This window comes from Paenibacillus sp. FSL L8-0708, assembly GCF_038009325.1.
Taxonomy (GTDB): domain Bacteria; phylum Bacillota; class Bacilli; order Paenibacillales; family Paenibacillaceae; genus Paenibacillus_AQ; species Paenibacillus_AQ odorifer.
The window spans coordinates 5,931,401-5,989,071 of record NZ_JBBPBC010000001.1; the positions used below are offsets into that span (position 1 = coordinate 5,931,401).

At 46.7% G+C, this 57,671-nt stretch carries 48 protein-coding genes and 1 other RNA gene (2 of these 49 running past the window's edge); 5 read left to right on the forward strand and 44 right to left on the reverse strand.

From position 1 onward, the window contains the following. A protein-coding gene (locus NYE58_RS28055) for a PhoH family protein (RefSeq protein WP_036683710.1) crosses the window boundary here: on the reverse strand, positions 1-719 show its 5' portion. It extends 613 nt beyond the left edge of the window; the window shows 719 of its 1,332 coding nt (coding positions 1-719); its start codon is at positions 717-719; its stop codon lies beyond the left edge, outside the window. 107 nt (positions 720-826) lie between these two features. On the opposite strand from NYE58_RS28055, the gene NYE58_RS28060 reads away from it, so the two are divergent. Further along, positions 827-1,402: a YhcN/YlaJ family sporulation lipoprotein gene (locus tag NYE58_RS28060; RefSeq protein WP_076129034.1), complete on the forward strand. Its 576-nt coding sequence runs from the start codon at positions 827-829 to the stop codon at positions 1,400-1,402. Between the two features lie 55 nt (positions 1,403-1,457). Here the strand turns inward: NYE58_RS28060 and NYE58_RS28065 are convergent, their stop codons facing one another. From NYE58_RS28065 to NYE58_RS28090, 6 genes are all read right to left on the reverse strand, one after another. Continuing rightward, positions 1,458-1,910 (reverse strand): pyridoxamine 5'-phosphate oxidase family protein, encoded by a 453-nt coding sequence (locus NYE58_RS28065; protein ID WP_076129033.1) that lies wholly within the window; start codon positions 1,908-1,910, stop codon positions 1,458-1,460. 101 nt (positions 1,911-2,011) lie between these two features. Then, positions 2,012-3,112, reverse strand: a complete 1,101-nt coding sequence (locus NYE58_RS28070; RefSeq protein WP_076129031.1) for an LCP family protein — start codon at positions 3,110-3,112, stop codon at positions 2,012-2,014. Between the two features lie 82 nt (positions 3,113-3,194). Further along, a complete protein-coding gene (locus NYE58_RS28075) occupies positions 3,195-3,491 on the reverse strand; it encodes a YlaH-like family protein (RefSeq protein ID WP_076179286.1) in 297 nt (98 codons plus the stop codon). A gap of 129 nt (positions 3,492-3,620) precedes the next feature. Beyond that, on the reverse strand, positions 3,621-5,462 hold the full coding sequence (gene typA / locus NYE58_RS28080; RefSeq protein ID WP_076129029.1) for a translational GTPase TypA: 1,842 nt from the start codon (positions 5,460-5,462) through the stop codon (positions 3,621-3,623). A 205-nt stretch (positions 5,463-5,667) separates the two neighbouring features. After that, positions 5,668-6,177, reverse strand: coding sequence for a hypothetical protein (locus tag NYE58_RS28085; protein ID WP_076129027.1), 510 nt, complete (start codon positions 6,175-6,177; stop codon positions 5,668-5,670). A 220-nt stretch (positions 6,178-6,397) separates the two neighbouring features. After that, entirely contained in the window at positions 6,398-7,057 is a 660-nt protein-coding gene (locus tag NYE58_RS28090; protein ID WP_076136549.1) for a TerC family protein, read from the reverse strand. 171 nt (positions 7,058-7,228) lie between these two features. On the opposite strand from NYE58_RS28090, the gene NYE58_RS28095 reads away from it, so the two are divergent. Continuing rightward, positions 7,229-7,921 (forward strand): TerC family protein, encoded by a 693-nt coding sequence (locus NYE58_RS28095; protein ID WP_076276751.1) that lies wholly within the window; start codon positions 7,229-7,231, stop codon positions 7,919-7,921. Positions 7,922-7,988: 67 nt separating this feature from the next. On the opposite strand, the gene thiI is transcribed toward NYE58_RS28095, so the two are convergent. The 6 genes from thiI to NYE58_RS28125 all read right to left on the reverse strand — a co-directional run bounded on the left by thiI (position 7,989) and on the right by NYE58_RS28125 (position 12,712). After that, on the reverse strand, positions 7,989-9,275 hold the full coding sequence (gene thiI / locus NYE58_RS28100; RefSeq protein WP_081387486.1) for a tRNA uracil 4-sulfurtransferase ThiI: 1,287 nt from the start codon (positions 9,273-9,275) through the stop codon (positions 7,989-7,991). 3 nt (positions 9,276-9,278) lie between these two features. Continuing rightward, complete coding sequence (locus tag NYE58_RS28105; protein ID WP_076217853.1) at positions 9,279-10,430, reverse strand: cysteine desulfurase family protein; 1,152 nt, start codon at positions 10,428-10,430, stop codon at positions 9,279-9,281. 82 nt (positions 10,431-10,512) lie between these two features. Next, positions 10,513-11,217: a lytic transglycosylase domain-containing protein gene (locus tag NYE58_RS28110; RefSeq protein ID WP_076217852.1), complete on the reverse strand. Its 705-nt coding sequence runs from the start codon at positions 11,215-11,217 to the stop codon at positions 10,513-10,515. 186 nt (positions 11,218-11,403) lie between these two features. After that, complete coding sequence (locus NYE58_RS28115) at positions 11,404-11,814, reverse strand: hypothetical protein (protein WP_076217851.1); 411 nt, start codon at positions 11,812-11,814, stop codon at positions 11,404-11,406. 12 nt (positions 11,815-11,826) lie between these two features. Then, the gene (locus tag NYE58_RS28120) at positions 11,827-12,015 is read right to left on the reverse strand and encodes a DUF1540 domain-containing protein (protein ID WP_370511262.1); all 189 of its coding nucleotides are present in this window, start codon (positions 12,013-12,015) and stop codon (positions 11,827-11,829) included. A gap of 199 nt (positions 12,016-12,214) precedes the next feature. Beyond that, on the reverse strand, positions 12,215-12,712 hold the full coding sequence (locus NYE58_RS28125) for a YpuI family protein (RefSeq protein WP_036683764.1): 498 nt from the start codon (positions 12,710-12,712) through the stop codon (positions 12,215-12,217). Between the two features lie 316 nt (positions 12,713-13,028). Here NYE58_RS28125 and NYE58_RS28130 point away from each other — a divergent pair, with 316 nt between their 5' ends. Continuing rightward, entirely contained in the window at positions 13,029-14,963 is a 1,935-nt protein-coding gene (locus NYE58_RS28130) for a S8 family peptidase (protein WP_341003591.1), read from the forward strand. Positions 14,964-14,968: 5 nt separating this feature from the next. On the opposite strand, the gene pdxR is transcribed toward NYE58_RS28130, so the two are convergent. Then, positions 14,969-16,399 carry a MocR-like pyridoxine biosynthesis transcription factor PdxR gene (gene pdxR / locus NYE58_RS28135; protein WP_341003592.1) on the reverse strand — a complete coding sequence of 477 codons (1,431 nt, stop codon included), beginning with the start codon at positions 16,397-16,399 and terminating at the stop codon, positions 14,969-14,971. 93 nt (positions 16,400-16,492) lie between these two features. On the opposite strand from pdxR, the gene NYE58_RS28140 reads away from it, so the two are divergent. After that, on the forward strand, positions 16,493-17,713 hold the full coding sequence (locus NYE58_RS28140; protein WP_076185258.1) for an aminotransferase-like domain-containing protein: 1,221 nt from the start codon (positions 16,493-16,495) through the stop codon (positions 17,711-17,713). Positions 17,714-18,909: 1,196 nt separating this feature from the next. On the opposite strand, the gene rnpB is transcribed toward NYE58_RS28140, so the two are convergent. The 30 genes from rnpB to NYE58_RS28290 form a co-directional block, all read right to left on the reverse strand. Beyond that, positions 18,910-19,312, reverse strand: an RNA gene (gene rnpB / locus NYE58_RS28145) — RNase P RNA component class A. A gap of 64 nt (positions 19,313-19,376) precedes the next feature. Further along, positions 19,377-20,492 (reverse strand): Nif3-like dinuclear metal center hexameric protein, encoded by a 1,116-nt coding sequence (locus NYE58_RS28150; protein ID WP_076098536.1) that lies wholly within the window; start codon positions 20,490-20,492, stop codon positions 19,377-19,379. Then, positions 20,468-21,238 (reverse strand): tRNA (adenine(22)-N(1))-methyltransferase, encoded by a 771-nt coding sequence (locus NYE58_RS28155; RefSeq protein ID WP_076192145.1) that lies wholly within the window; start codon positions 21,236-21,238, stop codon positions 20,468-20,470. The genes NYE58_RS28150 and NYE58_RS28155 overlap by 25 nt, the downstream gene beginning before the upstream one ends. Positions 21,239-21,243: 5 nt before the next feature. Then, positions 21,244-22,068: a hypothetical protein gene (locus NYE58_RS28160; protein WP_036683797.1), complete on the reverse strand. Its 825-nt coding sequence runs from the start codon at positions 22,066-22,068 to the stop codon at positions 21,244-21,246. Between the two features lie 110 nt (positions 22,069-22,178). Beyond that, positions 22,179-23,312, reverse strand: a complete 1,134-nt coding sequence (gene rpoD / locus NYE58_RS28165) for an RNA polymerase sigma factor RpoD (protein WP_036683799.1) — start codon at positions 23,310-23,312, stop codon at positions 22,179-22,181. 40 nt (positions 23,313-23,352) lie between these two features. After that, on the reverse strand, positions 23,353-25,188 hold the full coding sequence (gene dnaG, locus NYE58_RS28170) for a DNA primase (protein ID WP_232061436.1): 1,836 nt from the start codon (positions 25,186-25,188) through the stop codon (positions 23,353-23,355). 24 nt (positions 25,189-25,212) lie between these two features. After that, positions 25,213-25,692, reverse strand: a complete 480-nt coding sequence (locus NYE58_RS28175; protein ID WP_076103766.1) for a YaiI/YqxD family protein — start codon at positions 25,690-25,692, stop codon at positions 25,213-25,215. A 162-nt stretch (positions 25,693-25,854) separates the two neighbouring features. Then, positions 25,855-27,930 (reverse strand): glycine--tRNA ligase subunit beta, encoded by a 2,076-nt coding sequence (gene glyS, locus NYE58_RS28180; RefSeq protein ID WP_341003593.1) that lies wholly within the window; start codon positions 27,928-27,930, stop codon positions 25,855-25,857. Beyond that, positions 27,923-28,810 carry a glycine--tRNA ligase subunit alpha gene (gene glyQ, locus NYE58_RS28185; protein WP_036683820.1) on the reverse strand — a complete coding sequence of 296 codons (888 nt, stop codon included), beginning with the start codon at positions 28,808-28,810 and terminating at the stop codon, positions 27,923-27,925. Before glyQ ends, glyS begins: the two co-directional genes overlap by 8 nt. Before the next feature lie 419 nt (positions 28,811-29,229). Beyond that, positions 29,230-29,985, reverse strand: coding sequence for a DNA repair protein RecO (gene recO, locus NYE58_RS28190; RefSeq protein WP_341003594.1), 756 nt, complete (start codon positions 29,983-29,985; stop codon positions 29,230-29,232). A 36-nt stretch (positions 29,986-30,021) separates the two neighbouring features. Next, positions 30,022-30,165 carry a YqzL family protein gene (locus NYE58_RS28195; protein ID WP_076098533.1) on the reverse strand — a complete coding sequence of 48 codons (144 nt, stop codon included), beginning with the start codon at positions 30,163-30,165 and terminating at the stop codon, positions 30,022-30,024. Between the two features lie 113 nt (positions 30,166-30,278). Continuing rightward, the gene (gene era / locus NYE58_RS28200; RefSeq protein ID WP_036683823.1) at positions 30,279-31,172 is read right to left on the reverse strand and encodes a GTPase Era; all 894 of its coding nucleotides are present in this window, start codon (positions 31,170-31,172) and stop codon (positions 30,279-30,281) included. 672 nt (positions 31,173-31,844) lie between these two features. Then, complete coding sequence (locus NYE58_RS28205; protein ID WP_076221046.1) at positions 31,845-32,264, reverse strand: cytidine deaminase; 420 nt, start codon at positions 32,262-32,264, stop codon at positions 31,845-31,847. A 241-nt stretch (positions 32,265-32,505) separates the two neighbouring features. Next, positions 32,506-32,901 (reverse strand): diacylglycerol kinase family protein, encoded by a 396-nt coding sequence (locus NYE58_RS28210; RefSeq protein ID WP_076129003.1) that lies wholly within the window; start codon positions 32,899-32,901, stop codon positions 32,506-32,508. Then, on the reverse strand, positions 32,901-33,398 hold the full coding sequence (gene ybeY / locus NYE58_RS28215) for an rRNA maturation RNase YbeY (RefSeq protein ID WP_341003595.1): 498 nt from the start codon (positions 33,396-33,398) through the stop codon (positions 32,901-32,903). The genes NYE58_RS28210 and ybeY overlap by 1 nt, the downstream gene beginning before the upstream one ends. Further along, positions 33,395-35,650: an HD family phosphohydrolase gene (locus tag NYE58_RS28220; RefSeq protein WP_076128999.1), complete on the reverse strand. Its 2,256-nt coding sequence runs from the start codon at positions 35,648-35,650 to the stop codon at positions 33,395-33,397. The genes ybeY and NYE58_RS28220 overlap by 4 nt, the downstream gene beginning before the upstream one ends. 14 nt (positions 35,651-35,664) lie before the next feature. Then, a complete protein-coding gene (locus NYE58_RS28225; protein WP_036683834.1) occupies positions 35,665-36,636 on the reverse strand; it encodes a PhoH family protein in 972 nt (323 codons plus the stop codon). A gap of 15 nt (positions 36,637-36,651) precedes the next feature. Further along, positions 36,652-37,833, reverse strand: a complete 1,182-nt coding sequence (gene yqfD / locus NYE58_RS28230) for a sporulation protein YqfD (protein WP_076128997.1) — start codon at positions 37,831-37,833, stop codon at positions 36,652-36,654. Beyond that, a complete protein-coding gene (gene yqfC / locus NYE58_RS28235) occupies positions 37,830-38,123 on the reverse strand; it encodes a sporulation protein YqfC (protein ID WP_036683844.1) in 294 nt (97 codons plus the stop codon). Before yqfC ends, yqfD begins: the two co-directional genes overlap by 4 nt. Positions 38,124-38,296: 173 nt before the next feature. Then, positions 38,297-38,875: a hypothetical protein gene (locus NYE58_RS28240; RefSeq protein WP_076128994.1), complete on the reverse strand. Its 579-nt coding sequence runs from the start codon at positions 38,873-38,875 to the stop codon at positions 38,297-38,299. 18 nt (positions 38,876-38,893) lie between these two features. Beyond that, entirely contained in the window at positions 38,894-39,898 is a 1,005-nt protein-coding gene (gene floA / locus NYE58_RS28245; protein WP_036683849.1) for a flotillin-like protein FloA, read from the reverse strand. 55 nt (positions 39,899-39,953) lie between these two features. Next, complete coding sequence (locus tag NYE58_RS28250) at positions 39,954-41,339, reverse strand: NfeD family protein (protein WP_076218333.1); 1,386 nt, start codon at positions 41,337-41,339, stop codon at positions 39,954-39,956. 118 nt (positions 41,340-41,457) lie between these two features. Next, entirely contained in the window at positions 41,458-41,901 is a 444-nt protein-coding gene (locus NYE58_RS28255) for a GatB/YqeY domain-containing protein (protein ID WP_036683862.1), read from the reverse strand. A gap of 15 nt (positions 41,902-41,916) precedes the next feature. Continuing rightward, positions 41,917-42,090 (reverse strand): 30S ribosomal protein S21, encoded by a 174-nt coding sequence (gene rpsU / locus NYE58_RS28260; protein WP_036657994.1) that lies wholly within the window; start codon positions 42,088-42,090, stop codon positions 41,917-41,919. A gap of 139 nt (positions 42,091-42,229) precedes the next feature. Then, positions 42,230-42,589, reverse strand: coding sequence for a histidine triad nucleotide-binding protein (locus NYE58_RS28265; protein ID WP_076218332.1), 360 nt, complete (start codon positions 42,587-42,589; stop codon positions 42,230-42,232). Between the two features lie 354 nt (positions 42,590-42,943). Continuing rightward, entirely contained in the window at positions 42,944-46,360 is a 3,417-nt protein-coding gene (locus tag NYE58_RS28270) for an AAA family ATPase (RefSeq protein WP_341003596.1), read from the reverse strand. 1 nt (position 46,361) lies between these two features. Continuing rightward, a complete protein-coding gene (locus NYE58_RS28275) occupies positions 46,362-47,543 on the reverse strand; it encodes an exonuclease SbcCD subunit D (protein WP_076218330.1) in 1,182 nt (393 codons plus the stop codon). 40 nt (positions 47,544-47,583) lie between these two features. Next, the gene (gene addA / locus NYE58_RS28280; RefSeq protein WP_341004307.1) at positions 47,584-51,627 is read right to left on the reverse strand and encodes a helicase-exonuclease AddAB subunit AddA; all 4,044 of its coding nucleotides are present in this window, start codon (positions 51,625-51,627) and stop codon (positions 47,584-47,586) included. Positions 51,628-51,629: 2 nt separating this feature from the next. After that, complete coding sequence (gene addB, locus NYE58_RS28285; RefSeq protein WP_341003597.1) at positions 51,630-55,142, reverse strand: helicase-exonuclease AddAB subunit AddB; 3,513 nt, start codon at positions 55,140-55,142, stop codon at positions 51,630-51,632. A 786-nt stretch (positions 55,143-55,928) separates the two neighbouring features. After that, positions 55,929-57,353 (reverse strand): class I SAM-dependent rRNA methyltransferase, encoded by a 1,425-nt coding sequence (locus NYE58_RS28290; protein WP_076276742.1) that lies wholly within the window; start codon positions 57,351-57,353, stop codon positions 55,929-55,931. A gap of 99 nt (positions 57,354-57,452) precedes the next feature. Between NYE58_RS28290 and NYE58_RS28295 the strand changes: the two genes are divergently transcribed. Continuing rightward, positions 57,453-57,671, forward strand: the beginning of a protein-coding gene (locus tag NYE58_RS28295) for a Na/Pi cotransporter family protein (protein WP_076218327.1). It continues 768 nt past the right edge of the window; only the first 219 of its 987 coding nucleotides appear in the window; the start codon lies at positions 57,453-57,455; the stop codon falls past the right edge of the window.

The window sequence follows — 57,671 nt, forward strand, 5'->3', positions numbered from 1 at the left end:
TGAGCATTACGGGCGCTAATCCCCCAAACCGAATCATTGCCCAGATAGAGTGGCTCCAGACGTGTGGCATCACTATTCACTTTGAGAAGAGCTGATTTGCCAGTGCCAATCTCATCCTTGAGAATCACAAATTCATGAGGGTACAACGGATACGACAACGCAAGCTGTTTTACCGTCAGAGAGCGGTGACTGTAATATTCATCAATCAATGCGGGATGAACCTGCAGAGATTGGTAACCAGTGTATAGTTCATTTAAGTCTCCAGTACGATCTGACAAATAATCCTCTGGCGTAATTCCAAGTACATCCGCTTTAATACGAACCAGTACATCCTTGCTCACAAGCACAACGGGACGCGGATCGGGCTTCTCATTCTCTTCATTCAAATAATTGAGAGCAACAGCCAAAATCCGATTGTCGTTAGACACCTCACCAAACATTTCCTGTACCTTCACAAAACTGCGATGGTTAAGTTCTACCTTCAGCTTGCCTCCATGCTCCAGTTCCACACCACTATGCAAATGACCTAGTTCCCGGAGTCCATCAAGCAATCGGGATACCGTACGGGCATTCCGACCGATTTCGTCAGCATTGCGCTTCTTGGAGTCGATTTCTTCCAGCACAACAGCCGGAATAACCACCTCATGCTCCTTGAAAGAGAAAATTGAATTGGGGTCGTGCAAAAGCACGTTGGTATCTAGCACAAATATCTTGTTCATATTATCCCCTCCACAGCGCCTGGTTTGATTGATCATACATAACTCTTTCCGCCAAGGGAAAAGATATGGTACAGAAACGATTCTTTGGCTGAAAGGAGTAATCACATATGAGAAAATCAATATGTCTGTTGCTGGTACTGCTGCTACTGACAAGCTGCGGTATCGCTAATAAAAAGACATCACCCTCTCCTCAGAATAAACAATCTGCGAATGCTGTAAAGGGTACGGGGAACCATGAGGTTCGGCAATTGTCCAATGATGGTGCGACTAATCCTAAAGCCACCTCAAAAGCTGGTCAAGCCGTCAATGTTAATGGAGAAAGTGAAATTGCACTTAAGGATCATTTTGAACAGTTGGCCAAAAGAGTTCCCGGTGTAAATGGCGCACACTGTGTAGTCATGAACAAAGTTGCCATTGTTGGTCTTGATGTAGAAGGTTCTCTGGGCCGTTCACGTGTAGGAAGCATCAAATATTCTGTAGCGGAAGCCATCCGCAAAGACCCAAGAAGTGTACGGGCGCTTGTCACTGCGGATATGGATCTCTCCAGCAGATTAGCGGAAATGAGCCGCCATATCTCCAAGGGACATCCGATATCCGGATTCTCATCCGAGCTGGCCGATATTATCGGACGAATCATGCCACAGCTGCCAGAGGATACCAAGCCGCAAAAAAATGCACAGTAGAGGTTAAGAACAAAAGATGTTCTTTGAGTTCAAAAAAAGCCCAGTGATATTTTCACTAGGCTTTTTTCATGGCAGCAAATACTTGTCCGTCCAACTTCTCAGCGGCACGTCCATCATAAACTTTCGCATATCTTGGGGCGGAGTCCAGCTGCGCGCCGTAAAAAAGCGCGTTGCGGACCGCTTGAATTTCAACATCAAAACAGCACATCTTAAAAGGAACATCTTCTAGCGGGTCCTGCCTTACAGCAGCACTACCGTTAATGGCATAGACAGTTCCTTCACCAAACACAGTTATAGTTATTAATGGATTAACCTTCATATTATTCACAAGTCTTGAACGATGATCAATAGCCAAACGCACAGTACTAGGACTAACAGCATAAAGCCACGAAATAGCTGTGGATGTAGGACCGCCTGTCTCCGCATCAACTGTGTTTAGAAGAACAAAGGTTTCCGATTGCAGCATCGATAGCAAAGTTTCATTCAGCTGAGCAACGGCTTCGGACATAAGTACTGGCCCCCTATGCGACGTTAATTCATTCGATTTATTATATTATAGCACAGGCTGAAACTTGCATTCAATTTTAGCTATGGAAGATATTAAGGTCCTCAAGGCGTCTCAGCAGCTGTCGAATCAGCTCCCGTGGAAATTCCTGCAATTCGATCCTGCAAGCTTTTCTTAGCGGCCTCAAACTCCTCATCATTAATATATACATATGGACTTCGCCATGTTCCAGTAACCGGCTTGAATTCGATATTCTCTTTGGAAATCTTCCAATACGTCGCAATCATATCTTTGATTTGCGAATTTTCGATATCTGTCTTCATGTTACTGTCCACTGCATCAAGCACCTTGCCGATTTTTAATACGCCACCAAGCGATTGCATCTGATCCACCAGACTGTTCAGAACTTCGTTCTGGCGTTTGTTGCGATCAAAATCATCTGATGCGTTGGTCTTAGGCTTGCAATTGGATTTACGATACCGCACATAGTCCAGTGCATTTTTTCCATCCAGCTCTGCCGGACCCTTTTTCAGATTGATATTCGTGCCATCCACAGTGTCTGTATAACACATATTTTCACTAATATTTACTTCGACTCCCCCAAGCTCGTCCACTACATCACGGAAGCCCTGAAAATCAAGAATCGTTGTATAATCTACATCAATATCCAGATACTTACCCATCATCGTCTTCATCTCATCTTCAGCCAGTAGACCAGAGGATTTCTCCTTACCCTTGAAGCGAGCATAAAATTCATTAATTTTCGTCTTCTTATAGCCGCTTAGCTCCACATAGGTATCACGAGGAAGCGAAACAATAGTCGCTGATTTAGTCTTAGGATTAAGTGCTGCAACCATGATCACGTCAGTCAAATAAGACTCGTGTTTAGGTCTGTTATCCGTTCCCAGTATAAGCATTGTCAGTGGTTTTTCTGAAGCGGAATGCCCTGGAGCAACCGTACCCTCAACCCCTGCATTAAATACGCCATGCTCAAGCTTCCAATACAGATAACCGCCATAACCCAACACGCCGAGGATCGCAATAATTAGCAAAGTTAACAATACTCTAACTAATCTGCCAAAAAAACCTCTCTTTTTCACTTTCTTTTTCGTTTTTTTCTTAGAAGCACCCTTCACAGGCTGTTTTCTATTAGTAGGTTGTTGCCCGTTTGCTCTTGGAGGTAAACCGCTGTTTCTTGTACTCATAATAGAATAAAGTCCTTTTCATTTCATTTAGAATTAGAATTGCTACATTAATTAGACGATCCTTAAGGTACAAAAGTTGCGATTACGATCTCTTCGCTGCTGCCGCAGCCTTTCTCTTCTGTCGAGCTTCTACTATATAACGTATCCGTACCATCAGCATTAATCCGACAGCAACCAACAGACACTGGATAATCGGAAGCTTATCATGTTGGAAAATGAGGAGCATGCCAGAGCCAACCGCCATCATTATGTAGAGCATGATTTCCTTGCCAATCGATAACTTTTGATTCACACGAAAGACTTGATTATAAACAAAAGTAAGCAATATAAAGATAACAATATAAGCGACGATTGGATGCTCAGCGAACCACACCTGCATAGATAACCGCACTCCTCCCAAATTTAAGATACGTTTACATTATATCATCAGTAGGGGAATTTTTTGTTTCTTATATTAAAAAAAGCCGCCGGATGCAATAATCCGGCGGTCTTATTCATAAGCATGTGTTTACGCGTTGGCTTGTGCTGTTTTACGTTGTTTCTCTACACGTTCGCGTTCGCCTTTGTTCAGAATCTTTTTACGCAAACGAATGGATTTAGGTGTAATTTCACAATATTCATCATCGTTCAAATATTCAAGTGCGCCTTCCAAAGAGAAGGTGCGTGGTGTCTTCATTTTTACAGTATCATCTTTGCCTGAGGTACGCATGTTGGTAAGTGCTTTTTCCTTACAGATGTTAACGATAATATCGTTATCACGGGTATGCTCGCCTACGATCATACCTTCATAAATTTCTGTACCTGCATCCAAGAAGAGAATACCACGATCCTCAACACCCACGATTCCGTATTGAGTTGTTGATCCAGTCTCACTTGCTACAAGCACACCTTGATGACGTCCGCCAACTTGACCAGCAACCAGTGGAGCGTAGCTGTCAAAAGCATGGTTCATAACGCCGTAACCACGTGTCAAAGTCAAGAAGTAAGTGTTGTAACCAATCAATCCACGTGCAGGAATCAGGAACTCCAGACGTACTTGACCCGTACCGTTGTTAATCATATTGACCATTTCGGCTTTACGAGTACCCAGACTCTCCATAACAGAGCCCATGCTCTCTTCTGGAATATCAATCATTAGACGCTCAAGCGGCTCCATTTTGACACCGTCGATTTCTTTAATGATTACTTGTGGTTTAGAAACTTGCATTTCATAACCTTCACGACGCATATTCTCGATCAGAATACCAAGGTGAAGCTCACCGCGTCCAGAAACGATAAATGCATCAGGACTATCAGTTTCTTCCACACGCAAACTCACGTCTGTTTCAAGTTCTTTAAATAGACGCTCACGTAGTTTACGGGAAGTTACCCATTTACCTTCTTTACCAGCAAAAGGACTGTTATTCACTAGGAATGTCATTTGCATGGTTGGCTCGTCAATCTTCAGAACCGGAAGTGCTTCAGGGTTTGCAGGATCAGCAATGGTCTCACCAATGTTGATGTCCTTGATTCCTGCAATAGCAACGATATCCCCTGCGCCCGCTTGCTCTGTTTCAATACGTTTCAAACCTTGGAAGCCGAACAATTTCTCGATACGTGCAGTTTTGCTCTTACCATCACGCATAATAACTGTTACAGATTGACCTTGTTTGATCACACCGCGGTTAACACGTCCAATCGCAATACGACCCAAGTATTCGTTATAATCCATCAACGTTACGAGGAATTGAAGCGGTTCTTCAACACTTTCGGTTGGAGCTGGAATATGTTCAACAATGGTTTCGTAGAGCGAAAGCATCGTTTCATCTTGTTTCTCAGGAACCATGCTTGATGTACCATTAAGAGCAGATGCATAAACAACAGGGAATTCCAATTGTTCGTCATTTGCTTCAAGTTCGATGAACAAATCGAGCACTTCATCAATAACTTCCTTAGGACGAGCAGCTGGACGGTCAATCTTGTTCACGACAACGATCGGTGTAAGTTTTTGTTCCAATGCTTTACGCAGGACGAATTTCGTTTGCGGCATGCAGCCTTCATAAGCATCAACAACCAGCAATACACCGTCAACCATTTTCATGATCCGTTCTACTTCGCCACCAAAGTCAGCATGTCCAGGTGTATCCACAATGTTGATCAAAAACTCTTTATAAGTAATTGCTGTATTTTTAGCTAGGATTGTAATTCCACGTTCCCGTTCGATATCATTAGAGTCCATAGCACGTTCTTGCAAGTGCTCATGGGCGCTGAAGATCCCCGATTGTTGAAGGAGCTGATCGACGAGTGTTGTTTTGCCATGGTCAACGTGGGCAATGATCGCAATGTTGCGAATATCTTTTCTTGAATGCATGATTTGTATCCAAATCCTCTCATTTATCAAATTAAAACTGTTAAAATTCATAGCATGTCACGGCAGTCTCACAAAAGAAGCGCCAGGCAGAAAGCCGACGCTTCAACATAACATTAATATTATAGTGAAAGTACCATGAAAAGCAAGTCTTTTTATGAAAAAACAGTTACCAATTTCCGTTTTTTTTCACAAGATCCTACAGCAATTAGCTTCGATACCATCTATTCCGGCCACGTGCTCTGCCTCGACCGGTAATCAGCCAAATTCCTACAGCTATTAATACAATCCCGATCAGGTAGATCGCGCCGGTGCCCATAAGGCTGAAAATACAAAGTGCAAGGCTTAGTAAGCCTAATGTTACAGCAATTGCTGACAGGCCACCCGTCCGTCTAGGTTCATAGATGGAGTATTCATACAAGCCCACGGCAAGACCAAGCAACAGCACAGGCCATAAGTTTCTCATAAGCCCCCATCCCCAAATATTGCAGAGGCCAAACAACAAACCATACACCGTTAATATCCCGGCAGGAACCAATACCGAGGCCGAAGCACGACGGCTGAAAAATAACATGTGTAGTACTATTCCTGGAATTAAAATCACTAGAGGCCAAAGCGCGCGCCCCAAAAATCCGAAGACGCCCAGCTTACCTAATAAAATCACGATGCCAGCAGCAACAATAAAAATTCCTAGCTGTATATCTTTCTTTGAAGACATCCTTCACCCATCCCTTCAATTTCACGTCTACCTCATTTCCTCGTCACCTTATAGCCTGAAAGCGACAGGATTCTTACTCATATATTATCCGAAACATACGCAAAATGCCATCACTCCCTGTGATTAATCAGTGTCGATAAGCGCTTCTGATCACGCAAAAAAAACGGACAATTCCAATTTATGGAGATGTCCGTTTAGTATTGCCTTTTATTGCAATTTATTAACCTGCAGATGTTTTTCTGCGTTTTATTGCTCCCGTAACGACAACTAATATTCCTAAGGCAATGGGCAAATAGGAATGTGAGGAAGGGAACAAAAAGGAGAGCATCGTCCCTAATTTTGCATCCTGAAGCAACATATCCCCTGCTGTAAACGCCAATATATAAGCACCGATAAATACGAGCACTGGAAACCGGTGCAGCCAGCCTACAATAATGCCGCTTCCCCACACTACTATCGGAATGCTAAGGGCAATCCCGATGACAATTAAAGCCAAATCTCCTTTAGCTACTCCTGCAATGGCTAGTACATTATCCAGGCTCATAATGAAGTCTGCTACAAGAATCGTCCGGATTGCTTTCCAGACTGAGGATGATTCCCTTACTCTGAGATCCTCCTCTTCCTCCAAAAGCAGCTTGAACGCTATCCATAGCAGCAGCATTCCCCCTCCAGCCTGAATATAAGGGATTTTTAATAGCAATACCGCAACAAAAGTAAGCAAACACCGCAGAACAACTGCGCCTGCTGAGCCCCACCATACTGCAGTCTTTCGGTGCTTCGCCGAAAGATCCTTGCTGGCCATTGCGATAACCATTGCATTATCTCCGCTCAGCACCAGATTAATCATCAATATTTCACCAAGGAGCAATAATGAATCCATTCGCACTTACCTCCCCGAGTCACATGTAACTACTTGTATGTTCGGAAATGACAAGCTATGCTTCCTGTCCAACTTTTTTTGAGCGTGAACGCATGTTGGCTCCTTTTTTTGCGTATACAAAACTAAGCATATTTTGAAGCTCAATCTAACAAACTTGGGAGTGACTTCGCTTTGAATACATCCATTTGGGAGTTTATATTATCGCTGCTCAACATTATTTTTCTAGATCTTATTTTGGCGGGAGATAATGCCATTGTGATCGGTCTTGCGGCGCGTAATTTACCGTCAGACACGCAAAAGAAGGCTATCGTATTTGGAACAGCAGGTGCTGTAGTGTTGCGGATCTTCGCAACGATTCTGGTCGTATGGCTCTTGAAAATCCCCTGGTTACTGCTTGCCGGAGGGATTTTACTCATTCTGATTGCCTATAAGCTGTTAACCAGTGAGAACACATCAACAGATATCAAGGCAGGTCAAAGCTTGTGGTCCGCTGTAGGGACAATCATTTTAGCTGATGCTGCCATGGGCCTTGATAATGTGATCGCCATTGCCGGAGCTGCCAAGCATAATATCTCACTGGTTATCATAGGACTGCTGATCAGTGTTCCCATCGTTGTGTGGGGAAGTACCCTTTTTATTAAATTAATCAACAAATATCCATGGATCATTTATATTGGTTCTGCTGTCTTAGGTTTTACTGCTTCAAGTATGATTACGGATGAACATCAGCTTGTGCCATTTTTTGATCATCATCCGCTGCTCAAATATCTGTTTATAATCGTGATCATTATAGGTATCTTGGCAGCGGGACATTGGAAACGCCAATCAAAACCAGAAGAGCCTCAGGAGGGCACAATCGTCTAAACCACAAAAAAACTGCCTCAGAACGTAGATTTCATTACGCTTCAAGGCAGTTTTTTGGTTTATTACTTTAGAACCATTCTTCCTGTAAACCAGCCTCGACACTTACAACATCACTAGGCTTCTCATCTCCATAGGGAGTGATTAACACGGTCTCTGTGGCTTCAATCGCCGCTTCCAGAAGTTCAGAATATCCCGGAAGCGTAGCCTCTATCTTATCCACAATCCGTAAATTCGGATTTGTTGTAGGTGATTTTGGAACAAATAAAGTACAGCAATCCTCATAAGGAAGGATAGACAAATCATAGGTACCGATGTTCTTCGACAGGTCCACGATATCACTTTTGTCCATCATTACCAGCGGACGCAGAAGGGGGAGGGTTGTCGCCCGGCCAATCACGTTCATGCTTGGCAAGGTCTGGCTAGCGACTTGTCCCAGACTATCCCCGGTTACAATCGCCAATGCACCTTCCCGCTCAGCAAGCTGGGTAGTAATTCTCAGCATTGCCCGCCGCATCAGTGTAATAATCAGATTATCCTGGCCGATGCCGGTAAAGGAAGTCTGCACTTCAGTAAAGGGTACCAGATGCAGCTTGATTACACCCGCATAACGTGACAATACCCGCGCAAGATCCACAACTTTTTGTCTAGCAAGCTCGCTTGTATAAGGATAACTGTAGAAGTGCACGCACTCCACTTCAAGTCCGCGCCGCATGGATGACCAGCCTGCTACGGGACTATCAATGCCACCGGACAGCAATAACATCGCTTTTCCGTTAGTGCCTAATGGAAATCCACCTACACCGGCAATATTTTCACAGAAAATATAAGTATGTCCCTGACGAATTTCGACCCTCAGCTCTAATTCAGGCGATTTAACGTCTACGGTGAGGCCAGGATATCCTTGCAATAGTGGTGTCGCGATCAGTTTATTCATCTCAATGGAGCCGTAAGGGAACTCTTTCCATACCCGCCGAGCATTAACCTTAAATCTGGTGCCCTGAGCAGGCGCGATTATCTCCAAAAATTGACGGCTGACCGCTACAATATCCTCAAGCTCTGACTTAGAAACCTTCACTGGACTAACTGAAGCAATGCCAAATACATTCTTCAGTGCTTGTACCAATTCAATCGCAGATTCCCCGTTCAATTCCACGTAAATTCTTCCGAATTCCTTGCTCAGAACTACGTTTGGATAAGGCTTAATCAATTCCTTCACATGACGCAGTACGGTTTTTTCAAATCGGGTACGATTTTTGCCCTTTAAAGTAAACTCTCCAAAACGCAGGAGCAGCATATCAGCGTATTCTATACTATGGGCTCTGCCTTCTGCAGATTCCTTATTCATCATGCTCATTTGTTACTTCATTCCTCCTTCAGCAATCTTTAAAGCTTGTACCGCAGTGGTTAATGCTTGCTCAAGCGCAGCGACATCCTCATCTGTATGACTGTCACCAAGGCTAATACGAATCCCACCTGAAGCACTGGAGACATCTTTACCCATAGATAATAATACACGACTAGGCTCAGCCAGTCGTGAGGAGCAGGCCGAACGGGTGGAGACAGCCATCCCCAGTTCCTCTAGCTTGCGGGCAAATACCTCTCCCTTCATGCCAGGGTAAGAGAAATGCACAATATGGGGAGCTCCATCCTGTCTGCTGTTTATAACAAATTCAGGAACGGTGCGCAAGAAGCGTAATAATCGATCTCGGAGTGGAACCAACTGGGCAACGAAGGTTTCGCGCTGCTCACCACTCATGCGGATAGCTTTGGAGGATGCGACAATCGCAGGTACATTTTCAGTTCCAGCGCGTTGTCCTTCTTCATGAGAGCCCCCTGTAAGCAATGGGAATAGCTTAATTCCCTCTTTGATATACAGTAATCCCACTCCACGTGGGCCTCGAAGCTTATGAGGAGACAGGCTATAAAGATCCACCTGCCAATCTTTTAAATCAACTGCAAGCTTACCATATCCCTGAACACCATCTACATGAAATAAGGTTCGCGGATTCACAGCTTTAATCAGCTTCCCCATCTCTTTAAGCGGTTGTATCGTTCCAATCTCGTTATTGACATGCATCACACTAACAAGCACTGTGTCGCGCCGGACAGCAGCAGCTACGCGATCAGGATCAACAACGCCAGTGCTATCGGGTGCTACAAAAGTAACCTCCCAGCCCATTCGCTGCAATTGCAGGAAACTCTCATATACAGAGGGATGCTCTATTTCTGTAGTTACCAAATGGCGACCTCTAGTCTGATATTGCAGAGCAGCGCCTTTTATCGCCAAATTATTGCTTTCCGTTGCACCAGAAGTAAATAGAATCTCCTGCGGTTGTACAGATAAAGCAGCAGCGCATACTTCACGCGACCGTCTGATCAGCTTACCCGCTTCACTGCCCGCACGGTGCAAAGAGGAAGGGTTCGCATAATGCAGCTTCATAATTTGTTCCATCGTCTGCACCACTTCTTCATAGGGCGGTGTAGCGGCGGCATAATCCCAGTAAAGCATATGTCAAATGTCTCCTTTACTTCGTTGAGTGAACTTATTATCGAAAAAGGATCAAACGGTGTTTCCCGTTTGATCCTTTTTATTATACCGCGTATTGAGCGCGAGCGCGTTCTATTTTAAAGATATAAGATTGTGTCTCTTTTGGAAGCAGGCTAAGTTTCTCCAATAATTCCTGATCATTGGTTACTCCCAGATCTGTTACCCGTCCCGGCCCTGCGTTGTACGCTGCAAGTGCCATCTTTTCTTCTCCGCCAAAGCGTTTCAGTTGATAAGATAAATAACGTACGCCGCCATCAATGTTTTGCTCCGGATCGAATGAATCAGTAACCCCTAAGCCGCTCGCGGTGCCATCCATAAGCTGCATTAAACCTTTAGCCCCTGCCGAAGAGACCACATTAGGATTAAACGAAGATTCAGTATCAATCACTGCTTTGATCAGATCAATCGGCACGCCATATTTAGCACTCGCCTTCTGGATGAGATCATCATAGCTCGTAGGTGTGGAACCCGTTATTTCCCCGGAAATTATGTTATTGAAGGTTTCTGTTGTCCCACCTATCTGCTGCCATAACAAGCTGCTGACTGAAGTTGCATCCGGGAGAGAAGTCAAATAGCTTGAACTTTCACTACTCGTTGACATTGCCTGAAGCATTGTCGCAAATCCAGAAGCTGAAACTCCCGTTGACCGTTCATTTCCATTCGCGGAGCTAGTTTTTTCGGTTGTAGCCTTAAGGTTGATCCATTTAAGCTGCCCTAACCCGTCGGTTACAGCGGGATTGATCTGCATGCTGGCGCACTCCTTTTTTGTCCTACTCGAATCATATATAAGGTTTCGCGTTGAAATTTCGATGAATTACGGCTTAATCTTACATTTTATCTGAGATTATTGCTATATGTTGGAATGAAAAAACAGACTTCAGACCCTGATATTTAGGTCTAAAAGCCTGTTTAGATCAAAGCCATTCAGTTCTTTTTAGCGCGCAAAGGGAATCATCACAAAGTAACTTAGTGTCGCAACAATCCCTAAGCCCATTGCCCAGGCCCCAAGCGTTTTTTGCTCTTTGACATAGGAATAATAACCAACTACGGCAGCGATGGGTCCGAGAATAAAGGACCAGATGAACAATGAGGCGATCCCCATCCCCAGTCCAACATACCCCATTACCCGGCTTCCACTATAATCCGCTTCATTGTCCTTTCGCTCTTCCACTCTCCGCGGGGCATCCCGAACCTGCATTGGAACCGGATTTACCTCAGCAGCGTATTCTTCGCGATGCTCTCTGTCCCGACGAGGATAGTCCACTCTCCGCGGACGAAGAATGACTTTTCTCGGACCGGATTGTTCCCGTGATGAGCTTGATTCATTATCCTTTTCTGTGTCCATTCTGGCGGCCTCCTAAGCGTTCGGCTTAAACGTCAGACAGCATGTTGCAGATGATGTACTGGCATGATCGCGGTGACCTTCATTTGTCATTTCTTCAGCATATTCTTCCTTATAACCATTGCCTACGTGCTTATCGATCTCGATGACAATTTCTTCAGCCCGGCATAAATTATGCTCGCCCCAATAATGACAATTGCTCACGCTACATTTTACTAATGGTTTTTCACTCGACATAATTATCACCTCGGCTTCATTATGTCCGCTCCATTTACCCGCTATTCGACAGAGTGGTTTCCAGTTGATGTATCGAGACAGGCTTTTAATCCACGCAAAAAAGGACCCGCTCATCGTCATTACAAAAATGACAAAGTGCTGATCCCTTTAGATCACTATTTAGAAGTTAAACCTGATTTTGCATACGTTTCTCGGTCAAATAGTCGTTCTCATAATAAATGAGATCATCGCGAAGATCTTCATACGTTTTGGTGATTTCTAGGATGATATCACGTGCGGGACGTACTGGCTTTTTGCGGAAACGGATTGCATCCTGACCTGTATAAGCGTAACGGCCATCTTCAGAATAACTTTCATTTTTCGGATAAAAGAAGTTGTTCACACCATAGTGATATACATTATAAAGCGCTTTCTGTGCAAAAGATTCATCGAATGTCGCACGACGCAGCGCAACGCCTAATTTCTCATATGACATTTCCGAGAACACTAATAGGTGACGAAGATCGGACAGAAAACCTTGGTAAAATTGTACGGTTTCCTCATCTCCCTCAACTACAAGCTGAGGCAATGCATGCTCATTTAGAAATACTTCCATTTTGTCGATTACCACTTTAAGTTTATCTCTCGTCGATTCACATAATTTCTGCACATTGGCTGCTGACATAGCGGTTGCTCCTCCTTATTATTCCCTGCTCTTGTAGTCAATAAAGTTAATCCTCTGAAAGAAACCGCCCTAAAGACGTATCTCTTTATTCTTGCAATATCAGGATGTGAACACAGAGAAGTCTAACCTTCTGGACAATTATTAAGAACAACATCTAATGAGGTATCTCTTACAAAATCAAGAAGACAATTCGAGATACTTATTCTCTCTGATATTATCATAAAAAACGTTAGGAAGGTATCCTTTTCTAAGATGCATAAAAGATACGCTCTCTTCTAAACCTATAGACATTACATTGCATAGAGGAGCGGAAATCATGTCACGAAAAAATCTAACAGTTGCAGGTTTGGTTACAGCAGCTTTTACAGTTGGGTTACTTACCTTTGCCCTGCGCCCTGCCACTAATGGGACGACCAGAGATGTCGCAAAAGTCGCTGTTCAGAATCCGGCTCCAACTTCAGCTTTGCATTCACCTCCAAATCCCTCTCAGGAAAAAACATTAAAGAAAACCTCCTTAAGCCAGGATGTGGAGGCGACAGATCATCTGAATAGAGTCGATGTCAGTAGACACTTAACTAAACTCCTGTCTGAAACAGACGGGATGTCTTCGATTCATGATAAATCAGTGTATGCGAAACGATTGCAGCAAGACCACGGGTTTATCTCCATGCTGATGTGGATCGATTTCCGCACACAAAAGACTGAGACCTTTAAGTCGTCTTTTCCAAAAGGAACCGAACAGGAGAACAAACAGCTTCTAAAATATCTCAATACGGCAAAATCAGCAATCCACGGTCATCAATCCTATGAATCTCCAACGTTTACAATCGGTAAAGAAAAATATTACTTTATCGCTCAGCGGAACAAACAGAAAAATGTAGGGATTATTGCTCTTATTAACCAAAAGGTGCTTGGGCGTGTGGCAGACCATCAGCTGAAGAACCTGCGTCTCATTCCGTATCCTAAGGAAGGCAAATACCATGTGGAATCAGTCCATACCGATAACTTAAAGGACATTACAGTCAAGACCGGCCATGATAATGAAAATGCCAGCCATTTTTATGAGAATGAAATTGTAGTCCGTTTTAAGGGAACTGCTCCGACTCAGGGACAGCTCCAGACGATAACCGCCGATATCCACTGCAAGCAGCCACGCAAGCTGGGATATGCCTATATCTTTCGCTCTGAGAAGATGACCTATTATCAGCTGAAATCCTATTTCACCAACAAATGGCATCCCGAGTATACGGAACCTCACTATATGTATTTAACCAATGATACCATCACTAAAAACGCTGAAGGAACTGTAACGCCTAACGACATGTTATTCTCCACTTACCAATGGAACCTCCCGGCGATTGAAACTGAGCTAGGGTGGAATCTTTCCAAAGGCAGCAAAGAAGTGGTTGTCGCCGTAGTCGATACGGGAGTACAGATTAATCATCCTGATTTACAAGGTAAGCTTTTGACTGGCTATAATGCCATTACCAATGGTTCCACACCCGAGGATGATGTAGGTCACGGTACACATGTATCTGGAATCATTGGCGCACTTGTTAACAACGGGGAAGGTGTAGCTGGCATCAGCTGGTACAATAAGATCCTCCCTGTAAAAGCGCTAGATAACTCAGGTGCCGGAACGACTTATTCCGTAGCAGAAGGTATCATATGGGCAGCTGACAATGGCGCAAAGGTTATTAACTTAAGTTTAGGGAATTATGCCGACTCGCAGTTCCTCCATGATGCGATTAAATACGCCTATGACCGGGACATCGTGCTTGTGTCTGCAGCAGGCAATGATAATACAGAACGGCCTGGATACCCTGCAGCTTATCCCGAAGTGATTGCAGTGGCTGCTACAAATGCTTCAGGGGAAAAAGCCTCCTTCTCCAACTACGGCGATTATATTGATGTCGCTGCACCCGGAGAAAGCATCGCAAGCACCTATCCGGACAGCCAGTATGCCGCTTTATCCGGCACGTCGATGGCCAGTCCCCATGTCGCTGCGCTGGCGGGTCTGGTACGTTCACTGAATCCTAATCTGACGAATAAGGAAGTTATGGACCTTATGACCAAAAACGCTGTTGATCTGGGAACTTCCGGCCATGATAAATACTTTGGCTGGGGTCAGGTCGATATTTATAAAACGCTACAAGCGGCAAGCGGCAATCAAGTTCCATTGCAGCTTTTTCCTCAACATGTACGCCAGCAAATGAATCAATTAAAACAAAGAACAAATAACACCCCATAACCGTGTCATTGCAAAAACCGGCCAAGTAAGCGCAGAAACCGCTGTAACCCTTCCTCCATTTCCGATTCCTTCATTTGCGAATAGCAAAGACGGATGTGGCGGGAAGGCGTTTCCGCAGAATAACAGACATCACCGGGTAAAAAAGAAATGCTCTCCTGCTCCGCCAAGTCATGCAGGCTTGCAATATCAGGAGAAGGGGGCAGCTCCAGCCAGAGATTAAGTCCTCCCTCTGGTAGAATATAGTTCACTCCAGGCGGCGCGTACAGCTTCAGAAGCTTCGCCGCCTTTTCCATACGACCACGGAGTGTAATTCGTAGCTGTGCTGCGTAGGCGTCGTATTTTTCAGCGATGAAGGGTAATACGGCCTTCTGTGTCAGCAAGGGACTTCCTAGATCACTCGCAGATTTAGCGGCGATCAGCCGGGACAGAATATTTCCTTCTGCAGCCACACAGGCGATTCGGCAACCAGGTGCAAGTACTTTGCTAAAGCTTTTCATATAGACTACATGTCCATCGGGATCCATTGATTTAATCGCCCTAGGTGGTGGTGCATGGAAATATAAATCACTAAATGGGTCATCCTCAACAATGAGGCAACGGTAGCTGCGCGCTAATTCCAGCAGTCGTTGTCTTCTTGTGATGCTCATAGTTGCACCGCTTGGATTTTGAAAAGTAGGGATGGTATAAATTAGCTTTGGAGGTCTTTGATCACACATTTTTGTAAGAACATCCACTCGCATCCCTTCACTATCCGTAGGCACAAAAATCATCTCTGCACCTCGTCCCGCAAAAACATCAATAGCACCAGTATAGCTAGGCGCCTCAAGATAGACTGTATCTCCAGGACCAACAAATGTACGAGCCACCAGATCAATGCCTTGCTGGGTCCCGCTGGTTATCATCAAATCGGAAGAAGTGAGTGAAATCCCACGCGATTTCAAATGTTCTCTCATGACATTCCGCAGCTCAAGATCTCCCTGAAAATTCCCGTAGGTTGCCATAAGCTCCGGTTGCTCTTTGACCAAGGATGCATAGGTGTCACCAATATCTTGAAGTGGCAGCAGCTCACTGTGGATGGCGGCTAAATGAAAGGGATATTTCACTTCTGAAACATCAAAATTCCGCCAAAGCTGAGCCCGCGGCAAATAATCATCATATAAATCCTGCCAGCAACCCTCTTCTTGACGTCTATTATGGGTTGGATCGGCTACAAAGCACCCTTTACCCTGTCTGCAGTAAATAAGTCCTCGTTTCTCAAGCATATCGTAAGCCTTGCTTACTGTAACCTGACTCACGTTCAAGGTTATAGCTAGACTTCTAACGGAGGGCAGCCGGACACCTTGCTGAAGCAGTCCTGATGAGATCCGCTGACTGAGGGTTTCACTAATTTGATGGGGCAGAGTTTTGCTGCCGCTGCGATTCAAATCGATATGCATGAACCCTTCACCTCCACTGTTATATTCAACGCTTTACTGTTATACAGCACTCCTATTATGATAGCATCAAATCGAAAGGTGGAGAACTAATTTATGGATATCAAATACTCAACGGCAGCCAATCATCTAGGATCATCAGCAGTTCGGGAGATTCTAAAAGTTACACAAGGCAATGACATTATTTCACTTGCAGGCGGGCTGCCTGGGGAGGATTTGTTTCCCTTGGAGGCCGTACGTGATGCCTATAATCGTGTGCTCTCCAGCGACACCTCAGCGCTTCAATATGGGCTTACCGAGGGTTTTACTCCACTACGTGACAAAATCGCTGAAAGGCTTACCCGGCAAGGCATCCCGGTTACAGCCTCTGAGATGGTATTGACTACAGGCTCACAGCAAGCTATAGATCTGTTATGCAAAATATTGCTGGATCCCGGCGATGCAGTTTTTGTGGAAGCGCCCACCTATCTGGCAGCACTACAAGTGCTCGGTTCTTACCGGGCTGCTATTCATTCGATACCAAATGATGAACATGGCATTCTGCCGGATCAGTTAGAAGAGCAGATTCGGATACATCGGCCAAAACTGCTATACGCAGTTCCGACCTTCAACAATCCGTCTGGAGCAACCTGGAGTAAAGAACGCCGCGAGAAGGTGGTTGAAATCTGCCGCCGTTACGGTGTTCTTATTTTAGAGGACAATCCCTATGGAGAAATAACCTTTGATGAAGATAAAACTCTATATCCACCCTCATTAGCCTCCATCGATAGAAGCTTCGGCGGGGATCATTGTGTAGTCTACACAGGGACCTTCTCCAAGATCGTCGCCCCTGCCCTACGCACCGGCTGGATTATCGGCGATTCCGAACTAATCAAGACCATCGCCAAGGCAAAGCAAGCAGCCGATCTGCATTCCAGCACCATCGACCAGCGTGCTTTAGATGAACTGCTGTTGCATTTTGATATTGAGCAGCATATCCGCCTCATCTCAAGAGAGTATCATTCGCGTATGAAGCTCCTGTCCGCGGAACTCAGATCACATAACTGGAAAGGAGCACATTTCCTCGAGCCAAGAGGTGGCATGTTCCTATGGCTTACCCTTTCCGAAGAGATTAACACTAAGGAATTACTCCCGCTGGCAGTGGAAAACGGAGTAGCGTTTGTACCCGGAGAGGTATTCTATTCAGCGGAGCCTCACAAAAACAAAATGCGCCTTAACTTCACACACACGCCACCAGAGCAAGTTCCTGTTGCTGTCCAGCGTCTAGAGAAAGCATTGGTACAATGGCAGCAAAATCAAAACATCGTTCGGTCGTAAACAACTGCTCGTAATCAATACCTACGATGGCAAAATAAAACGGCTTCTCCATCCTCCTTTATTGGACGGGGAAGCCGTTTTTTGTGAGCAGATTTCTGAGCTTTCACTTTTGCGCATTTGCAGAATGTTACATTTACGCATTTCTGCACATCTCATTTTCGTATTTCTACTTTTGTGGCACTACATAGCTCATTTCGTAATTTCACATTTCACATTTCACATTTCACATTCAGCAATTTTTGCTCTTCACATTTCGAATTGCCATTATTCAGCGCCTCTGTACAGCTTATTTCGTATTTCCACATTCGCATTTCTACACATCTCATTTCGCATTCAGCAAATTTGCACGTCAAATGTCCCATTTCCCACATTTCGCTTTCCGCATCACCAAACATCCTCTAGTTACTCAACTCATCTGCCACTCAACTAACTCCGATTTCACAGCGAAGTACAGCCAGAGGTTCTTATTGATATGATGCTTCTGATACCAATCTTTCCGCAGAAGATTAGCCAAGCTCCGCATTGTTACATTTTGCTAGCTACTAGTCTAATTCTGGCGTCAAAGTAACCATGGAGTTCTGGAGTTCTGGAGTTCTGGAGTTCTGGAGTTCTGGAGTTCTGGAGGTTTGTATCGGACCCCAGCGCTCTTATTTGCATCAATTCCGCTCATTTGGTTTGCTATCGGACCCCATAGTCACTATTCGATCCAAAACGCCCGATATCCACCCTGTTTATGCCGAATAACGGCTCTCCAGTCCGAAACTCCTCCAAAAAGGCATAAAATACACAAATAGCTGCATCTCGGTCCGTTAGCATATCAGCTCATCAAACCATCAACCATCAACCATCAACCATCAACCATCAACCACCAGCCATCTGCTCATCAACCACCAGCCATCTATTCATCAACCACCAGCCATCTATTCATCAACCACCAGCCATCTATTCATCAACCACCAGCCATCTATTCATCAACCACCAGCCATCAGCCCATCAGCCGTCAGCTCATCAGCCGCTAGCAATTCTTCTAAAAAGTCTAATTTCTGCATATCACGTTCCAAATCCCTGCATGTTATCGCATTCACCGCTTTATATATTTGCCGTATCCGCATTTGTTTGCAACAAAAAAGGCGGCGTAAGCCGGGTTACCGGGATACGTCGCCGTTTGTATGGTGTTGTTATTATAACGTTGCAGTTAGGAAAGTTTGCCGTAAGCCGGGTTCTGTGCTCGTCGTGGTTCGATCGGGAACTACCCTCCCACCATAAGCGACAATCATCTATCTAGGCCATACATTACTGCACAGCTCCAGCGACCAACCTAGACGCGCCTCAGGCTAAGGCTGCTTATTCAGCTGCGTCTCATTAGGTCTTGCTCCAGATGGGGTTTACCAGGAACGAAGTCACCAGCGTTCCTCGGGGTCTCTTACACCTCGGTTCCATCCTTGCCTGTGCCGCCCTAAGGCAGCCATCGGCGGTCCATTTCTGTGGCACTATCCTTCAGCTCGCGCCGACTGGACGTTATCCAGCATCCTGCCTTATGGAGCCCGGACTTTCCTCCCGTGACGTCTTCACGTCACCGGCGATTGTCTGTCAAACTTTCCGAACAACATTATATATTATACAGACATCACATGTCTGGCACAAGCATTATTAAATGGCAATTTTATAGGAACTTAAATGGCTCCGTATTCACCTGCGAAGCATGCACAGCTGTATCATACTTATGCTCGGCCAATTTTCCAGCCATCCACTCCGCTACTTTCTCTTTCATGATCTTCTCCGCATTATGTCCCGGATCAATCAGAGTGATTCCGGCGAGCGCAGCATCCTGAACTGTATGATAATCCAGATCCCCAGTAACCAGGACATCCGCACCGCGGAAAATAGCACTGTTATAATACTTTCCACCCGAGCCGCCGAGAACGGCAGCTTTACGAATCGGACGGTCCAAATCACCAACAACCCGTACATGGTCTACCTTCAGGCCTTTTTTTACCGTCTCCACGAATTGTCCAAGGGTTGTAGGCTCTTTGAGCTTTCCTACCCGCCCAAGTCCTAAGCTGCGGCCTTTAAGATCCATTGAGTACAAATCATAGGCAACCTCTTCATAAGGATGGGCCTTAAGCATAGCCTGCACCACTTTATTGCGGATGGAGTGCGGGACGATCGTCTCAATACGAATTTCCTCGGCACGTTCCATCTTACCTTTTTCCCCGATATAAGGATCCGTGCCTTCTCCTGGAATAAAAGTACCGTATCCCTCGATATTGAAGCTGCAATGACTATAGTTGCCAATTGCCCCTGCTCCAGCATTCAGGATAGCATCCAGAACCTTCTGATGATGATCCTTCGGCACAAATACTACCAGCTTTGATAATTGCTCGGAGTGAATGTCTTTGATGGGTACTCCGTTTTCTATGCCAAGAGCTTCAGCCATCCAATCATTCATTCCACCTTCGGTGACATCCAGATTGGTGTGGCTGATGTACACCGCAATGTCATTCTTAATTAATTTTTCATACATTTTGCCCGCCGGTGTGTCTGTCTGGATTCCTTGCAATGGACGGAAAATAATCGCATGATGCGCAATAATCAAATTGCAGCCTAGACGAATCGCTTCTTCAACTACCTCATCATTCACATCTAAAGCAACTAATACATTAGTGATTTCTTTTTGCAGCGTGCCCAGTTGAAGGCCAATTTTGTCCCAATCCTCAGCTAAATGCTTAGGAGCCAGTTGCTCCATATACTGAATTACTGTTTGTCCCTTGGCAAACATTGTAGCACCTCCGTAATTTCCCTGATCTGACCTTGAATCTGTTTCCGTTTATGCTCAGCAGATTCGAGTTCTGAACGTGACAACGATGTTAAAATGCCTTCCAATTTCTGAATCTCACCCTGCCACTTAGCAAAAAACACAGCATTTGGTGCTTGAAGCAGCCATGGTCCCATTTGAAGCAAGGCCTCTTGCCCAAGGACTTTAGCGGAATCCCCCAAGGTTAATTCACGATATACACTTTCATTTGTAATTCCAGCTTCCGTATTTTCTGGTACAGCCGTCAATACTTCATATAGCTTCCCGTCTTCTTCCAATATTCTCTCAGCTACGAGTACCCATTTATTATTTAATAACCAGCGGCGCAAAATATCCTCGCCTACATTCGGTTGAAGCAAAAGGGTTGTAACCTCTTTTAGCTTCCCCTGGCTTTGACCCCGGTCCAGAATCGCGGCAATTAATGCGCCTCCCATACCAGCAATCGTGATACAATTGACTTCACCAGGTTCCAGAACCTCAAGGCCATCTCCACGGCGCACCGAGATCACCTTCCCTAGTCCAGCCTCTGCAACGCCCTTACAAGCAGCATCAAAGGGACCCGGGTTTACTTCACCTGCAATTGCAAACACAGCCTTACCGCTTTCGACAGCGGCCACAGGAAGCAAGGCATGATCGGAACCGATATCTGCTAATCTGCTTCCTTGCGGAATTTGCTCCAGCAATTGCTGAAGCCGATCTGATAATTTCACATTGTTCATGTTGCCACCCACGTTATCCATTTTTTTCGAAACCCAAACAACAAAGCTAACCCTGCTGCAATCTTTAGGATCAGCATCAATGAAATCCACTGCGGATAATCCTGTCTTAATAAAAGAGCGTCAAGCTCTGGCATGATCCAAAGCGATACTCCCACTGCAAAATAAACACTGGCAACACCTCTTACCTTATGATGCAAAAGCCAGCTTAACCATACCATCAGCACACACAATGGCAGCCATAGGAACTCCAGTTCAAATATAGAGGCCTCCGGGCTTCTTCCACCGAAGAACCCTGCATACAGTAATGCCCAAAAAGCAAAACCACAGTACTGCAACAAACCTATCCGGAGTAAAAATCCCAAAATACACCATAACAAGCCGCAGCACCCAATTAGAATAGGCCTCCAGAGCTGAGGATCCAGATCATGCAAATCAATCAGCCATAGCCCAAAACCAAGCGTTAAAACACTGCCCAGCCCCGCTAGGATAAGACTGATAACATTGTTCCGGTCCTTATAAACGGCGGAGTATCCATAACAAATAATTAATACAGATAGTGCGGTTGCAAGTTGCAAAGGCCAGGGAAAAACGCTAAAATAAAGACTAATCAAGAAAATCAAGGAAATAATTCCAAAAGAAAACAGCCAAATTTTGATGCTTCCCTGCTGTAAATTTCTCAGCGAAATTGGATTGTTATCCTTATTCGCATCCTCATCGTCATACAGATTGGTTAAGAAATCGCAATACTGCTCTGGCAGCAACCGGCTTTTTCTCCAATACTGAATCTCTTTTATAATGATGTCGCGTTTTTCCAAATTCACTGGCTCATCCTTCTTTCCAGATACACAAGGTCAACACATTTTTTACCAGCGTAAATTCAAATAAAAGAACCTCCTGCCACTGAGCAGCAGAAGGTCCAGTTCATGAAATACTATTCAAGGAAATCCTTAAGCCGTTTACTGCGGCTAGGGTGACGAAGTTTGCGCAATGCCTTGGCTTCAATCTGGCGGATCCGTTCCCGGGTAACACCAAACACCTTGCCGACTTCTTCAAGCGTTCTTGTCCGTCCATCATCAAGGCCAAAACGCAGGCGAAGTACATTCTCTTCACGCTCCGTGAGCGTGTCCAGCACATCCTCCAGCTGTTCCTTCAGGAGTTCATAAGCCGCTGCATCCGCAGGAGCCAATGCTTCCTGATCCTCAATGAAGTCTCCTAGATGAGAGTCATCTTCTTCACCTATTGGCGTTTCCAAGGATACAGGTTCTTGGGCAATCTTCATGATCTCTCTAACTTTCTCCACCGTCAGTTCCATCTCAGCCGCAATTTCCTCTGGGGAAGGTTCGCGTCCCAGTTCTTGCAGCAATTGGCGAGAAACCCGAATCAGCTTGTTGATCGTTTCCACCATGTGTACAGGAATACGAATGGTACGCGCCTGATCCGCAATCGCACGAGTGATGGCCTGGCGAATCCACCAAGTCGCATACGTACTAAATTTGAATCCCTTGTTATGGTCAAATTTCTCTACTGCTTTGATCAGACCCATATTACCTTCCTGAATCAGATCCAGGAACAGCATACCGCGTCCGACATAACGTTTCGCGATACTTACTACGAGACGCAGGTTCGCTTCTGCAAGCCGGCGTTTAGCTTCTTCATCGCCATTCTTAATCCGCATAGCAAGCTCAACTTCATCGTCAGCCGACAACAAAGGAACGCGTCCGATTTCTTTTAGATACATACGGACAGGGTCATTAATCTTGATCCCTGGTGGCAGCGACAGATCGTCATCAAAGCTGAAATCATCGCTGTCTTTATCCTCATTATCCTCACTTGGTCGGAGGCTGTTAACCTCTTCATCGTTCTCGTTTACAACCTCAATTCCCAAATCACTGAGTTGCTCGTAGAACTCCTCCATTTGCTCGGGGTCTTGATCAAACGGCGATAATTTCTCCATAATATCTTTGTAATTTAATGATGATCTTTTCTTACCTTGCTCAATGAGCTGATCCTTAACCTGATCCAAAGTAAATTCTGCTTCCAATTCAGTATGCTGATCGTTCGCCATAATTCGACTCCCTCCTCCCTAGGTACATCCTGTCAACATGTCATTGTCTCTCTAGGGCTATAATCTCACTTGCTATTTGTGCCGCACGCAAAAAGTCACCTGACTTTTCAGCCTGAATCATCTCTTCACGCTTCTGTTCCATTTTGCGTTGCAGTGGGTATTTCCGCACTTCACGAATACAATCATCTAGAACCTGCATATTCCAGTCCGGAGGGGTATCCATCATGGATATTGATGTCGCAGTTTTCTCCAGACGATCATCCTGAAGTGATGATAGAAACCGGCTAATGCCGGGTGGTTTGCCTTGCGCGTAATAGGCATATAGATAAGCAGCAATTGCCGCATGATCAACGATGTTGAAATCTTCTCCGAGGCGTTCGCCCACATACGTGGCGGCTTCCGGGTCCTGAATCATAAAGGACAATAGACGCCGTTCCGCGACATGATAAGCGGGTAGTAAGGTCGGTGTCTGCACCTGCCCTTTTTTATGCCTACCATTATTCCACCTTTTGTCGTTATTATCCCCTTCAGGGATGTTTTTTTGCATCGATGCCCTAAGTAAATTACAATCCTGCTTCAAACTATCATAGGAAAGTTCGAGTTCAGCAGCGATTTCCTTCAGATAAACCTCTCGCTCTGTTGAGGAATGCAGTGAAGCAATAACTTCTAAGGCCTCCTTGACATAGGCGATTTTGCCATCTTCCTCTAGGAGTATATGGTTTTTTTTCAGATATATAAGCTTAAATTTTATGGATGAAACTGCTGAATCAATAACCTGATCTTTAAATCTTTCTCCTCCATGCTTGGAGATAAATTCATCCGGATCCACCCCGCTTGGCAGTAAGGCGATCTTTACACGCAGGCCGCTGCCTTCAAGCATCGGAATGGCTTTCATGGCTGCTGCTTGTCCCGCCCGGTCACCGTCGTATGACAGTATAATTTCATCAGCCAGGCTTTTCATCAGTGCCACATGACCCTCCGTCAAGGACGTTCCCATCGTTGCTACGCCGTTATGCACACCCGCTTCCCAGGATGAGATGACATCTCCATATCCTTCAAACAGGACGATTTGTCGAGTTTTGCGAATGGATGCTTTGGACTGGTGCAAATTGTACAATATCCGGCTTTTGTTAAACAATCTACTCTCCGGAGAATTTAAATACTTAGGTTGACCCTCTCCAAGTATTCTTCCGGCGAATGCGATTACCTTGCCTGTACGGTTGGCAATCGGAAAGATAATCCGGCCACGGAAACGATCCAAATAGCCTTTGCCCTCACCGCGGGCTGACAGAAGTCCGCCTTTCTCCATTTCCGCAAGGTCAAAATTTCGTTTTTCCAAAAACTGCAACAAAGTATCCCAGCGGTCCGGAGCGTATCCGATCTGAAACTGGTCAATCATTTTATCACTGAAGTTCCGGCCTCTTAAATAGTCCATAGCGGCTTTGCCGTGTTCCGTGTTCTTCAGCAAGTAATGATAGAACTTTGCCGACCATTCATAAGCTTGAATCAACCGGTCGCGTTCCGGATCAGGGGGAGACATCATACCTCCCTTACCTTCTGGAACGGGAATATCACTTTCTTCAGCCATTATTCTGACAGCTTCGGGGAAGGTTAATCCTTCGATTTCCATCCTAAATTTGATGGCATTTCCACCCATACCGCAGCCAAAGCAATGAAATACTCCCCGGTCGGGGGTAACAGTAAAGGAAGGGGTTTTCTCCGAATGGAACGGGCAGAGGCCCCATAAATATTTCCCCTGCTTGGACAAATGAACAACCTTACCGACTGTATCGACTATATCATGACGCGCAAGCACGCTTTCGATAACCTCTTCCGGAATATTGCCGTGTCCGCTAGCCACTTCAACCACCTTCATCTCTTAACAAATAAATATAATTCGCTATTGCTCCACATTCTCCTGCAAAAGTATTAAAAGTTTTGTCAGTTTATGTTGAAAATAAGTTTTTTCTTCTGCCGTTATGGGTTTTGGCCCCTTGGAATAATGTCCCCGTCTTCGTTCAACGGCCCTGGCATGTCTTCCCTCCAACATAAAATCCATCTTGAAATTGTCGTATTCCTGACCACGAAATGAAAGCACACTGCATCGTTTACCTAGTGCAAGTGCCGCAAGACCATAATCTTGAGTCAATACCACATCTCCTGCAGTAATATGATTGGCAATATATAGATCGGCACTCTGATCTCCTCGATCCACCTGCACAACCGTTACACCCTCTTCAGCTTTCAGTGCATGGTCATAAGAAGATACCATAAGTACCGGAACACCAAAGGTGCGACCTACCTCAGCGATCTCTTTTTTGACCGGACAAGCATCCCCATCCACCACTATCGTTCTAGACTGGGACTTCTCCATGATCATCACCAATTTCCCGTGTAATATATATACGCCCTCTCCGCAAGAAATCCTTCTTTCTAAGCATAAATACGGAACGGATGTCAAATGACGCATTGGCACCGTTCCGTATATTTATACCCCAAACCAACATTCTATACCATAAGATTCAAATTTTCTTGATTAAAATTACCAGACAAGCTTCGCGAAATCAGCGAACGACTTGGAGTCAGCATCAATACCAGCAAGCAGAGCCAAACGGTTAGCACGCACTTGCTCGTCCTCCGCCATAACCATAACGGAATCAAAAAATGTTGTAACGGCGTCTTTTAGACCCGAAAGAATCCGAAGTGCTTCTTCGGCATTTTTTGCCGCCATAGCTTCAAGGTAAGGTGCGTGAAGCTCCTGCCATGTATTAAAAAGCTGCAATTCAGCATCTTCTTTAAGTAAAGCAGGATCAATCACTTCACTGGTTGCTTTACTTGCCAAATTACTGACACGAGTAAGCGAATCTACGGTAATCTTGAAATCTGCTTGGTCGGACACAGCAGCCATAAGAGCACGGCTTCTGCCCACAACATCTACCACGTCGTCAAAACCAGCCGCTGTTACAGCGTCCACAACATCATAGCGTACATTGTCAGATAAAAGACGTTTTACACGCAGACCGAAGAACTCGTACAGGTTTATACGTAGTTCATCTCCAGAATGTTTCGTATTTCCTGAATTTTCATGAATTTCAATCGCCGCTTCAAAAATTTCGCGCAGCGTAATTGGCAATTTATGCTCAAGCACAATTTGGACAATACCTGCAGCCTGACGGCGCAGGGCATATGGATCCTGAGATCCTGTCGGGATGATGCCGATGGAGAAGCAGCCAACAATCGTATCGATTTTGTCCGCTATGCTGACAACTGAACCTGCTTCTGTTGAAGGTACAGCATCTCCTGCAAATCGTGGCTGATAATGCTCGAAGATCGCTTTTGCCACAGTTTCAGGCTCGCCTGCTTTACGTGCATAATCTTCACCCATTGTTCCTTGCAGCTCAGGAAATTCATAAACCATTTGTGTTACAAGGTCGAATTTACAAATATCCGCAGTGCGACTTACTTCGGACACAGCAGAAGCTGATAGTCCAAGCTTCACAGCCAGACGATCAGAGATTTGGCGAATACGGCGCACCTTATCCCCTACGCTGCCCAAATCTTCATGGTAAACAATGTTTTCAAGCTTGGCTAACGCATCGTCAATCTTCATCTTTTGATCTTCTTGATAGAAGAATTTGGCATCTGATAGACGAGCACGAAGCACTTTTTCATTTCCCTTAGCGATAACATCCAAGGATTCTGCATTCCCGTTACGTACAGTTACAAAGAATGGCAGTAGCTTGCCAGCTGCATCAAAAACAGGGAAATAACGCTGATGCTCACGCATCGAGGTAATCAGCACATCCTGAGGAATCTCTAAGAAAGATGGATCAAAGGTTCCAAAGAGCACGGTTGGTGTTTCTACCAAGAACAGTACTTCTTCCAAAAGATCTTCTTTAATCGCAATCGTCCAGCTTTTCTCTTCAGCTAATTTGTTGATTTGAGCCAGGATAAGCGTTTCCCGTTCCTTCACATCCACAAGTACATGCTGCGCACGCATGCTCTCCACATATTGTGCAGGCTCCGAGATTACAGTCTCTGTACCGAGAAAACGATGTCCACGGCTCACATTACCCGCTTTTACATCCGTAATTTCCAAATCAATGATCTCTTTACCAAAAAGAGCAACCATCCAGCGGATCGGACGAACGAATTTAAAATCGTAAGCTCCCCAGCGCATGTTCTTCGGGAAAGTCATTGCATTTACAATACCCAGAAGTCCTTCTGTGAGCAAAGAAGCAGTCTCTACACCCGCACTATTTTTTGTGGCATAAATATATTCCACGCCAGCTAGCTCTTTAAATGTAAATTGCTCTGGAGATACACCTTGACTGCGGGCAAATCCTAGCGCAGCTTTACTCCAGTCGCCGTTAGCATCCAGCGCGATTTTGCGTGAAGGTCCTTTGACCTCTTCGCTAATATCCTCTTGCTTCTCAGCCGCGTCCTTAACAAATACAGCGAGACGACGTGGCGTAGCATATGCAGTAACTCCAGCATGGTTTATACGTGCAGAATCCAACCACTTGGACATTCTATCTTGCAGCTGTTCCATCGCAGCACGGATAAAACGTGCAGGGATTTCCTCCAGACCGATCTCAAACAGGATATCTTTAGACACGGTCAGCACCTTCTTTCTTCAGCAGCGGGAAGCCAAGCTTCTCGCGTTCCTCAAGATATGTTGCCGCTACGGAGCGGGCAAGATTACGCACTCGGGTAATAAATCCAGTCCGTTCAGTTACACTAATTGCCCCACGCGCATCGAGTAGATTAAAGCTATGTGAGCATTTCAACACATAATCGTAGGCTGGAAACACAAGATGTTTCTCCATCGCTCTACGTGCTTCCTCTTCATACATGTTGAACAGCGAGAATAACATTTTTACATCCGATACTTCAAAAGTGTAGGTAGAATGCTCGAACTCCGGCTGATGAAAAACATCACCATAAGTCATACCGCTTACCCATTCAAGATCAAACACATTTTCTTTATCCTGAATGTAAGAGGCTAAGCGCTCCATCCCGTAAGTGATTTCTACAGCAACAGGGTTAGCTTCGATGCCACCTACCTGCTGGAAGTAAGTAAATTGAGTGATCTCCATACCGTCCAGCCATACTTCCCATCCCAGACCCGCACAGCCCAGTGACGGATTCTCCCAGTTATCCTCTACAAAACGGATGTCATGCAAGAGCGGATCAATACCGAGTGCTTTCAAGCTATCCAAATAGATCTCTTGAATGTTATCTGGTGAGGGTTTGATGATTACTTGGAATTGGTGATGCTGATACAGACGGTTCGGGTTCTCTCCATAACGACCATCGGAGGGACGACGTGAAGGCTCTACGTAAGCCACTCTCCAAGGCTCAGGACCTAGCGAGCGTAAAAAAGTCATAGGGTTCATCGTGCCGGCGCCTTTTTCTGTGTCATACGGCTGTACGATGATACAGTTCTGTTCAGCCCAGAACTGCTGCAGTGTCAAAATCATCTGCTGGAAGTTCATAATACCGTCTCCTTCGCTTTACAAGTTTTTTACAACAGCTTGCCTAAAACTTTCTACCATGGAGGCGGCACTTTTAGCTCCTGACAGCAACAAAAAGCCCCCGCCCCCATGCCTGATTAACAGACATAGGGACGAGAGCTTAACTTATTCTCCCGCGGTTCCACCCTACTTGATTTCATACCTTGTATGAGCAAGTTTACTGCCAAACAAGAACGAAATCCACTTTCATTCGCCGCATTCGTACTCCCGGGTGCCATGTTCATGAACGTTGTCCCGCTAGGCTTCCACTGCCCCCAGCTCGCTGAATAACGACAATACAGTCCACTACTTTCCCGATCAATGCACGCCTCTCCCCAATTGGAGCATAACGACGATCATATAATAAACTGATCCTATAGTAACGGAAAAATCAGCTTTCGTCAAATCTTGTACTTGTCGAGCTGGTCTAGGAAACTTTGTGACTTCAGCTTTAATCCGAGTTGCACATCTATAAAGGCCCGCATAATTTTTTTCAGCTCATCCCGGCTGCTTTCCTTTACATCCACATTGCCTAGTCTAGTCAGGTCAAGTCTGGCGAATAATCGCAGCAGCTTCAACGCACGAGCAGAGACCTCCATGGCTGGAGGGTCATTATGTTTACAACTGCGGCACAGTGCTCCACCAAGGCGAGGGCTGACCAGCAGTTGATCATCCGGCTTCTCGGCACCACAAATTACACAAGAATCGAATTCAGGACCATAACCGGCTGCCTGTAAGATTTTCATTTCAAAGACATTTATGATAACGCCGGGTTCCTTGTCCTCTTCAAGTGCATTAAGACAGGCCGTAAGCTGGCGAAACCAGAAGCTTCCCGTTTCCTCATCATGCAGAACACGATCAAGCAGTTCACACGCATAAGACGCATAAGCAGCTTTGATCAAATCCTCACGCAGCGGATGGTGCGACTTCGTAATTTCGCCAGAATTCAGTGTCCCAAGTCCTCCATTATTTCTAAAAAAAACAAATTCCCCAACGGTGAACAGTTGGATCAATGCAGCATGGCGGCTTTTGACCTTCTTTGCGCCACGCACCAGAACCCCTACTTTTCCCGCGTTCTCGGTGCAAAGCGTAATAATTGCGTTCCCCTCGCCGTAGTCCATGCTGCGGATGACGATCCCTTCCACCCTGTGTAGCATGCCTCTTCCCCCAACCATTCGGCAAGCAACCAATCCTTATTGCGCTTCTTCATCACAGGCCTTCTCTTCCTCCACTAGCTGTAATCCACTATCTTCAAGCGGATGGCCAGCTTCCTTATACAGCAGGTAAGCATCGACGTCTCCTGTCATTGCAAAATACTTCCACGAAAAGTTTCGCATTCGTATTCATCCTTTCTTGGGAAAGACGATGTCTCTTATCAAGAATTAGGATGGTGCGATGGAGCAGGTTCTATCCTTGCAATTCCTACCAAACGAGGAATAACGGAATTAACTTAAAGGTCTTTATGGAAGCCCAAATCCCGCAGAACGCGGTCCTGATTGCGCCAATCTTTTTTCACTTTTACCCATAGCTCCAGAAAAATCTTCGAACCCAGCAGGTTCTCAATATCTGTCCGAGCCCGTCTGCCGACCTCTTTCAGCATTGCCCCTTGCTTGCCGATAATAATTCCCTTTTGCGAATCACGCTCAACAAAAATAACAGCTGAAACATGCACCACTCCATTAGGCTCAACCTTCATATCTTCGATGGCTACAGCAATAGAGTGCGGCACTTCTTCACGAGTCAAATGCAGAATTTTCTCCCGGATTAATTCCGCGCAGACAAATTGCTCGGGGTGATCCGTGATTTGATCTTCCGGATAATACTGAGGGCCTTCCGGCAAGTACTTGGCAACCTGCTCTAACAACGTGTTAACATTGCTGCCCATCTTCGCAGAAATCGGAATAATTTCGGCAAAATCATGAAGCTTGTTATATTGAGCCATAAGCGGGAGCAGAGCTTCCGGCTCTATTTTATCGATCTTGTTGAGCACCAGAATCACCGGTGTCTTCAGACCATTTAATTGCTCGGCAATGTAACGGTCTCCACCGCCCAAGCCCTCTGACGCATCCACAAGGAATAACACAGCTTCTACTTCACCCAGTGTACTCATTGCAGTCTGGTTCATGTAGTCGCCTAGCTTGGACTGTCTTTTATGAATTCCCGGTGTATCCAGGAATACGATTTGTGAAGTGTTTGTTGTGTAAACACCATGGATTTTGTTTCTGGTTGTCTGTGGCTTATCCGACATAATGGCAATCTTCTGGCCAATGACCTGGTTCATGAGTGTTGATTTACCTACGTTTGGTCTGCCGATAATTGCGACAAAGCCTGATTTGAATTTCATATTATCTTCCTTCCATACTTACCTTCTAGTTCAATCTTTTTCAATCATTCAATCTTTTTTTAAAAGCTTTTTAGATCCCCCTAAATCCCCCTTACCCAAGGGGACTCCACGGGTCCCGGTCCTCTGGACATCCGGAAATAGGGGCACCTGCAACGTTCGGCAGGATTAGAGGGACGGTCGTGCAGGAGCGCTTTTGTGCCCTGTTGGGGACACACTACACTGTCACTTATTAACACGGTTCGCATTAAGCTCACCATAGATAAAGATTACTGAGATGCAGCTTACAGTCAGGGTTCAAGTTACGATGTGCAAAGAATCGCTGGCGGCTTTTGCCGTGGCGCTTACCTCGTAATGTTACTCTAAAAACAAATAGTTTGCACCAGTTTAGCCTAACTTGGTAGATAGAACACTTTTAATTGTACTTTGTACAACTAATTTTAGGTTGAGTTTATGTTTTTGGTGTTTTAGTTGTATTTTGTGCAATTAAATCCTGTCTTAAGAGCCAAATATGGGCTTTATCATAAATTTAATTGTACTATCTGCAACTAAATTCATTTTTGTCGCGAAAGAGTAGCAATTTAACTGTACATTGTGCAATTAAAGTAGCAACCTTCGTCTAACTATGCCTGATTTGCCCTTAAACAGGCACAGGCATTAAATCAAAACCTCATTTTATTCTGGAGCTTGTCCTTGCTTCAGATCTACGGGACCAAAAGCGCCTGGAAGCAATTCTCCCACCGTAGTCTCAACGATATCACCCTTCATGTTCCCAAGAATAACCTTCATATCCGGCGAACACAACTCAATCATTACTTGCCGGCACACACCGCAAGGTGAAACTGGGCCGTCCGAGTCAGCTACTACGGCAATTGCTTTAAAAGAACCAATAGCGTGACCGTCCGCAATCGCACGAAATAATGCTGTCCGTTCCGCACAGTTGGTTGGGCCAAAAGCTGCATTTTCCACATTACAGCCGTGGTGAATATGACCATCCTGATCAAGAAGGGCAGCTCCCACTCCGAATCGGGAATATGGAATGTAAGCTTTTGATCGTGCTTTAATCGCCTCTTGCATAAGAAGAGTAGAATCCATATATTGTCCTCCTAAAGTTTTGTGAGTATTGACTTCATTGATTTTTCTTCGCACAAAACTCACTTCGTAAACATCTAATTAGTTTCGTTTATCGTTATTTTCTCAGCGTGCGCTAAATTTTATCAGTGTACTTCATGAGATATATTCGGGTACATAACTCACTTCAAATTATTCAGTAACGAAAGAGGCGGAATCGCAATACGCGGGTCCGCCTCTCCCCTGAATTGATTTTATATTCTGATTATGACATAAGTCCGCTAATCCAGTCCATCACAGGGTGATAAAAAACATAGATCCCGACTAAGACAGCAAACACCGCCGTAAGAAGCACAGCTCCTGCGGCGGTATCTTTTGCTCTCTTAGCCAGTGGATGAATCTCTGGCGAGATCAGATCAACCGTCGCTTCAATCGCCGTATTGAGCAATTCGGCAGTTAGGACAAGCGTGATCGAGAACAGCAACAACATCCAACTGGCCAGCGGAAGTCTGAACACGGCAGCGGCTATTAGCACAACCACCGCTAAACAGCAATGCACCTTCATGTTAAGCTCGGATTTGAATGCCGACACTAAGCCTTGCGATGCAAACCGAAAAGAGTGCCAGAACTTCTTGTGCCCTACCGCCGTGTTCTTCACCATTAGCGCGTCAACCCAACCTGAGATAGTACTTTTTCTTGCTTGGACATCATCTCTGCTTCTGAAGCTTCATCCTGATGATCATATCCTAACAAATGCAGAAATCCGTGAACGAAAAGAAAACCAAGCTCTCGTTCCAGTGAATGGCCATATTCCAGCGCCTGCTCCTGCGCACGAGTTACGGAAATGATTATATCCCCAAGTACGTCTGGAACTTCTTCCAGCGCCTCGCCTTCCTCTACCTCGTATATAATGTCCAGCTCGTCCTCTCCGCTTTCATTCATGGCAAAAGAAAGCACATCCGTCGGACGGTCAATTCCCCGGTATTCCAAATTCAACTCATGTATACGAACATTATCGACAAAAGTAAGAGCTACCTCGCCACGATCGATCCCTTCCGCTTCACCTGCTTTTTGCAAAATACTCTCCAGCAGCGTAATGAGATCGTCCTTTATCTCGTATTCTTCCTGCTCGTTATCCCAAACGATCTCCAAACTCATGGGTTAGGTGCCCCTTCCTCTTTTTTCGGCTTACGCACATCTTCTGGATATTCGATCCGTGAATGGAAAATTCCCATAACCGTCTCCTTCAGAGTCCGTGCAATAATATCCAATTCTTTAATCGTCAGATCACATTCGTCAAACTGATGATCATCCAGTCGACTTTTAATAATCTTCTCAATCATCGTTTCCACCTGCAGAACAGTTGGCTTACGCAATGATCTCACTGCAGCCTCGACACTGTCTGCAATTCCCACTACAGCCGCTTCCTTCGACTGGGCTTTCGGTCCAGGGTAACGGAAATCTTCCTCGGTAAAATCAGGATCGACACCTTTTTCTTCCGCCAGCTTCAGTGCCTTATGGTAAAAATAATGCAGGAACGTTGTTCCATGATGCTGCTCCGCAATGTCACGGATTGGTTTTGGCAGCTTATATTCTCGTTGCATTTCCACCCCGTCACGGGCGTGGGCAACGATGATAGATTTACTAAGCTTCGGTTCAATAGAGTCATGTGGATTTTCCATATTATTTTGATTCTCGATAAAATAAAACGGACGTTTTGTTTTACCAATATCATGATAATACGATCCAACCCGGCATAATAAGCCATCTGCTCCAATCGCTTCCGCGGCAGCTTCTGACAGGTTACCTACCATTACACTATGGTGATAGGTTCCCGGCGTTTCGGTAAGCAGTTTGCGCAGCAGCGGGTGGTTTGGATTAGACAATTCTACCAGCTTCAATGCCGATAGAATACCAAAGGTTGCCTCGAAAAAAGGCATTAGCCCAATCACAAGTACAGCCGTTAATAGTCCCCCTGCAAAAGCAAAACCAACCGAATACAAGGTACCTACCTCTTTCCATGCTCCTCCACCTAACAGTATCTGCATAAAGACTGTCAGACAGCCAAAAAGCGATACCATAATCCCGCCTTTAAGGAGCGTGGAGCGTTGACCCGCACGGTGAGTCGCAAAGATAGCCACGTACGAAACCACGATAGCAAAGAAACCAAAGTTAAAATCAAAGATTGAGTTCTGCTGCACATTCAAAATAACACTCGCCAGTACACTGAATAGAATGGAGCAGAAATAGGCCAAAGGCATGTCCAGAAGCATTGCAATTAACATTGCGCCAATCGCCACCGGTGCCAGGAATCCGATATAAGATCGGACATCGGTCTGCAAAACAGCGGCCAGCCGCATAGAGATAATAGTTATAACAAATACAAGCACCAGCATCAATAGCTGAGAATTGTTGTACTTAAAGCCTGAGGTGCCGCCTGAATAACGAATGAACGCAAGCAAACCGACGGAGAGCATCGCAGAGAGAATCAATAGGCCTAACTGTGGCCAGTAATTCACCTCATTGCTTAGTAGTCCATTCTCATCCAAAAGAGTGTAGAGCTCTGGAGTAATTAGCTGCCCCTTAGCAACAAGCGTGTCCCCTTGCTCGATGAATACATCAGGTGTGTTCTCCCGGGCTTGTACCTTCGCTTCCTTGGTAGCATCCTCATCGTAGAACTTGTTACTTGTGATCACAAGACGCACAAGCTCCTGAACAACCTCACGCGCTGTACGCTGGCTTAGAGAACTAATACTGACCTGTTCCGCTACCTTGGCGCGAGCGGTCTGCGCATCCGTAATCTGATCATTCATCAGCCTAGTTACAATATCTCGGGCGACAGGCTTCATCTCGATAATGTCCTGAGAGGTCAGGCGCGGAATCTTAATGTAAGTCTCTTCCGGAATGACATAGGTCTGCTCTTTGATGACAGATTGCATTTCATCCAAGAGGTGATCTGAATATGTAGCGCTGCCCCGATTGGAAGCTACGAAATTCAAGATGAAATCGCTGGCTCTCTGCGGGATTTCATCACGATAAATCCCCGTCTTATCGCTTTGCGAGATCAGATCATCCTGATTGAGGCGATCTATCCGGTCCAGCAGCGAGGTCACTAGGTTGTCTGCCCTCATCGGGATAATTTTGTACTTGGGAGATACGCTTTCGGCTGCTTCCTCAGCCGCTTTTAACGTAGCTTTGGTGTCCTTAATTTGTTTCGGTGCCGTTATTTCCTTTGCACTGTAAGTATTCTCTTTAATATCATATTTCTTAGGTAGCAATTCTGGCGACAAGCTGAAGTAGAACACTAGTCCGAGTAACAGGAAAAGAGCATAGCGTGTCACTGCGCTATACTTCCATCCGTTGTTCGTATATACAAATCCGCTTAATTTAGATGGTTGCTTTGAAGCCATGAAGACAATCCCCTTTATTGGAGGTTTTCGGCAGAGCGGTCATAGGCAACGATAATTTTCTGCACCAGGGAATGCCGTACTACATCCTGTTCCGCGAAGTAGACAAAGCCAAGTTCTTCTATGCCGGATAAAATCGCTTTGGCTTCAATCAAACCGGATTTCTTGCCGCGGGGCAGGTCAATCTGGGTAACGTCACCTGTAATCACCATTTTGGACCCGAAGCCGAGTCGAGTCAGGAACATTTTCATTTGCTCAGGTGTTGTATTCTGCGCTTCATCCAAGATGATAAATGAATCATCCAATGTACGTCCGCGCATATAAGCCAGCGGAGCAATCTCAATCAATCCCCGTTCAAGTGCCTTAGCCACCTGATCGGGCCCCATAACGTCGTATAATGCATCATAAAGCGGACGCAGATATGGATCTACCTTTTCTTGCAAATCCCCTGGAAGGAATCCTAGACTCTCTCCTGCTTCTACTGCGGGACGCGTAAGAACAATACGCTTAACCGAACCTTCTTTCAGTGCCGTAACTGCAAGCACCACTGCCAAGTAGGTCTTCCCCGTTCCTGCAGGACCGATTCCGAATACAATATCACGCTTCTTGATCGTTGTCACATAATGCTTCTGGCCGACCGTTTTGACACGGATAGGCTTTCCGCGAAAAGTTGTAGTAATTTCTCCTTTGAACAAATCGAGCAATTGATCAGCACGAAAATCTTTCGCCAGTTCCACAGCGTACTGCACATCACGTTCAGTAAGTATGTAACCGCTCCGAATGAGGGACAGTAGCACATTAAACAATTGCCCCAGCATGTCTACTTCCCGCTCAGCTCCACGAATCGTTAGCTCTGCTTCACGCGAATCAATAATGGCGGGAATTTCACTCTCGATGATTTTTAAGAATCCATCCTGCGGGCCAAACAGCGATTGCGCTTCTCCCGCATTTTGCAAAGATATACGAATGCTTGCAGTCTGTTCTGACAAGTAGCCTCATTCTCCTCAATTGTTTACTATTGGCAGTTCTTCGGAAATTTTTTCTTCTACTTCAAAGATCACTTTCATATAAACTTTACCATTCTCTTTCTTCTCATGCAAAACTTTTTGACTTTTGATGACGCTATCAACACCATATCGAGCTAAAATATCATTCTTCGCCCGCTCAATTCCCCTCGCTACTCCAGCTTCTGGAGTTATCGTATCCTTTGTTTCATTGATCTCCATTTCTTTCTCAGTCATCAGGCCCAGCGGCAGCTCAATAGAGCGCCAAGACAGCGGATCATGCTCTGTGAGCGTCTTTGAATTCTCAAAGGAGGATTTGCCATAACCCCACAGCTGAATAGCCCATTTCCCCAACACGAGATAGGTGCGATCCTTACGCTCCCCAGTGTAGGTGCTATTGGTTGTTTCAAGCGGAACCTCGATATTGTACTCATGCCAAACCAACCCCTTAACCTCACCCTTGGCTACCACATACTCTACATTTTCTTCGTCTCCAAGAGCACCGGAAATCAGGATATCCCCTTTTTTCACACGCGAATTACGCGCTACTACCGGTCTGCCCTGCTCCGCATATATTTCTGTTACCACCGCATCTGTTCGGCTAATTAAATGCCGTTGGCTAAGCAAAGGTTTGATATCGGGCTGTTTAGCCTCTACAACCTGAATTTTGATGCTCGTCCCCGTCCGTTGCAGCCCTATCCAAGAAACACCCGGTAAATGGGCCAGCAGCCCCTTAGAGAGCTTGTCCGGCTCCTCCAGACGCCATATCCACTGAAAAGGATACACACCCTCCTGGCGAGCGGCAGCCAATATATCCTCAGAAGCAATTTTTTCATTCCCTTCGACTCTAATACTCCATACCATCGTAGATAACATAAAAAGTGTAATTCCAAACATCAAAATACCTATGCCAAAAAATTTCCTTTTCCACAGCCGCGCCATAAGAAATGGAAGTCCGCTTCTACCGGTAACGTGCATACGACAGCCTGTCTTTTTTAAAATCGGCCGGAGGACATAAAAATCATCCAGAAGCAGCTTAAGGGAAGCGCCGCCCTCAGCGGGCCTCACATCCCAAATCATGATTCCTGCTTCAGAAATGAAATTAATAAATCGCTCCACCTGAGGTCCCGTCACATGCAGTGTAACGAACCCCCGCAGTGATGACAGAGGTGGCTCCTTCATGATCTCTCCTCGCTTTCGTTATATCTGATCTCCCCGATAACGCCTTCTACAGCCAATTCCTGGCCTAGAATATTTCGGATGACAAGTCCCTCGCCCGTGATTTCAAGCGATCCTTTAGCTAACGCGAGCTTAAGCTGACCAGAGGAAAAATGCAGCACGCCGCGATGATTCTCAATATGCAGTTCCTTATTGCCGATCAGGGTGATCCGGGGCATTTCCTGTAATAAGTCCTGTGGTAGATCCAGTACCCCGTTTGTCCATCCCCGCAGCCTGCGGCCAATACGGGTCATAAGTAGACGTTCCCCCTTCCTGCCTTCTGTACACCTTATGCGGCAACGCTTTTTTTTATGAGAAGAAGTAACAAAGGAGGACCCTTCAAGTGTGAAAAAAGCAAAAAAAAGCCCCGGCAACCTATCGTAAAGATAGGAAACCGAGGCTTTATTGTTACTATGATCCGTAAATATTATCTTCGGGTGGAATGCGGCTGACGAGAACGCGGTGGTCCCAGAATCTCTGCCCAGACTACACCATTGCGCAGGTCGTCACGACTCCCTGTTCCATGTGTCTGGTCTGCCGCAGAGGGTGAGTTTGTGTTTTTAGTCTTATTTGATCTTTTGGTATCTGCACCCGCTATCCCGTCAAAAGCAGATTGAAGGCGCCGCACCTCTTCTTGCATTCTTTGTGTGCGTAATTCAACTCCGTCATCGGCATGCTCCAAAGACATTCCTTCTCCAGTAGAATAATCTGGAGTTGGTATATACGCGGGTTCCGGAAAGGCAGGAGAGGCATCATACTCCCGGTTATCCTCTGACCTCGACTGCCGGGAAGAGGTGCTAACAGGAGCAGGAAATCCACTGCCAGACTCCGCTTGGCGCCCTCCATCGATATCCGGGCGTTTTACCCGGCGGAGCGGAGAATCCTCTCCGCCCCCAAAAGTGGGCATTCCCCCGCGAGGAGCTCCTTTGGGCTTGTTTTTAGTTGCTTTATTCACATTGGACACGATCGCGAATATAATAACCGCAATAATATAGATCCAGCTCATGGAGATTCACATCCCCTTTTATTTATTATTGTTAGGACGGTTATTGTCGTCCTGATCATTCATTTTGCCGAGAGAGCCCCGCATTTGGGTATCTGCCTCGATGTTTTTGATATTCATATAATCCATCACGCCGATTTGGCCATTTCTGAGCGCCTCAGCCATTGCCATAGGCACCTGAGATTCAGCTTCCACAACAAGCGCCTTCATCTCTACTACGCGCGCCTTCATCTCTTGCTCGTGAGCGACAGCCATCGCTCTGCGTTCTTCCGCTTTGGCTTGGGCAATGCGTTTATCTGCTTCTGCTTGCTCGGTTTGTAGATAAGCACCGATGTTCTTGCCTACATCGATATCCGCAATATCAATGGAGAGGATCTCAAAAGCAGTACCTGAGTCAAGCCCTTTGGACAATACCGTCCGCGAAATCAAATCCGGGTTCTCAAGGACATCTTTATGGGAATCACTCGAACCTACTGTCGTTACAATCCCTTCACCAACACGGGCAATAATCGTTTCTTCACCCGCACCACCCACGAGGCGGTCGATATTGGCGCGAACAGTTACGCGCGCTTTTACCTTAACTTCAATCCCGTTCTTAGCAACAGCCGCAACAACCGGTGTCTCAATTACACGAGGGTTAACGCTCATTTGCACAGCCTGCAGCACATCACGTCCTGCAAGATCAATGGCTGCTGCGCGAGTAAATTCCAAAGGAATATCTGCACGTTGTGCTGCAATAAGCGCATTAACAACACGGTCTACGTTACCACCTGCGAGATAGTGACTCTCCAGTTGATTAATGTTCAGTCCAAGACCTGCCTTAGTCGCTTTAATCATTGGGTTAACGATACGACTTGGGGTTACACGACGCAGTCTCATCGCCACCAGCGTAATAATACTGATTCTAACGCCCGATGCTAATGCTGAAATCCAGAGCATAACCGGGAAGAAACTTAAAAACACGCTCAATACAATAATCACCACTACCGCGATGAACAGAATAGGAATCAAAGATGCTTCACCCATACTATATAACCTCCGTAAATTTGTTGTAGAACTATTATTGGTTCCAGTGTTTACCTTATTCCTTGATTTCTTTCACAACAATCCGTCCGCCCTCTACTTTAATAACAGAGACAGGTGCATTAGCACTAATAAAACTACCTTCTGTAACAACATCCACACGTTCGCCGCCTATCATAGCCGTTCCTGAGGGACGAAGTGGAGTAATACTGGTTCCTGTAGTGCCTAATAAGCTAAGCTTCTCTTCTACAGGCACAAATCCCTGATCTTTAGTAAGGCTTTCCTTCAAAATAAATCTGTTCCATATCCCTCGTTCTTTAAAAATGACCGCAACAATTACTACAACTATAGTCGCAGCTACGAAAGAGATACCTAGACTGAGCAGTGCATGCTTATAGCTGTAAGCAGCTCGTACAACACCCGCTACAAGGCTGACAGAGCCTAGGAGCCCCAATATTCCGAAGCTAGGCACAAAGAGCTCCAGCACAAGCATGACAAGCCCAATGATAAACAAGAGCCAAGTTTCCGCTCCGGCGAATCCTGCAACATAGTTGCCGAAGAAATATAACACAAAAGCCAACGTCCCGATAATTCCTGGCGCACCAAAGCCTGGAACAATCAGTTCAATGACAACGCCTGTAATCCCAATGAACAGCAGAATCGTCATAATAATCGGATTGGTCAGAAATTGCGACATTTTTTCCGCACCGGTATGCTCTACGCGAAAGATGTCGTCTGTAGTATATCCAAGCCACTGAATTGCTTCTTCAGGGGTATCTGTAATTTGATCAGCGTAACCAGCTTTTAAAGCTTCTTCACTAGACAAGGCAATGATTTCTCCCTGTGTCTTAGTCACTCCAAGCTCTGGCTTATCCACGACCAAATTACTATCCACCATTCCAGCAGCAATGTCTGGATCACGATCATTCAGAGCAGCAGCGCCGATCATTTTAGATCTCCAGTAGGATATCATTTTGGCATCATCGACTTTTTGACCATTCATGTCTACCAAGGAAGCGGAGCCGATCATACTGCCCGGCTTCATGATTATTGCACCTGCATTAAGTGCTATGTAACTGCCTGCAGAAGCGGCATCACCTTTAATATAGGCAGCTGTTGGTATTTCACTCTCTCTTACCATCGTCCCAATCTCTTCTGCCGATTTCACCAGCCCTCCAGGTGTATCGACCTCTAGTAGAATAAGGACTGCTCCATAATTAGCGGCTTCTTCAAATCCTCTTTCCAAAAAGCTTTGCAAACCCCGTTCAATCTTTTGATCTACCGGAATAATAAACACGGGACCTTTTTTCAGCTCACTGTTCGTAACCCCCGGTGTTTTCGGGGCTGCCCCGTCAGCGCTTACATTCGTTGCAAAGGGTGTCAGGAGGAGTAACAGCAGGACCACAGGAATGCTAGCTAACAGTATTTTCCGTAATCTTCTCAATGATTTTACCTCCCTTCTTTAGCTTGACCCAGAACTCATAACCCTTAATACGCTGAAATTGGATTTACGTTTCATAACATAGAAAAGCACCCCTTTTGCAAGGGGTGCTAGTGCTATATTATTGCAGAAATTGCAGAACCGCCTGGTTCACGAGTTTACCATCAGCGCGACCTTTGACCTTAGGCATCAGTGCGCTCATGACCTTCCCCATTTCGCTCTTCGAAGAAGCACCGGTTTCCTGGATGGTCTGCTGTACAATTACTTTAATTTCTTCTTCGGAAAGTTGCTCGGGAAGATATTTAATAATAATCTCGATTTCTGCTTTTGTACTCGCGGCAAGCTCGTCGCGACCCGCTGATTCAAATTCTTGGAGGGCATCTTTGCGCTGTTTGATTTCACGACTAAGGATATCAAGCACTTCGTTGTCGTCCAATGTTCTCTTCAGATCTATTTCAAGATACTTTATTGTAGAACGAACCATTCGAATCGTGGAGAGCGTGAACTTGTCCTTACTCTTCATCGCTTGCTTCATATCTTCGTTCAATCTCTCGCTAAGATTCATGCGTGGGTAATCCTCCTAAAACTTTCTCTTACGAGCAGCCTCAGACTTCAGCTTTTTCTTAACGCTCGGCTTTTCGTAATGTTTGCGTTTCTTCACCTCAGCCAAGACACCATCTTTTGCGATGGAACGTTTAAAGCGACGAAGTGCAGCATCAATTGTCTCGTTTTTGCGAACTTTCGTTTCAGACACAGGTTTCCCCTCCCTCCGACCATACCGTCCAAGAGCATAACACGGTTTATCAAACTCCATTATAGGTCAAACGGAAATAACGTGTCAACCTTCGTGCTATTCTTTTTTCTGGCAAGTTCTTCAACATTAAATGATTATGCTATGCGTGCGAAGCTGAGTTTCCAGTGAGCGCACCCAGCTTGGCTCCACCCAGCAGGTGATAATGAAGATGAGGCACAGCTTGTCCACTATCAGGTCCGCAATTATTGATTAAACGATAACCAGACTCAGCAATTTCAAGGTCTTTGGCGATCTGTTGGGCTACACTGTGGATTTCAGCAATTAGCGGAAGATCCTCAGGTGTAACATCATTCATTGAAGCAATGAACTTCTTGGGAATGATCAACACATGTACCGGTGCAGCCGGCTCGATGTCGTAAAATGCAAGAATACGTTCATTCTCAAATACTTTTTTGGAAGGAATAGTACCCTCAATAATTTTGCTAAACACGGTCTCCATAGAGTGCTTGCCTCCTAAAAATTGGTGAAATTCCACTTCATCATAAGATAATCATACAGGATAATCATCAAATACGAAAGCAGCAAGCAAACTCAGCATAATCTGCCCTAAACTGTATCTGTTACAGAATGAACCATTAAATAAATATATCAACACCGTTAGGCCTAAAAAAGACAAAAAAAAGAGAAACACCCTTCACAGCTTATAAAGCTGATTCGGCGGCGGACGTATGAAAAGGAGTTCATTCCCTGCCATACGTCCGCCGAGGTGTTTCTAAAGTAATGTCGGCTTAGCTGTATTATAACAGCGCGTTGATACTGTATCTGTGATAAGAATCACACACATTATAGATCTTCACATTTTTTCCAAAAGGATCCGAGATCCCCCTCCACCCTGTTCAGCAGGTACTACTACCAGCTTGCGTGGCAGTCGTGCCCGAAGCTCTGGAACATGGCTGATAATGCCGACAGACAGTTGGTCGTTATGCAGTCTTTCCAGTGAGGTAATTACCGTATCGAGCAATTCCGGATCCAGCGTACCAAAGCCTTCGTCCAAAAAGAAAAATTGCAATGGATACTGTCCCCGCAGCTGAATCTGTGCCGAAAGTGCAAGTGCAAGTGACAAGGAAGTTAAGAACGTCTCTCCGCCGGAAAGCGTGGAGACCGGTCTTCTTACACCACCGTTTCCATCATCACGGATTACAAAGCCACCACCCGAATCAACCTCCAGCGCATAACGCTGTTTGCTCAGGAAACGAAGCCGCTGGGAAGCAGACTGGCATACCTGCATCAATTGTTCCTCCGCAATATACTCAACAAAAGCATTTCCACGTAAAACCGTCTGCAATTTGGACAAATGATCCTGTAGAGAAGCATGTTCTAGCCGCTGGGCTTCGAGCTCCATCCAGCGAATATGCCGATGCCGCAGATCCTCCAGATCTCGCTCTGCGCGCGCTCTTGCTTGCAGCGACATTTCATCCTCTGACTTACACACGCTTAAGCTCTCCTGGCTAACTTGCCACTCCTCATCACTTAAGCTGGCTCCGTCAAGCTTCTCTTCAATATTGCGCAGCTGCAATGAGACTTCAGCTTCTTCCGCACGATGGGCATGTACCCGAGAAGAAGAAATTTCCCGCTCTTCAGGTGCGAGAGCTGCTCCTTCAACCTCAGCGGCGGAACTAAAAGGTGAAGAGGTTAAGCTTTGCTCCCACAGATGGCTTGAAGTCACATAATGCTCTCGAGCAGATTCTGCAGCCTGGCGGGTAATCGCTGCCTCCTTGATCTCATGCTGCGCTTTTTCCGCTGCCGTGAGATGTAATCGTTGGCTGGTCTCCACAGCTGCTAACAATTCCTGCAGACGACGCTCACACTCTGCTAGAAGAGGGGCAGCAGCGCGGCCATTAGTCCACTCTAAAAGACGCCGTTCTTTTTCACGCTGCAATTCTTCTTTGCCTTCCATCTGTGTATTCCACTGAGTAAGCTCTTTATCGAGTCCGGTGATGGTCTCCTGAAGATTCTGCACCGAAGCGCTTTTCTCATCCAGAAACTTGACACTGATTTCCAGTCGGGATCTAATTTCCTCAGCTTGAGCATCCTTGGCTAACAGCTCACGATAAGCTTTTTCTACCTCTTCCGGTGCCAAATCAGGGAACTGCTGTACCCAGTTCTGCCGCAAAGCGGTTAGTTGGCCACTCAGTTCCTCGGCTTTGGCGGTTAGGCCTTCTACCCAGCTTCGCTCACCTTCGGCACCCGCTGCTTCTTTGAGGCATAGCTGCTGAACTTCCTGCATCGATTGCTGCCACTGTATCGCTGAACGGCGCAGTTCTCCAGACTGGCTTTTTAATGCTAAAAATGCAGCATCAAGTTCTGCCAAAGCCTTTTCATCTGGAATGGACATATCGGTAGAGGAAACCTCAGTAGTGCTGACTTCTGAGCCTGCCGCTGCAGGATGATTTACCGTATCAAAAGCTCCATCACCAAACACCTGCTCCAGCCAAACCAGGTCCTGCTCCCGCAGACCCCGGAACATATGGCGTGCTTCCAAAGCACGTCTGGACAACACACGCGCCTGTTGAAGTTTTAACTCCAGTTCCTGTTGCTCTACGTTATCCTGCAATACAGCAGGGGCCGGGTGGTTTTCGCTGCCACATACAGGGCAAGGTTGTCCTGCTTCCAATTCTTTAGCCAATCCAAGCGAGAGTCTGTGCAACTCATGCCCCTTGAGGGCTGCTTCCAAAGAACTGATATGTTGCTCCAGACTTTCTGCTGCGGTGCACGCAGCTTCTTCTGTCGCCAGCAGCTTCTCTTGATGCAGCGCCGCCTCGCGGATCAGCTGCCCGCGAGAAGCTTCCTGCTGCTCGCGACGGCCCTCGGCCTCCGCGAGGCGCGCCTGCGCAGCCGCGAGTGTAGTGGCACGCTCGCGGCGCTCCTTCTCCGCCGAATCCCACTGGGATTCGGCGGAGTGCAGCCCTTGCAGTCTCTGCATCGCTTCTTGCAGAGACTGCCGCTCCTGGGAGCGGACACCGAGCGGCTGCAAGCTCTGCTGCAGCTCTTGCTGGCGCTTTTGGCCCTTGGCCAAAAGCTCACGCTCCCGGGCCATGCCCTCCCGCAGCTGCGTCAGCTTGCGGGAGGCCTCTTCGCGGCGCTCGTGCAGAGCCGCGAGTTCGCGCCGCAGGGCGCCGAGCTCGGACTCGAGCTCGAGCGCGCGGCGGTAGGTGTCGGCCCCCTGCCGGAGGGCCGGCTCTTCCGCCGCAAGCGCGGCCTGCGCGGCAGCTGCGGCCGCAGCGGCATGCGCCGCCTCCTGCTCGGCAGCGGCGGCAAGCACCTCTTGGCCCTCCGCGCGGGTCAATCGGCTCTTGAAGGCGTCTTCCGCGCTTCGCCATGCTTTCAGCGCGGGAAGCCTAGCCTCGGCCTCGTCAGCTTGGCCGAGCTTCCGTTCAAGGAGGAGAACCTCCTCCTCCTTGGAGAGCAGTCCCTGCCGCTGCAATTCGCGGCGGGTACGTTCCTCTTGCAGCTCGCGAATGCGCGTGAAACGCTCCGCGACCTGCAGCGCCGCCTCCAGCTTGCGGCGGCATTCCGCAGCATGCTGGGCTGCTTGTTCGAGGCGCTCCGCCGCTGCCTTTACATCCTCTTTGCCTGCGCTGCCAAGCCCCTGCTGCTCCGCTTCGAGTGCGCGGAGCGCAGCCTCATTCTCCTTCACCCGTCGGCTAAGCTTCAACGCAAGCTGATCGCCATACTGTTCCAAATGGAACAGGCGCTGCAGCATTTGTCGGCGGTCTACGCCCCGAAGCGATAAGAATTCGGCGAATTTCCCCTGCGGCAATACAACTGCTCGCGTGAAGTCATCCATTTTGAGCCCAATATGCTCTTCCACACAACGTGTAACATCTGCGAGTTTATCCGCCATAACGTTATCCCCGTCAGGTGTAACTTCAATGAAACGGCTAATGGTGTTACTGACTGTTTGCTCACCTGTCCGCTTGAACTTACGTTCAACGCGATAACGATGTGCCCCAGCGGAAGAAGTGAGCTCAAAGGTAAACGCCACGCTGAGTGAATCCTCAGAGTGATTCATAATCCCCTGTGTTCCATTAACGGCGCGCTCCACTTTGCCATACATCGCCAAAGTAATAGCATCCAGCAAACTGGACTTGCCGCTGCCCGTAGGTCCAAAAATCCCAAACAGCCCGGTCTCACACAGACTTTCAAAATCTATTTCCTGCATTTCTCTATAACTCTGCAATCCTGCCACTTTTAATAAAATAGGCTTCACCTTAGTTCTCCTCTCCTTCCTCCGGCTGCTGCCGTTCTTCTTCGGTTAGCTGTAAGAACAGCTCAATCAAACGATCCTCCGGCTCCGCCCCGCCCGTCTGGCGCTGATAGAATTTACGGAACAATTCTTGTACAGGCATACGTGAACGGGAAATTTGTTCGAGCTCCAGCTCCATTTGCGGATAAATCGGACGAATATGAATGATCCCCTCACGTGATTTACGCAGGCGCTGAATATCATTCATCGACATAGCTTCACTGAGCCGAATCTCCAAATCTATAAAAGCGGAAGCATCTCTACCTTCATCCAACCAGTTATATACCTCTTGCAATCCCCCCGTAGAGCTCCATCTTACAAGTGGACGCCCACAGCGAAGATAGATTTCTTCGAAGGTCGGCTCACCGCCCGGCGCAACATCAATCAGCGTCACCGACTTGGCTTGTCCTGCTTCCGAAAAGCTATATGCCAGCGGGGATCCGCTATAACGGATCATCCCTTCCCCTTTTACACGCTGAGCGCGATGAAGATGGCCTAGTGCAGTATATTGCGCTCCACAGGATAAAGCAGAAGGGTCTACAGTGTAAGCCCCGCCCACCTGAATTGGGCGTTCCGAATCACTCTCTACACCTCCAAGCACATAAATATGGCTCATCGCCAAATTCACGGTTTGTGGCGTAAATTCCCGTCCCAACAGTTGCATAAGTTTGCCTACCCGTGCGCTGTAAGCTAGTCGAAGCTCCTCTTCCCCGCTGTCCCCAGCAAGCAACTCACCGAGACGTGCCTCAGAGGGATAGGGAAGGGCTGCGATTTTGGCAATCTCACCTGTCCGCGCAGCATGAACTGTCACTGGCTCTGAGGTTGGAAGTCCTACCAAGGTAATCCCCTGCCTTAATACAAGCGGGGAGACTGAAGATACGCGCTCCGGTTGGTCATGATTGCCGGCAATCACCACAAGGGGCCTGCCCCCTGAAGTCAGCCTGGCAGCAGCCTCATAGAATAATTGCTCCGAAGCCGCTGGCGGATTAACGGAATCGTACACATCTCCCGCCATCATAATCAAATCCGCCTTATGAAAATCGGCGATCTCCACCAATTCATCTATGAACTGCTCTTGCTCCTTCTGGCGGCTTCTTCCCTCCAGCGTACGGCCCAAGTGCCAATCCCCCGTATGCAATATCCGCATCTTCGTCCTCTTTCCCCGCTCCTATGCGGCAATGAATAATTTATAATTTCACAGCATGATCGCCGTCAAAAAAGTACAGCCAAATCTCGCTGATCGGTTCTCCCAAAATATCATGTAATGCCTTGCTGTATAACTCTAGCTGAAAACGATATTTTTCCTTAAGTGCCTCTAAGCCGCCCTGATGTTCTAATACAGAGTCCGTCTTATAGTCTAGCAGAATAATCCGGTCCTCTTCACGGAACAGGCAGTCAATGACCCCTTGAATCAGTACAGCCTCACTAAAGCCTTCCTTATTGTTCTCAGGGGAAAGCTCCGAGACGGCTTCATTCATATAATCGAGCCCTCGATAAGCCTCACCTGCGGGAACCATATAACTGAACGGCATTTCTCTAAGCTTCCAAGAAGAAGCTATTAATCTACGTCCCAGTTCATTAGTATAAAAAGCTTCTATCTGATCGGGAGCTACAGCCTCCACCTGCTCAGCAGTTAGAATAGCCACTCTCTGAAGTCGGGCTAAGGTTTCTTCCACAACCCTAGGATCAACTGAACCCTCCAGCGGAATATGCTGCATGACTGTATGGTATGCTGTCCCGCGTTCCGCTGGGGTTAGACTGCGTTTTTCCATAAATTTTGGACGCCGCAAATGAAGACTGTCCGCACCTGCAACACTTGGACGTTTATCGGTTTCTATTGAGGTTGTAGAATTGCCTTCTTCCAGCAGATCAAAAGAGGGCTGCTCCTGCAACGACAACAACGCTTTTAACTCCGTAACAGAAGTTTTAGCCGGAATACCTGAGGCTGCCGCATACGGATAATTCCATTCCAGTCTTCTAGCAATTTCATCGCTAGTCTCTGTTTCATATATATTTACAGCTTCACCCTTATGCAGTGCTTCGAGTACAGCTTGCCGTTCCTCTACCTTCTCTTCAGTCTGATCCGTTGGCAGGAACGCCCCAGAATTAAGTTCGGAAGCATTTTGCACACTGATGCTCCAGTTGGAGACATCGTTGTGCAGCACCGTGGAGACGGTACCTTCTGAACCGCCCAGCTTACGAAGAATCGCCGCCGCAGGGTGCCGGATCAATGCCGGTCCAACCCAGTCCAAATAGCTGCGCCCTCGGGCCAGCAGATGATCTGCAAGCAGCAGCTCATCCCGGTTCTGTACGCTGCTCCAGCTAGCGATTTTGCGCGGCAAATCTCTTACAGTGCCTACTAGAATCATTTTATCTCTCGGACGAGTTAACGCTACATATAATACACGCATCTCCTCCGCTAATAATTCAAGCCGTGTACGCCGGTTAATAGCCAGATAAGGAAGTGTTGGGTAGCTAACTCGCGTTTCCCGTTCCACAAAACGCGGCCCAAAGCCAAGCTCTTTGTGCATAAGAAATGGCGAATGCAAATCTTGTCGATTGAACTGTTTTGCCATCCCGGCTACAAAAACAACAGGGAACTCCAGCCCTTTGGATTTATGGATGGTCATGATTCTGACGCCATTGCCTTCTTCACCGCCACCGCCAGCTACACCCAGATCTCCGCCGTTCTCACGAAGCCGTGAAATGAACACCAGAAAACGGAACAATCCACGCGCTGCGGTGTCATTCTCAAATTGCACAGCCCGATCATACAAAGCTTTAAGATTGTTCTGGCGCTGCGAGCCTCCAGGCAGTCCTCCAACCCATTCCAGATAGCCGCTCTCCCCATAGATACGCCAGATCAGCTCACTGAGACTACCTTGTCTAGCCGCATTTCTCCAGCTTTCCAGCTGTTCTAGGAAATGTCTAAGCTTGCGCTTCAGTTCTGGACTGATCTGCGGCAGATCTTTATCAGGTAAAACATTATTCTCGACGGTGCTTGCGGATTCAATCACATGAGCCGAGAAGAGGTCATACTCTTCTTCAGCCTCTTTTGCATCTTGCATATCCACCGCCATCTGTACTGCTTGAAAATAAGGACCCTGACTACACATACGCACCGTAGCCAATTCTTCTTCCGTTAATCCGACCACAGGTGAACGAAGTACGCCAGCCAGCGGAATGTCCTGCTGAGGATTATCAACTATTTTTAAGAGGGAGAGTGCAATTTCCACTTCTGTAGCTTCAAAATAACCTTTATTCAGATCACCATAAGCAGGGATTCCTTCCATCCGAAGCTCTTCGATGATTAGAGGGGTCCAGATTCTTGCCGAGCGAAGCAGGATTACGATATCACCGTAAATAACCGGGCGCATAATCTTGAGTCCTTTATCGTAGATAAGCAGCGGCGATCCACCGGTCATCCCCGTCATTTGTGAAATACGCCGGGCAATTGCCCGTGCTTCCAGCTGCGCCGTCTCGCTCTCAATGGCTTCACTCTCCTGAAGTGGCGCCTCACCGTCTTCAGAAGTCTCTTCTGACTTCCCTGCTGTTGAACCACGATCTATCAATAATAACTCCGGTGCAAAAAAGGTATCAGGACCCTTCTCTGCTGCACCTGGGAAATTCGCTCCGTAAACAAGCTCAGCGCGTTCGTCATAATTAATCTCCGCTACCGTCTCATTCATAATCTGCCGGAAGATCATATTAACGGCATTCACAACCTCCATGCGACTGCGAAAATTACGGGCCAGATCGATAACCGAACCGCTAGACGATTCATTAGTAATTTCAGATGGATCATCGATTGGGTGTGAGCCAAAGCTGCGGTATTTATCCAGGAATAGCCCCGGCTCCGCCAGACGGAATCGATAGATACTTTGCTTCATATCTCCGACCATAAACCGGTTACCGGGTGTTTCACGGGATATTAGCCGCACAATCTCCTCTTGCACACTATTCGTATCCTGATACTCATCCAGCAGAACCTCATCGAATTGAGCACGGTATTCCATAGCTGCATCAGAAGGCAGGGAATGACCGGGCGTAGAGTCCGGATGGCGTAGAATTTGCAGACAATAATGCTCCAAATCACTGAAGTCGACTAGACCTCTTCCTGCTTTTTCAATTCTATAACGTTCACCGAATGCTATCACTGTCTCTGCAAGCTCTGCCATCAGTGGAGCCGCTTCGTTCAGCTCTTTCAAAAAAACCTCAGGCGGACGGCCAAACAATGCTTTCTGAAGATCTAAAATACTCTTCTTCACACTGTCGCGCAGTTCCTTCACCATCTCCTGCAGTCCAGGATCTGTCGAATCCTTCTTACAAGCCTTTAATTTTCCAAAATATACTTCCATAAAAATATCATATAATTCTGCCCAAGGTCGTTCGTTAACGGCATCCTGCAGTGCATTTACCATCTCAAGATCAGTGGTTAAATTCTCAGCATAGGGTGCCGGACCACCCGGTTGTAGTGCAATCTCCCGGCCTTGCATCAGCTGACTGGCTGCACCCGCAAGTGTCAGCTTCGCTTCTTCAAGAATGCTCAGCACCCATGGCGTTCCACCCAGACTTTCGGTGTCTGGCAATGAGAAATCAGCTGCAGTATCACGGAGCCATTGCGCTGGCCAAGGATGGCTGCGGGCGTAATCATGCAATCGCTGTATGAGCGCATGCACTGCATCATCACTGCGTTCACCACTGAACCAATCAGCGAGCTGCACAAATATGCTATCCTCGCCATCCGCACCTACCTCACCGTACTTTTCCTCCAGCAACTCTTCAAGCAGCTCCTGCCGCATCATCTCCGCTTCATGCTCATTTAATATGCGGAAACCCGGATCAATCGGAATCATTTGATAATAACGCCGGATCACTTCCAGACAGAAGGAGTGCAACGTTGTAATCGAAGCTTTGCCCAGCAGGGATAGCTGACGGCGCAAATGGTCGTTCTCCCCGTTCTCCTCCAGCTCCCGATCAAGGGCTTCCCTGATCCGCTGCCGCATTTCGGCAGCCGCAGCTTTGGTAAACGTGGCTACTAGTAGCCTGTCTACACTGAAGCCGTTCTCTTCCTTACTGATCTTTCGAATAATCCGTTCTACCAGCACCGCCGTCTTGCCGGAACCTGCTGCCGCAGCAACGAGGATGTCATCACCGCTCTCCGCAATGGCGCGCCACTGGTCATCACTCCATATACTTCCTTCCGGTTTCGCTTCTATTTCAGCCTTCATACTCAAGGTGTAGTTCCTCCTTTGCGGGACAGCAGATCCCATATAACATCCTTCCCTGGCTTACCCAGATTGTTATAGCTGTTGCCTTCCACAGCTTCATCGAACTGGCAGACAGGTCTAAAGGAACAGAATGTGCAGGCGGTCTCCTGCCCAATTCGGTACGGCTCAATCGCCACATCACCCTCTGTAATCCGTGTCCCGATATCCGAGATCGTCCCTCTAACGGAGGATAATAGATGGCTCCACTGCTCTGGTGTAGCTACTGAGGCACTGCTATAAAAGCTGCCGTCAGCTTTTACTGCTACAGGCACGATAGAAGAATACCCTTTGTCTAAAGTGGTATCCATCAGGGAGACAACCTCACGATCAGCTGTAAGCAGTCCTTTCATCTTGAAGCGTTTCAACAGCTCTTGCTCAGCCTGTTCCTTGTTCATCCCGTTGGATGAAGTTAACAACGGATCATGCACATGGAAATAAAGCGTGCCTGCTGGAAGTGCCGGCTGCCCCAGCCATTGCTCCGAATATGTCAGCAGCACATCCAAATAAGTCAGCATTTGCAGCGACAATCCATAATACACCTCATGCAGCTTGAGATCCTTTTGGCTCGATTTATAATCAATTACCCGCAGAAGAATACCGTTCTCTCCACGAGCCATGTCTACACGGTCAATCCGGCCAACGACCTCCATCACACAGCCATTCGGCAGCGTAATTCTTAAAGGCGGCAACTCCTTATCCGGTCCAAAATCCAGCTCCAGCCCTACTGGCTCAAAGCTGCCCCGGCGGGCGTGCTCGCCCAGAATCACAGAAGCACGTCCAACAATATTCTTAAGCTTACGGGAGATGTACCCGTAACGTTTGGAGCTCATTAGAATTTCACCCTGCAACATCGGAGATAGCCGTTCTACTGTCTCACTGGCCTCACGCCGACATTCATCCGGAGATAAGCTGCCCCAGCCCCGTCCCTCTTGTTTCAGTCTTATCGCCATATCACTTAACGCAGCATGGAACAGCTGTCCAATATCAGGTGCTTGCAGCTTATATAACTGGCGCTCTTTCAGTCTTAGTCCGTAGGACGCAAAATGGGAAAATGAGCACGCAACAAATTTCTCCATCCGGGACACACTGCCCCGCAGTGTTGAGCCACCATACAATCTGAGGCTTGTGCCACGCTTTAGCTTCGTTCCCTCATTACGATAGAACAGTGAACTTAGCAAACGTTCCAGTTGAAATTTACGATCTTCGTTCTTAGTAAACCAGTTATACACATCCCACCATAGCTCCGGAATTTCTGTTCCTTGGCGCCACTGCCGCAGCTGCATAATCAATGCGCGAAGACTCTGTTCTGGTTGACCAATGAAACCGAGATGGATAGGATTTTCGACTTCTATAGGTAGTCCCGAAGGGGGAAGTGCTGACAAGCTGTGCTCTTGAACCCTTGGGAACATTCTATGCAAATGCCGGATAACCTCAGAGGGAAGGAGAGCTTTGCCCTCATCATCCGCTGTAGCGTAGCTAATCCAGAGCTTTCGGCTTCCTGTCGTTAGTGCATTATAGATCAGAAACCGCTCGTCCAGCAGTTTACGAGAAGCGCCGGGAGCAAGCTCCATTCCAGCATTCTCTAGTACGGAGCGTTCACCTTCCGAGAGAATTCCATCTTCCTTAAACTGCGCAGGCACAACACCTTCATTAAATCCAAGCAAAAAAGCGTATTTAACCCCCGTTGGGCGAGTCCGATCCATATTGCCGACCAATACTTGATCCAGTGCGGGCGGAACTAGTCCCATTTTAAGTTCAGCAAGACCTGTCTCTAGAACTCCAGTGAACACTTCAAACTCAAGTCTTTCATTGCCCATCATTTCTACTATCTGATCTAACAGATCAAGTACCGCACCCCACAACTGGCTATGTTCCCTAGCCTTCTCGGGTTGGCCCTTCTCCATAGACTTAACACTGAGTTTCTCCAGCTTTCGCGCAACATCCGTCTCTTCAAGCAGCTTGTACAATGCCGTACAAAGTTCAAGACCGCTACGACTTTTCTGGATTCTTTTCTCAAAAGCAAATAATGGACCTGTTATACTAGCACGGCATCGTTCCATAGTAGCAAGCAGTTCATCATCCATCTGTCTGCCGCCTTCCAGCGACAAGCTAGGAATACCTTTCCAGGAGCGGCCATCTGTCCAGCGGTACCCCTGAATCCCACAAGCCAGCACATAGTTTTCTAAAGCATCCATATCTTCACGCGTAATACTACCGTCTAGCGGAAGCAGAAGCTCCGTCTTTACGCAACGGAATACATCCTCATAACGCCAGCGACGACGCACTACATCCAATGCGGAACGTATAAACTCCACTAGCGGATGATGCAGCTCATTCACCTTCTGGTCCAGAAAAAATGGCACTCCATAATCTTGGAACAACGGCTGAACCAGCTGCTCGTAATCGCCAATATTGCGCATCAATACGGCCATTTCGCCATATTTTGCACCTTCATCCCGCGCCAGTCTAGTCATTTCGCGCAGGGCTCCCTCAACCTCTGCTCTGTGCGAAACTGCGGCGCCTATGGATATAGCCTCTCTTGCCAGTTCATCCGCATCTATCCAAGCCTTCCGGCGATCATATCCCCGTTCAAGGTGAGCAAGTACTGGACTTTCTTCAAAACGCGGAAGAACCGTTGGCTCCAGCAGCTCGTCCCATACATCAATGCCCAGCTCTTCAGCAATTCCACGCAGTTTAATGTAAGTAACCGCAGTTGGGTGAAACAATTCAAGCTCATTCAACTGATCTCCATAGGGGTAAGGACGATCAATTGTAAGCGAAACCGTCAGCCTCGAAGCTTGCTGCATCAATTCTCGAAGCACTACGAATTCCTGCGGAGTAAATCCATGGAACCCATCTACCCAAATCTCTGCCCCGCGAATGTAAGAGGAATCTGGAATATGCTCAGCCAGTTCTGCTAAACGATCCTCTTCATCGATATAAAGACGGGACATTTCATTCTCTAAATCGCTAAAAACCAGCTGCAAATCATCCAGCTTACCCTCAAGAATAGGACTTCTTGCAATAGCTCCTCGCATAGCGGACAGCTGTTCCTCTAAATCAGTGGAACCCAAACAGCAACGTTTCATCTCCGTGTGCAGTTGGTTCAGACGTTCCACAAAACCCGGTCTGTCTGCTGAGGCACCGAATAATTTCAGTTCCTCTTTGCGGCGACTGATGATTTTGTAAATTAACATTTTCTTACCTTCTTCACTGATTGGCAGACTTGCACTGCCACCAGTTTCCTGCTTCACACGATAGGCAAGCCGCGAAAAACTCAGTGTCTGCGCCCGAAGGCTTCCCTTCACATTCCCTACGGTCAGAAGCCCCCGTTCTGCTCCAAAAGAACCTTGCTCTGGCACAAGAATAATAATCGGCGCACCAAGCGGTTCCTTTTCTAAGGAAGAAGAGATAGATTCCCATATTTTTGTTGTCTTGCCACTGCCCGAGCGGCCTAGTAAAAAGGTTACCGGCATAAATGATAGACTCCTTCCGTAGCGGAGAAAATATATAGAATACAGGGTGAAATATCCACCCATTGATTACACTCCATTTAAAAAATTTCAGTGATTCCTCGTCCCCTCAGTATATCATAACCACACTAATCGGAACATGTGTTTGCTAGTATTTTCTAATGTTTTACAAAGGATAAACAGCTATGAGTACAAATAAAAAAAGCAAACCTCCGGATTTTGGCGGCTTGCTTTTTAGAGTGTTTAGTTTGTTTTTAATGCCAGTTGTGCAACGTTAGATAGGAGCTGCCAATGTCGGAGCATAGGGTCAATGTTAGACTGTTCAGCGTTCGGCGTTCAGCATCCAGCGTTCAATACTCAACACCCCGCACTCAACATTAGCACTCTACGCCGATCGTTTTGTAATCCGCATTCCGCATATCATAATTCAATAAGCATCATTCGTTGTTTACTATTTAGTATTCCGAATTTAACACTCAACATTTCGGCTAGGCTTGTTTCATTAATTACTTAGGGACCCAGGAGCCGTTATTCGTGGATTCAGTGCTGTTATGGCAACTTTTCGGACCCCACTGACGCTATTCTTCGAAAATGTGCTGCATTACGGGTGTTATTGGGGCAATAGCGCCTTTAGGGTCCGTAAGAATTCATTAATGGGCTGTTTACGCTAAATAGAGTCATCTGAGTCCGTTGGCCACTACTTGCCTTACAGCCGACTCACGGCCACCCTACGACCAGCCCTTTTATCTTATTTGTTACTTGGCACTGTAGACCTTTTGATCTTCAGGCTTATTTTTTACTCCGCACTTCAAAAATCGCAAACTTCAGATAGTGTCCTTCGTTAACGCCAAGTATTTGTGGGTGGTCTTTGCCTGCGGCCCGCCATTCTACAAGTCTCAACACCTTGCCAGCATCTTTAGCAGCATCGGCAATCGTTTCGAGGAACAGATCTGGCTGCATATGGTAAGAACAGCTTGCGGTAACCAAATAGCCGCCTTCGTTCACCAGCTTCATCCCGTGCAGATTGATATCCTTGTAACCACGGCAAGCGCCAGCTACTGCACTTTTGGTTTTGGCAAACGCCGGAGGGTCTAGGATGACTACATCCCAAGTTCTTCCTCCACCTGCCGTCATCGGCTTGGATGTGTCGGTTTTGGCTGTTTTGCCTCCGGATTTAGGATTTGTAGCAGCTGCTGCCGTCTCTGTTCCACTGGCAACTGTCGCCCGTTCAGAACGTTCCTCTAGTCCTTTAACCTGATTCCGTAGATATGCAAAAGCATCATCCACTACGAATTCAACACGATCGCTAAAGCCGTTCAGCTCCACATTCACTTTGGCACTCTCAATGGCGTGTGCTGAAACGTCAAGGCAGGTTACTTTTTTCGCGCCATACTTGCAGGCATGCAGCGTGAAGCTGCCCGTATGCGAGAAGCATTCCAGCACTGTCGCACCGTCCCAATAAGGGAACGTTACATGTTTGCCGCTCTTATTAACTGGTAAGGTCTGTAGTGAACCATCCTCAGTTTCAATTTCCTGAAGCGTAATGCCGCTTCGTCCTCCCCAGCCTTTCATGAGCGGAGCAATGGAAGCTCTATTCTCACGTTGGTCAAAGAAGTAACCTGTCTTCTGGCCCTCTTCAATATCAACGACCAGCTTCAGGCCATTCTCGCTCACGGTTACATGCCTTGGACATTCCCCGTACAGCACACCCGTTGTCTGCTCCATACCTTCAAGCTCGCGCACACTAACATCACTGCGCTCATAGATTCCGCGCGGTGCCATAACCTGCACCAATGCTTCGACGATTTCTGCACGCCGCTTGTCCATTCCGAGGGTAAGCAGCTGCACAACCAAAATATCTCCGAATCGATCTACAATAAGCCCCGGCAAAAAGTCCGCTTCACCATAAACCAAGCGATAAGCATCCGCACCCGGAAGGAACCGGTTTCTGTGTTGCAGACAATTCGCAAACCGTTCTGCAAAAAAGGCTGTATCCATGATCGCAAGGGGTCCCTGCGATACAATTCTTACCCGAATCTGTGACGCTGGATTGTAATATCCCACGGCCAAAAATCGGCCCTGATGATTAAGGACATCTACTAATCCCCCCGCTTCCGGATTTCCTTCTACCGATGCGACTTCACCTGCATAGACCCACGGATGGCCCTGTTCCAGTCTTTTTTTGCGATTGCGTTCTAAAATAACCGATGGCAATGACTTCAACTCCCTGTTTTTCTAAAAATGTTTTTATACATGTCCCATGCAATACATTCATATATTGGTGTACAACCCTCGTCCAAAGGAGTATGCCCTATGTTCAGTGATTTGCTGTTCCCTATCATATATGGTCTTGTTATCTTTCTAGCCGGCATGAAGCTGATGGAAACGGCGTTGTCCAAGCTAGCAGGCCCTCTATTAACTACAAGCCTAAATAGAGCTACCTCAACCCCTATTAAAGGAATGATTGCCAGCAGCCTGTTGTCCGCCTTACTCCAGAGCAGTACTGCTGTAACGGTGTTGACTATCGGCATG

Bases quoted from the DNA above. Each gene is read 5' to 3' on its own strand.
- NYE58_RS28060 (WP_076129034.1), top strand. From the start codon at position 827: ATGAGAAAATCAATATGTCTGTTGCTGGTACTGCTGCTACTGACAAGC.
- NYE58_RS28065 (WP_076129033.1), bottom strand. From the start codon at position 1,910: ATGTCCGAAGCCGTTGCTCAGCTGAATGAAACTTTGCTATCGATGCTG.
- NYE58_RS28070 (WP_076129031.1), bottom strand. From the start codon at position 3,112: ATGAGTACAAGAAACAGCGGTTTACCTCCAAGAGCAAACGGGCAACAA.
- NYE58_RS28075 (WP_076179286.1), bottom strand. From the start codon at position 3,491: ATGCAGGTGTGGTTCGCTGAGCATCCAATCGTCGCTTATATTGTTATC.
- typA (WP_076129029.1), bottom strand. From the start codon at position 5,462: ATGCATTCAAGAAAAGATATTCGCAACATTGCGATCATTGCCCACGTT.
- NYE58_RS28085 (WP_076129027.1), bottom strand. From the start codon at position 6,177: ATGTCTTCAAAGAAAGATATACAGCTAGGAATTTTTATTGTTGCTGCT.
- NYE58_RS28090 (WP_076136549.1), bottom strand. From the start codon at position 7,057: ATGGATTCATTATTGCTCCTTGGTGAAATATTGATGATTAATCTGGTG.
- thiI (WP_081387486.1), bottom strand. From the start codon at position 9,275: ATGAGCATGATGAATAAGGAATCTGCAGAAGGCAGAGCCCATAGTATA.
- NYE58_RS28105 (WP_076217853.1), bottom strand. From the start codon at position 10,430: ATGCTTTACTGGGATTATGCCGCCGCTACACCGCCCTATGAAGAAGTG.
- NYE58_RS28110 (WP_076217852.1), bottom strand. From the start codon at position 11,217: ATGCAGATCAATCCCGCTGTAACCGACGGGTTAGGGCAGCTTAAATGG.
- NYE58_RS28115 (WP_076217851.1), bottom strand. From the start codon at position 11,814: ATGGACACAGAAAAGGATAATGAATCAAGCTCATCACGGGAACAATCC.
- NYE58_RS28125 (WP_036683764.1), bottom strand. From the start codon at position 12,712: ATGTCAGCAGCCAATGTGCAGAAATTATGTGAATCGACGAGAGATAAA.
- NYE58_RS28130 (WP_341003591.1), top strand. From the start codon at position 13,029: ATGTCACGAAAAAATCTAACAGTTGCAGGTTTGGTTACAGCAGCTTTT.
- pdxR (WP_341003592.1), bottom strand. From the start codon at position 16,399: ATGCATATCGATTTGAATCGCAGCGGCAGCAAAACTCTGCCCCATCAA.
- NYE58_RS28140 (WP_076185258.1), top strand. From the start codon at position 16,493: ATGGATATCAAATACTCAACGGCAGCCAATCATCTAGGATCATCAGCA.
- NYE58_RS28150 (WP_076098536.1), bottom strand. From the start codon at position 20,492: ATGTTTGCCAAGGGACAAACAGTAATTCAGTATATGGAGCAACTGGCT.
- rpoD (WP_036683799.1), bottom strand. From the start codon at position 23,312: ATGGCGAACGATCAGCATACTGAATTGGAAGCAGAATTTACTTTGGAT.
- dnaG (WP_232061436.1), bottom strand. From the start codon at position 25,188: ATGAAGGTGGTTGAAGTGGCTAGCGGACACGGCAATATTCCGGAAGAG.
- NYE58_RS28175 (WP_076103766.1), bottom strand. From the start codon at position 25,692: ATGATCATGGAGAAGTCCCAGTCTAGAACGATAGTGGTGGATGGGGAT.
- glyQ (WP_036683820.1), bottom strand. From the start codon at position 28,810: ATGAACTTCCAGCAGATGATTTTGACACTGCAGCAGTTCTGGGCTGAA.
- recO (WP_341003594.1), bottom strand. From the start codon at position 29,985: ATGCTACACAGGGTGGAAGGGATCGTCATCCGCAGCATGGACTACGGC.
- NYE58_RS28195 (WP_076098533.1), bottom strand. From the start codon at position 30,165: ATGCGAAACTTTTCGTGGAAGTATTTTGCAATGACAGGAGACGTCGAT.
- era (WP_036683823.1), bottom strand. From the start codon at position 31,172: ATGAAATTCAAATCAGGCTTTGTCGCAATTATCGGCAGACCAAACGTA.
- NYE58_RS28205 (WP_076221046.1), bottom strand. From the start codon at position 32,264: ATGGATTCTACTCTTCTTATGCAAGAGGCGATTAAAGCACGATCAAAA.
- NYE58_RS28210 (WP_076129003.1), bottom strand. From the start codon at position 32,901: ATGGTGAAGAACACGGCGGTAGGGCACAAGAAGTTCTGGCACTCTTTT.
- ybeY (WP_341003595.1), bottom strand. From the start codon at position 33,398: ATGAGTTTGGAGATCGTTTGGGATAACGAGCAGGAAGAATACGAGATA.
- NYE58_RS28220 (WP_076128999.1), bottom strand. From the start codon at position 35,650: ATGGCTTCAAAGCAACCATCTAAATTAAGCGGATTTGTATATACGAAC.
- yqfD (WP_076128997.1), bottom strand. From the start codon at position 37,833: ATGAAGGAGCCACCTCTGTCATCACTGCGGGGGTTCGTTACACTGCAT.
- yqfC (WP_036683844.1), bottom strand. From the start codon at position 38,123: ATGACCCGTATTGGCCGCAGGCTGCGGGGATGGACAAACGGGGTACTG.
- NYE58_RS28240 (WP_076128994.1), bottom strand. From the start codon at position 38,875: ATGAGCTGGATCTATATTATTGCGGTTATTATATTCGCGATCGTGTCC.
- floA (WP_036683849.1), bottom strand. From the start codon at position 39,898: ATGGGTGAAGCATCTTTGATTCCTATTCTGTTCATCGCGGTAGTGGTG.
- NYE58_RS28255 (WP_036683862.1), bottom strand. From the start codon at position 41,901: ATGAATCTTAGCGAGAGATTGAACGAAGATATGAAGCAAGCGATGAAG.
- NYE58_RS28265 (WP_076218332.1), bottom strand. From the start codon at position 42,589: ATGGAGACCGTGTTTAGCAAAATTATTGAGGGTACTATTCCTTCCAAA.
- NYE58_RS28275 (WP_076218330.1), bottom strand. From the start codon at position 47,543: ATGCGGATATTGCATACGGGGGATTGGCACTTGGGCCGTACGCTGGAG.
- addA (WP_341004307.1), bottom strand. From the start codon at position 51,627: ATGAAGGCTGAAATAGAAGCGAAACCGGAAGGAAGTATATGGAGTGAT.
- addB (WP_341003597.1), bottom strand. From the start codon at position 55,142: ATGCCGGTAACCTTTTTACTAGGCCGCTCGGGCAGTGGCAAGACAACA.